Annotated in this window: 52 protein-coding genes (2 of these 52 running past the window's edge); 22 read left to right on the top strand and 30 right to left on the bottom strand. The window is 63.8% G+C overall.

Annotation, left to right across the window (positions count from 1 at the left end):
• Positions 1-1,221, top strand: partial view of an O-antigen ligase family protein gene (locus AWB77_RS15025; protein ID WP_061135245.1) — the 3' portion only. The gene continues 90 nt to the left of window position 1, outside the view; only the last 1,221 of its 1,311 coding nucleotides appear in the window; its start codon lies off the left edge, out of view; it ends in the stop codon at positions 1,219-1,221.
• Here the strand turns inward: AWB77_RS15025 and AWB77_RS15020 are convergent.
• Genes AWB77_RS15020 through AWB77_RS15010 form a run of 3 tightly spaced genes read right to left on the bottom strand, consistent with a single transcriptional unit; the run spans position 1,202 to position 4,680 of the window.
• Positions 1,202-1,942: an SDR family oxidoreductase gene (locus tag AWB77_RS15020; protein WP_061135244.1), complete on the bottom strand. Its 741-nt coding sequence runs from the start codon at positions 1,940-1,942 to the stop codon at positions 1,202-1,204. The two genes, AWB77_RS15025 and AWB77_RS15020, sit on opposite strands and share 20 nt — an antisense overlap.
• Positions 1,939-3,255 carry an FAD-binding oxidoreductase gene (locus AWB77_RS15015; protein ID WP_061135243.1) on the bottom strand — a complete coding sequence of 439 codons (1,317 nt, stop codon included), beginning with the start codon at positions 3,253-3,255 and terminating at the stop codon, positions 1,939-1,941. Before AWB77_RS15015 ends, AWB77_RS15020 begins: the two co-directional genes overlap by 4 nt.
• A 3-nt stretch (positions 3,256-3,258) precedes the next feature.
• Positions 3,259-4,680, bottom strand: a complete 1,422-nt coding sequence (locus AWB77_RS15010) for a UbiA family prenyltransferase (RefSeq protein ID WP_061135242.1) — start codon at positions 4,678-4,680, stop codon at positions 3,259-3,261.
• A gap of 350 nt (positions 4,681-5,030) precedes the next feature.
• Between AWB77_RS15010 and AWB77_RS15005 the strand changes: the two genes are divergently transcribed.
• The 6 genes from AWB77_RS15005 to AWB77_RS14980 all read left to right on the top strand — a co-directional run bounded on the left by AWB77_RS15005 (position 5,031) and on the right by AWB77_RS14980 (position 12,545).
• Entirely contained in the window at positions 5,031-6,419 is a 1,389-nt protein-coding gene (locus AWB77_RS15005; protein WP_061135241.1) for a YfdI family membrane protein, read from the top strand.
• 73 nt (positions 6,420-6,492) lie between these two features.
• A complete protein-coding gene (locus tag AWB77_RS15000; RefSeq protein ID WP_061135240.1) occupies positions 6,493-7,347 on the top strand; it encodes a glycosyltransferase family 2 protein in 855 nt (284 codons plus the stop codon).
• A complete protein-coding gene (locus tag AWB77_RS14995) occupies positions 7,344-8,315 on the top strand; it encodes an NAD-dependent epimerase/dehydratase family protein (protein WP_061135239.1) in 972 nt (323 codons plus the stop codon). The genes AWB77_RS15000 and AWB77_RS14995 overlap by 4 nt, the downstream gene beginning before the upstream one ends.
• A 174-nt stretch (positions 8,316-8,489) precedes the next feature.
• Positions 8,490-9,515, top strand: a complete 1,026-nt coding sequence (locus tag AWB77_RS14990) for an MraY family glycosyltransferase (protein ID WP_061135238.1) — start codon at positions 8,490-8,492, stop codon at positions 9,513-9,515.
• Positions 9,516-9,529: 14 nt separating this feature from the next.
• The gene (locus AWB77_RS14985; RefSeq protein WP_061135237.1) at positions 9,530-11,422 is read left to right on the top strand and encodes a polysaccharide biosynthesis protein; all 1,893 of its coding nucleotides are present in this window, start codon (positions 9,530-9,532) and stop codon (positions 11,420-11,422) included.
• Between the two features lie 16 nt (positions 11,423-11,438).
• Positions 11,439-12,545, top strand: coding sequence for a glycosyltransferase family 9 protein (locus AWB77_RS14980; protein ID WP_061135236.1), 1,107 nt, complete (start codon positions 11,439-11,441; stop codon positions 12,543-12,545).
• Here AWB77_RS14980 and AWB77_RS14975 read toward each other — a convergent pair.
• The 4 genes from AWB77_RS14975 to AWB77_RS14960 all read right to left on the bottom strand — a co-directional run bounded on the left by AWB77_RS14975 (position 12,481) and on the right by AWB77_RS14960 (position 15,858).
• A complete protein-coding gene (locus AWB77_RS14975) occupies positions 12,481-13,401 on the bottom strand; it encodes a LysR family transcriptional regulator (RefSeq protein ID WP_061135235.1) in 921 nt (306 codons plus the stop codon). The genes AWB77_RS14980 and AWB77_RS14975 overlap by 65 nt on opposite strands.
• A gap of 110 nt (positions 13,402-13,511) precedes the next feature.
• Positions 13,512-14,099: a phosphatase PAP2 family protein gene (locus AWB77_RS14970; RefSeq protein ID WP_061135234.1), complete on the bottom strand. Its 588-nt coding sequence runs from the start codon at positions 14,097-14,099 to the stop codon at positions 13,512-13,514.
• A 42-nt stretch (positions 14,100-14,141) separates the two neighbouring features.
• A complete protein-coding gene (locus AWB77_RS14965) occupies positions 14,142-15,200 on the bottom strand; it encodes a GlxA family transcriptional regulator (RefSeq protein WP_061135233.1) in 1,059 nt (352 codons plus the stop codon).
• A gap of 205 nt (positions 15,201-15,405) precedes the next feature.
• Positions 15,406-15,858, bottom strand: a complete 453-nt coding sequence (locus AWB77_RS14960; protein WP_061135232.1) for a GDP-mannose mannosyl hydrolase — start codon at positions 15,856-15,858, stop codon at positions 15,406-15,408.
• 1,123 nt (positions 15,859-16,981) lie between these two features.
• On the opposite strand from AWB77_RS14960, the gene AWB77_RS14950 reads away from it, so the two are divergent.
• From AWB77_RS14950 to AWB77_RS14930, 5 genes are all read left to right on the top strand, one after another.
• Positions 16,982-17,980: a GlxA family transcriptional regulator gene (locus AWB77_RS14950; RefSeq protein WP_061135461.1), complete on the top strand. Its 999-nt coding sequence runs from the start codon at positions 16,982-16,984 to the stop codon at positions 17,978-17,980.
• Between the two features lie 142 nt (positions 17,981-18,122).
• Positions 18,123-19,652 (top strand): mannose-1-phosphate guanylyltransferase/mannose-6-phosphate isomerase, encoded by a 1,530-nt coding sequence (locus tag AWB77_RS14945; protein WP_096031138.1) that lies wholly within the window; start codon positions 18,123-18,125, stop codon positions 19,650-19,652.
• Between the two features lie 137 nt (positions 19,653-19,789).
• Positions 19,790-21,169, top strand: coding sequence for an undecaprenyl-phosphate glucose phosphotransferase (locus AWB77_RS14940; protein WP_061135230.1), 1,380 nt, complete (start codon positions 19,790-19,792; stop codon positions 21,167-21,169).
• Between the two features lie 50 nt (positions 21,170-21,219).
• The gene (locus AWB77_RS14935; RefSeq protein ID WP_061135229.1) at positions 21,220-22,374 is read left to right on the top strand and encodes a polysaccharide biosynthesis/export family protein; all 1,155 of its coding nucleotides are present in this window, start codon (positions 21,220-21,222) and stop codon (positions 22,372-22,374) included.
• Between the two features lie 89 nt (positions 22,375-22,463).
• Positions 22,464-24,722, top strand: a complete 2,259-nt coding sequence (locus tag AWB77_RS14930; protein ID WP_061135228.1) for a polysaccharide biosynthesis tyrosine autokinase — start codon at positions 22,464-22,466, stop codon at positions 24,720-24,722.
• A 9-nt stretch (positions 24,723-24,731) separates the two neighbouring features.
• Here the strand turns inward: AWB77_RS14930 and AWB77_RS14925 are convergent, their stop codons facing one another.
• Positions 24,732-25,013, bottom strand: a complete 282-nt coding sequence (locus AWB77_RS14925; protein ID WP_244158553.1) for a hypothetical protein — start codon at positions 25,011-25,013, stop codon at positions 24,732-24,734.
• 98 nt (positions 25,014-25,111) lie between these two features.
• Between AWB77_RS14925 and AWB77_RS14920 the strand changes: the two genes are divergently transcribed.
• Positions 25,112-25,573, top strand: a complete 462-nt coding sequence (locus tag AWB77_RS14920; protein WP_061135227.1) for a hypothetical protein — start codon at positions 25,112-25,114, stop codon at positions 25,571-25,573.
• A 16-nt stretch (positions 25,574-25,589) separates the two neighbouring features.
• Here AWB77_RS14920 and AWB77_RS14915 read toward each other — a convergent pair whose 3' ends face one another.
• Entirely contained in the window at positions 25,590-26,984 is a 1,395-nt protein-coding gene (locus AWB77_RS14915) for a hypothetical protein (protein WP_061135226.1), read from the bottom strand.
• Between the two features lie 570 nt (positions 26,985-27,554).
• Between AWB77_RS14915 and AWB77_RS14910 the strand changes: the two genes are divergently transcribed.
• Positions 27,555-28,262: a dienelactone hydrolase family protein gene (locus tag AWB77_RS14910; protein WP_061135225.1), complete on the top strand. Its 708-nt coding sequence runs from the start codon at positions 27,555-27,557 to the stop codon at positions 28,260-28,262.
• 45 nt (positions 28,263-28,307) lie between these two features.
• Here the strand turns inward: AWB77_RS14910 and AWB77_RS14905 are convergent, their stop codons facing one another.
• Genes AWB77_RS14905 through AWB77_RS14885 form a run of 5 tightly spaced genes read right to left on the bottom strand, consistent with a single transcriptional unit; the run spans position 28,308 to position 33,756 of the window.
• Complete coding sequence (locus AWB77_RS14905) at positions 28,308-29,417, bottom strand: MraY family glycosyltransferase (RefSeq protein ID WP_061135224.1); 1,110 nt, start codon at positions 29,415-29,417, stop codon at positions 28,308-28,310.
• Between the two features lie 56 nt (positions 29,418-29,473).
• Positions 29,474-30,508 (bottom strand): UDP-glucose 4-epimerase GalE, encoded by a 1,035-nt coding sequence (galE, locus tag AWB77_RS14900; RefSeq protein WP_061135223.1) that lies wholly within the window; start codon positions 30,506-30,508, stop codon positions 29,474-29,476.
• Positions 30,509-30,533: 25 nt separating this feature from the next.
• Positions 30,534-31,670: a glycosyltransferase family 4 protein gene (locus AWB77_RS14895; protein WP_061135222.1), complete on the bottom strand. Its 1,137-nt coding sequence runs from the start codon at positions 31,668-31,670 to the stop codon at positions 30,534-30,536.
• Between the two features lie 20 nt (positions 31,671-31,690).
• Complete coding sequence (locus AWB77_RS14890) at positions 31,691-32,497, bottom strand: glycosyltransferase (RefSeq protein WP_061135221.1); 807 nt, start codon at positions 32,495-32,497, stop codon at positions 31,691-31,693.
• Entirely contained in the window at positions 32,494-33,756 is a 1,263-nt protein-coding gene (locus AWB77_RS14885; RefSeq protein WP_061135458.1) for an oligosaccharide flippase family protein, read from the bottom strand. Before AWB77_RS14885 ends, AWB77_RS14890 begins: the two co-directional genes overlap by 4 nt.
• Positions 33,757-34,210: 454 nt before the next feature.
• On the opposite strand from AWB77_RS14885, the gene AWB77_RS14880 reads away from it, so the two are divergent.
• The 5 genes from AWB77_RS14880 to AWB77_RS14860 all read left to right on the top strand — a co-directional run bounded on the left by AWB77_RS14880 (position 34,211) and on the right by AWB77_RS14860 (position 40,650).
• A complete protein-coding gene (locus AWB77_RS14880) occupies positions 34,211-35,611 on the top strand; it encodes a phosphomannomutase/phosphoglucomutase (protein WP_061135220.1) in 1,401 nt (466 codons plus the stop codon).
• 762 nt (positions 35,612-36,373) lie between these two features.
• Positions 36,374-37,369, top strand: a complete 996-nt coding sequence (waaC, locus tag AWB77_RS14875) for a lipopolysaccharide heptosyltransferase I (protein WP_061135219.1) — start codon at positions 36,374-36,376, stop codon at positions 37,367-37,369.
• Positions 37,370-37,431: 62 nt separating this feature from the next.
• Positions 37,432-38,316: a Kdo hydroxylase KdoO gene (gene kdoO / locus AWB77_RS14870; RefSeq protein WP_061135218.1), complete on the top strand. Its 885-nt coding sequence runs from the start codon at positions 37,432-37,434 to the stop codon at positions 38,314-38,316.
• Between the two features lie 32 nt (positions 38,317-38,348).
• Positions 38,349-39,671 carry a lipid IV(A) 3-deoxy-D-manno-octulosonic acid transferase gene (waaA, locus tag AWB77_RS14865; protein ID WP_061135217.1) on the top strand — a complete coding sequence of 441 codons (1,323 nt, stop codon included), beginning with the start codon at positions 38,349-38,351 and terminating at the stop codon, positions 39,669-39,671.
• 172 nt (positions 39,672-39,843) lie between these two features.
• Positions 39,844-40,650 (top strand): FkbM family methyltransferase, encoded by an 807-nt coding sequence (locus tag AWB77_RS14860; RefSeq protein ID WP_061135216.1) that lies wholly within the window; start codon positions 39,844-39,846, stop codon positions 40,648-40,650.
• Between the two features lie 15 nt (positions 40,651-40,665).
• Here AWB77_RS14860 and ureG read toward each other — a convergent pair whose 3' ends face one another.
• The 16 genes from ureG to urtA all read right to left on the bottom strand — a co-directional run bounded on the left by ureG (position 40,666) and on the right by urtA (position 55,350).
• On the bottom strand, positions 40,666-41,316 hold the full coding sequence (ureG, locus tag AWB77_RS14855; RefSeq protein ID WP_061135215.1) for an urease accessory protein UreG: 651 nt from the start codon (positions 41,314-41,316) through the stop codon (positions 40,666-40,668).
• An 11-nt stretch (positions 41,317-41,327) separates the two neighbouring features.
• Positions 41,328-42,008 carry an urease accessory protein UreF gene (locus AWB77_RS14850; RefSeq protein ID WP_061135214.1) on the bottom strand — a complete coding sequence of 227 codons (681 nt, stop codon included), beginning with the start codon at positions 42,006-42,008 and terminating at the stop codon, positions 41,328-41,330.
• Positions 41,995-42,582, bottom strand: a complete 588-nt coding sequence (gene ureE / locus AWB77_RS14845; protein ID WP_061135213.1) for an urease accessory protein UreE — start codon at positions 42,580-42,582, stop codon at positions 41,995-41,997. The genes AWB77_RS14850 and ureE overlap by 14 nt, the downstream gene beginning before the upstream one ends.
• 1 nt (position 42,583) lies before the next feature.
• Complete coding sequence (gene ureC / locus AWB77_RS14840; protein WP_061135212.1) at positions 42,584-44,290, bottom strand: urease subunit alpha; 1,707 nt, start codon at positions 44,288-44,290, stop codon at positions 42,584-42,586.
• A gap of 12 nt (positions 44,291-44,302) precedes the next feature.
• Positions 44,303-44,608 carry an urease subunit beta gene (locus AWB77_RS14835; RefSeq protein WP_014192077.1) on the bottom strand — a complete coding sequence of 102 codons (306 nt, stop codon included), beginning with the start codon at positions 44,606-44,608 and terminating at the stop codon, positions 44,303-44,305.
• A 4-nt stretch (positions 44,609-44,612) separates the two neighbouring features.
• Positions 44,613-44,915 carry an urease subunit gamma gene (locus AWB77_RS14830; protein ID WP_008342482.1) on the bottom strand — a complete coding sequence of 101 codons (303 nt, stop codon included), beginning with the start codon at positions 44,913-44,915 and terminating at the stop codon, positions 44,613-44,615.
• Positions 44,916-45,004: 89 nt separating this feature from the next.
• A complete protein-coding gene (locus tag AWB77_RS14825; RefSeq protein ID WP_061135211.1) occupies positions 45,005-45,724 on the bottom strand; it encodes an amino acid ABC transporter ATP-binding protein in 720 nt (239 codons plus the stop codon).
• The gene (locus AWB77_RS14820) at positions 45,711-46,361 is read right to left on the bottom strand and encodes an amino acid ABC transporter permease (RefSeq protein WP_061135210.1); all 651 of its coding nucleotides are present in this window, start codon (positions 46,359-46,361) and stop codon (positions 45,711-45,713) included. Before AWB77_RS14820 ends, AWB77_RS14825 begins: the two co-directional genes overlap by 14 nt.
• Positions 46,358-47,035, bottom strand: coding sequence for an amino acid ABC transporter permease (locus tag AWB77_RS14815; protein ID WP_061135209.1), 678 nt, complete (start codon positions 47,033-47,035; stop codon positions 46,358-46,360). Before AWB77_RS14815 ends, AWB77_RS14820 begins: the two co-directional genes overlap by 4 nt.
• 18 nt (positions 47,036-47,053) lie before the next feature.
• Positions 47,054-47,842, bottom strand: coding sequence for a transporter substrate-binding domain-containing protein (locus AWB77_RS14810; protein WP_061135208.1), 789 nt, complete (start codon positions 47,840-47,842; stop codon positions 47,054-47,056).
• 173 nt (positions 47,843-48,015) lie between these two features.
• Entirely contained in the window at positions 48,016-48,876 is an 861-nt protein-coding gene (locus tag AWB77_RS14805) for an urease accessory protein UreD (protein WP_061135207.1), read from the bottom strand.
• Positions 48,877-48,906: 30 nt separating this feature from the next.
• On the bottom strand, positions 48,907-49,599 hold the full coding sequence (gene urtE / locus AWB77_RS14800; protein WP_061135206.1) for an urea ABC transporter ATP-binding subunit UrtE: 693 nt from the start codon (positions 49,597-49,599) through the stop codon (positions 48,907-48,909).
• Positions 49,600-50,297: 698 nt separating this feature from the next.
• Positions 50,298-51,173 carry an urea ABC transporter ATP-binding protein UrtD gene (gene urtD / locus AWB77_RS14795; protein ID WP_061135205.1) on the bottom strand — a complete coding sequence of 292 codons (876 nt, stop codon included), beginning with the start codon at positions 51,171-51,173 and terminating at the stop codon, positions 50,298-50,300.
• A complete protein-coding gene (gene urtC / locus AWB77_RS14790; protein WP_061135204.1) occupies positions 51,170-52,363 on the bottom strand; it encodes an urea ABC transporter permease subunit UrtC in 1,194 nt (397 codons plus the stop codon). Before urtC ends, urtD begins: the two co-directional genes overlap by 4 nt.
• A gap of 3 nt (positions 52,364-52,366) precedes the next feature.
• Complete coding sequence (urtB, locus tag AWB77_RS14785; protein WP_061135203.1) at positions 52,367-53,971, bottom strand: urea ABC transporter permease subunit UrtB; 1,605 nt, start codon at positions 53,969-53,971, stop codon at positions 52,367-52,369.
• A 71-nt stretch (positions 53,972-54,042) separates the two neighbouring features.
• A complete protein-coding gene (urtA, locus tag AWB77_RS14780; protein ID WP_061135202.1) occupies positions 54,043-55,350 on the bottom strand; it encodes an urea ABC transporter substrate-binding protein in 1,308 nt (435 codons plus the stop codon).
• A gap of 617 nt (positions 55,351-55,967) precedes the next feature.
• Here urtA and AWB77_RS37320 point away from each other — a divergent pair.
• The 3 genes from AWB77_RS37320 to AWB77_RS14770 form a co-directional block, all read left to right on the top strand.
• Positions 55,968-56,138 (top strand): PAAR domain-containing protein, encoded by a 171-nt coding sequence (locus AWB77_RS37320; RefSeq protein WP_341844977.1) that lies wholly within the window; start codon positions 55,968-55,970, stop codon positions 56,136-56,138.
• A 79-nt stretch (positions 56,139-56,217) separates the two neighbouring features.
• Positions 56,218-56,877: a M35 family metalloendopeptidase gene (locus AWB77_RS14775; protein ID WP_061135201.1), complete on the top strand. Its 660-nt coding sequence runs from the start codon at positions 56,218-56,220 to the stop codon at positions 56,875-56,877.
• A gap of 61 nt (positions 56,878-56,938) precedes the next feature.
• On the top strand, positions 56,939-57,029 hold the 5' end (the start) of the coding sequence (locus AWB77_RS14770; RefSeq protein WP_157694815.1) for a hypothetical protein. 278 nt of this gene lie beyond the right edge of the window; only the first 91 of its 369 coding nucleotides appear in the window; it begins with the start codon at positions 56,939-56,941; the stop codon falls past the right edge of the window.

Raw genomic sequence — 57,029 nt, 5'->3', positions numbered from 1 at the left:
GCCGCCGTACCGCTTTCCACGGCAGGGCTCAATCTCGCGATCGCGCTCATGGTCTTATTTGCGCTGTGCGCGCCCGAAGCGTGGCGCGCGGTGTCCAGACTCGTCACCTCGCCCGCGATTGTCGCGGCAGTGGCGCTGTTCGTGGCGCTCGCCGCGAGCCTAATCTACACGACCGCGCACATGAGCGAAGCGGTCAAGATTCTGCTCAAGTACCGGAAGCTCTTGCTGCTTCCGATTCTCTTCGCCGTGTTGCAAGGCGGAGAAGCTTCGAAGTGGGGCCGCGCGGCGATGTGGGCGCTCTTTGGCTCGCTGACCGTCACGATGGTGCTGACCTTCACGAATTTCTTCGGCTGGACCGCCGTCGGCCCGATGCATGGCGCGCAAGGCCCGGTGAGCAAGGCCTGGGTCTTCAAGGATCACATCTCGGGCGGGCTGATGATGGCCTTTCTCGCGTATCTGTCGATGGCGCTCGGCGGCACGGCGAACAGGCCCTTCTGGCGTTGGCTGCTGAATCTGAACGCATTGCTCGCGCTGGTCAACGTGCTGTTCGTGCTGCAAGGGCGAACGGGCCAGGTCGTGGCGTTCGTCTACATTCTGATGTTCGTGGCGCGATGGCTGATGCAACTGAAGCGAGGAAACATCGATCGCGTGCGCGCCGTCGCGACGGTCGCCGTCATGGTCGCGTGCGCGGCGCTCGCTTATCACGCGTTCACGTCGGAAGATTCGCGCCTTGCCGATACAGGCCGCGAGATCGCCAGCTTCAGGCAGCACAATTCGGTCACGTCGGCGGGCGTGCGGCTCGAGTTTTATCGACGGAGTGTCGAGTTGTTCATGGAACGGCCGGTCGCCGGCTACGGCGTGGGCAGCGTGCTACCCGAATTCGAACGTTTCGCGAAGAATCAGACGGGCGGCGAGGCCGTCATGGCCAGCAATCCGCACAATGAATTTCTGTTGATGGGCGTACAGCTCGGCTCGATAGGCATCGCGCTTTTTCTGTGGCTGCTCTACGCGCTTCACAAGGAATGCCGGCGCATCGATCCGCTCGCGCGTGCCGTGGTTCACGGCTATCTGATCGCGTTTTTCGTCGGTTGTCTGGCCAACTCGCTCCTGCTCAACTTCACGGAAGGCAACTTTCTCATCTTGTTGAGCGGGATCTCGATCTACAGCGCACGCGCTACGTCTTCCGCACCTTCTCCCGCGCCTAAAGCGAAGCCCGCTTGAACACGAAGCGCGGCACGTTGCGGATGATGAGCATGATTGCCCACCAGAACCACGGCGTATAAAGCACGTCCTTCTTCCTGTCGATGCCGCGCACGATATCCTTCGCGACCTTCTCGGGCGTCGCGACGAGCGGACCGGGCAGCGGCAGCCCTTCGGTCATCGGCGTGGCGACGAAGCCGGGTTTGATGTCGACAACATGCACGCCCACCTTGAAAAGCCGCGCGCGCAAGCCTTCCAGAAACGCCTGCAACGCGGCCTTCGCGCTGCCGTACAGATAATTCGACGGCCGTCCGCGATCGCCCGCCACCGACGAAATTACCGCGAGCGTGCCGTGCCGCTGCGCTTCGAGCCGATTGGCGATGGGTGTAAGCAGCGCGATCAACGAAAGCGCATTGGTATGAAACTCGCGCACCGCGACGGCCGGATCGCTCTGACAGGCGGCCTGATCCGGCAAGGTGCCCGAGGCGACCAGCACGATATCGATCGAATCCATGTGCGCGGCGCAGTCGGCGAGCATCGCGGCGTGATCGTCGAGCTTGTCGATATCGAGCCGATACGCAATAGCCGACGCAGCCCCGCGCGCGGTCAAATCAGCGGCGACCTGCTCCATGCGTTCCTGATTGCGCGCGACGAGAAAGAAGCGCGCGCCTTTCGCGGCCCATTCGCGCGCGCAGGCGATGGCGATGGCGGACGTAGCGCCCACGATGACGATGTTCTTCATAAGCCGGTCATTCGTTTCCAGAAATGCGACAGCATCGCGGGATCGCGAAGCGACTCGAGCTGCTGCCATTGAGGATAGGCGGCGCGGAAATCGGCGCCCGACATATGCGCGTCCTTGGCCGGATAGATGCGTCCGCCGGCTTCGCGCACGATGGTGTCGAGCGCGTCGAAAAGGTGCGAATTACGCATCTCGTGCTGCGGAAAGTCGAGCGCGAGCGACGTGCCTTCCATCGGAAAGGACAGCAGACCGGGCGATGAAATGCCGCCGCAACGCTTGAGCACCGCGAGAAACGAACCCGTGCCGCTCGATGAAATGCGATCGAGCATCGCGCGCACCGCATCGCCCGCACTCGCTGCCGGCACGACGCATTGATACTGCTGAAACCCTGGCGGCCCGTAGATGCGGTTCCATTCGAGCAGGCTGTCGAGCGGATAGAAATAGCCGTCGTAACCGACGCGCGAAAGCTCGATCGGCTTGCGCTGCTTGCGGTAATACAGCTCGTTGAACGCGCGCAACGTGACGCCGTTGATGAGCGAGACGGGCGGCGTGAACGGCACGCGCCGCTTGTTGCGATGCTCGACATCGAGCGAGCCGTGGATCGCGTGATCGCCCGCCATGAAGATGCCGCGTCCGAGCGCAGCTCCGCGGCTCGCGCAATCGACCCACGCGACGCAGTATTCGTGCTTCGCGTCGTACGCTTCCGACAGTTCGAAGAACTCGTCGAGCTTGCCGAAACGGATGCTCGTCACGTCGATGAGACTCGTGCGGATCGGCATCAACGAAAACTCGGCCCACAGGATGAGCCCGGTGAGGCCGAGCCCGCCGATCGTCGCACTGAACATCTCCGGGTTCGATTCGGGCGAGCATTCGATGATCGTGCCATCGCTGCGCGCGAGACCGAACGCGCGCACATGCCGTCCGAACGTGCCGCGCACATGATGATTCTTGCCGTGCACGTCGTTGGCGATGGCGCCGCCGAGCGTCACGTACTTCGTGCCGGGCGTGACGGGCAACATCCAGCCGCGCGGCACGGCGAGCGCGAGAATCTGCTCGAACGTGATGCCGGGCTCGGCGCGCACGATGCCGTGCGTCCAGTCGGCGGCGATGATCCGGTCGAGCGCGAGCGTCTGGAAGACGTGATTCGAACTCGCGAGGCAGACGTCGCCGTAACTGCGGCCGTTGCCGAACGCGAGCGTCGTGCCGTGCGCGTCCTGCACGTCGCGCCATTGCCTCAGCGCTTCGTCGCGCCAGTGCGCGGCGTGCGCGGTCTGCGGCAGGCGCGGGTAGCGTCCCCAGGAAAGCAGTTCGCTCATCGGTCAGATCGCTAGCCAGAAGGCAAAGCCGCACAGCGCGACGACGAGCAGGCTGATCCGGTCGCGCGCCGCGAAGACGATGGGATCGTCGTTCATCTCGCCGCGATGCGCGATCAGCCAGGTGCGGCTGATCCAGTAGAGCATGACGGGACAGGCGAACCAGATGTATTGCGGATGCCGGTAGAGCGCCGCCGTGCGTTCGTCCTGGATATACATCGCGAGCACGAGCACGGAGAGGTAGCCGGACGCGGCGCCGAGCGATGACACCACGGAAAGATCGCTCGACATATAGCCGCGCCCGCGCGTCTTTTCGCGGCCGGCCTTGAGCGTCGCGTGCAGTTCGGCATAGCGTTTGACGAGCGCCAGGCTCAGGAAGAAGAACATCGAGAAGGCGAGCAGCCAGAACGTCAGATGCACGCCGATCGCGGCGGTGCCCGCGATGATGCGCAGCGTGTAGAGCGCGGCGAGCGTGACGACATCGACCATCACGTGACGCTTGAGCGCGAGCGAGTAGGCGAGCGTCAGCGCGTAATAGCCGAGCAGCACCGCGTTGAAGCGCCACGGCAGTAACGCGAGCGATATCGCGAACGCGGCGATCAACAGCACTGGACAGAGCCCGACGCCCCAGAGCAGCGGCATGGTGCCGGCGGCGAGCGGACGATTCTTCTTGACCGGATGATGGCGGTCGTCTTCGAGATCGAACAGATCGTTGAGCAGATACACGCTCGACGCGCACAGCCCGAACGCGAAGAACGCGAGCACGGCCGCGCCGACAAGCTCGGGCGAACCCAGCTTGTGGCCCGCGAGCAGCGGCACGAATATCAGCAGGTTCTTGAGCCATTGATGCAGGCGCAGCGCCTTCGCCCAGACCTTGTGCGAAGGCGGGCGATTCTCGAAGACCTGTTCGATGTTGTCGCTCTTGCCGGCCGCGCGCACGACGCCCGCATGCGGATTGACGACATAGGCGCGGTCGGCGGCTTGCCAGACGGCGATATCGTCGTGCGAATTGCCGACGTAGTCGAAACCTTTCTCGCCATACTCCGCGACGAGCCGGTCGCGCTTCCTGTGCGACGAAAGATTCACCTGCTCGTCGGTGGCGAAGACGCGATCGAAGAGGCCGAGATGTTCGGCGATGCGTTGTGCGAACGACTCGTGACTCGCGGTCGCGAGCGCGATCGTGCGGCCGGCGCTGCGCATTTCCTCCAGCCACGCGATGACCTGCGCGTTATACGGCAAGGTCGCGACATCGATGCTCACGTGTTGGGCGAGCCGCGACTTGAGCGCGGATTTGCCGCCGCTGGAAAGCCATTGCAGCGGCTTGTAGAACTTCTGGGGAAAGGATCTCAGATACGCGAATCCGCTCTCGACGAGAATGTCGGAGTGAATCAGCGTGCCATCGAGATCGACGACGATGGGCTTGCTCATGCAGTTCGCGAGTGGCTGGCGGGCAGGGTCTGCGGCGAGACCCGAAGCGGGACCGATAGAAGGCTGTTGACTCGTTTCGACGCGGCAGCGGACTCAGAAAGCGGCAACAAGTCATCACTCCTTTGGTGGCGCGAAGCCATCGGTGAATCGGCCTGTAACCCGGATGGTCTTTCCAAAGCGCCCGCGCTTCGATCCGGCCGCTGGCTGCATATGCGCTTGCGGCGTCGCGATCGACACGCCGACAAAGAATTCTATCCGATCCTTCCTTCGATCCAAAACCGTCCGGCGGCTGGACAGGGCCGTTCGGTCAAACGTTACAATGCCACCCGTCTACCAGGTCGGGGCCGATAGTGTCGCTGTTTCTGCCGCTGTTTCGAAAAGTCGCCAGGTCGAACATCACGGCATTGGCCTATATCGCGGTCCTGTGCGCCGTATTCTCACTGCATCTCTTCACCGGTCTCGCCGACAACGGCGACTTCAGCCGGACCTTCGGCTTTCTCATCGAAGGACCGGCGGGCTGGCCATCGGGCGTGCCGGTGGTGAACTCGCCTGAATGGAACCGCCGCTTCTTCCATACATGGATCAATGACTGGTCGTACTATCCGCACCTCTCGAACTTCCGCAACTTCTACTCGATATCGAGCCAGAAAGCATGGATGCTCGTGCAGGCCGCGTTTTCCATCGTAACGACCGGCAGCCTGAGCACGTACTCGGTCATCGCCGGATCCATTCCCGGGCGGCTCGTCTATGTGAGCGGATTCATCGCCATGTTTCATATGATCCGCAGAAACGGCGGACATCGTGCGGCATGGACGTATCTGTTCCTCGCGACGCCGATCATGCTCGCCTCCGCATTCGCCGCGTTCCTGAATTCGTTCTTCGAAGAGCAGATGATGATCTTCGGCCTGCCGGTCATGGCCGTGTTTGTCTATCTCGCGCGCGTGACCGGCATCCGCCGATACGCCTATACGGCGATCGGCATCGCGCTCGTCGTCGGCTTGTCCAAGACGGCCTATTTCCTTGCGCCGATGATCGTCGCGCCGTTCGTATGGCAGCGTCGCCGGGGCGTCATCGTGGCCGCGGCCGTCGCGACCGCGCTCGCGTTCATGCCGGCGAAACTGAGCGAGAACAGAAGCATCAACCAGTATCACGCGCTGTATTACGGTGCGTTGAAAGTGCTCAAGGAGCGCGAGGGCGTCGAACTGAAGGCGATCGGCGGCAAGCCGGTCTTCAACGAATGCGTCGGCGTGATCGGCTTCACCGACGAAGGCGGCGCGTGCATGCGCCGGGCGAGCCCGACTTACGCCGATACCGCGCGCGTGCTGCTCGCGCATCCGCGTCTCGCCGCGGAACTGGCGCTGGCTACGCTGAACGCCGGCAACGGCATCGACATCCCGCGCGACGGATTGCAGCTCGAAGGCGCGCCGTCCTTCGCCGGCGCCCCTCTCTTTCGACTGTGGTCCGTCGTGTTCGCGCATCACATGAACGTCGCCGCGTTCGTCTGCGCCGCGCTGGCGCTCGGCTTCCGGCGGCGGCTGAATCCGCTCGCGGCGATCGGGCTCATGTTCTCCGCCTGGGGACTCGTGCAATACGGCCTCGCGCTGGCGGACGGCTTCATCGAAATCGAGAAGCATCTGATCGGCGCGAACTACAGCCTGACGCTCGCGCTGCTCTTTTTCGCGTCGTCGCTCGCGTGGCGCCGGGCGTCGCCCGCCGGTTGCCGAAACCCTCCACATTGAGGACAATCTTGGCGTCTTCCACCCGTCGATGCGGTCCGTTTTCCTTTCGTGGCGCGGACGCCCCATTTGTCCGATGAACGCGAACGCCCCGTCGAACGGATCGGCGCAGCAAGCCGATCCCGCCATCACCCTCAGCATTTCCATCGTCGTCTACCGGCCCGACGCCGCGTTGCTCGCGCGCACCGTCGAAACGCTCGAAACCGCGCTCGCGCAACTGCACGATGTCGCCGGACGCCCGTGCCTGTATCTGATCGACAACGGCAATCCGGGCGAGCTCGCGCATCTGCCGGTGCCGTCCGATGCCGAATTCGACACCATCGTGCTCAAGGGACACGGCAATGTCGGCTACGGGCGCGGCCACAATCTCGCGATCGCGCGCGCAAACAGCCGCTTCCATCTGATCCTCAATCCCGACGTCGAACTCAACGCCGATGGCCTGCGCCGCGCGCTCGCCTTTCTGCACGGATCGCCGGAAACCGGCCTGCTCGCGCCGTGGATCGGCGGCGACGATGGCCGTCAGCAGTTCCTTTGCCGCCGCTATCCGACCGTGCTCGATCTGTTCGTGCGCGGCTTTCTGCCGTCCGTGCTGCGCAAGCCGTTCGCGGGGCGTCTCGCGCGCTACGAGATGCGCGATGTCATCGGCGAAAGCAATATCGTGTGGGATCCGCCGATCGTGAGCGGCTGCTTCATGCTCTTCAGAACGGATGTCCTCAAGTCGCTCGGCGGCTTCGATCCGCGCTATTTCCTCTATTTCGAGGACTACGACCTGAGCCTGCGTACGCGCCGCGTCGCGCGCATCGCGTATGTGCCGACGGTGCGCATCCTGCATCACGGCGGCGGCGCGGCGAAGAAGGGCTCGGTGCATATCAAGCTCTTCGTCACGTCGGCGTACCGGTTCTTCAACCGCTTCGGCTGGAAATGGCTATGAGCGAAACCGGGCGGCGCATCGCGATCACGGGCGCGAACGGCTTCGTCGGCCGCGCGGTGAGCCGTGCGCTGATCGTGCGCGGTATCGGCGCGACGGGGCTCGTGCGGCGCGGCGCGCAGTGTGAGGCGGGTGTCGATACGCGGTTCATCGACGGCCTCGAATCGATCGCGCCTGACGCCTTCGCGGGCTGCAGCGCGGCGATCCATCTCGCCGCGCGCGTGCACGTCATGGCCGATGCCGCTGCTCGATCGCAGGCGGTGCTGGAGGCGTATCGGGCGATCAACGTCGACGGCACGCTCGCCGCCGCCGAAGCCGCGCGGCGCGCGGGCGTCACGCGCTTCGTGCTGATGAGCAGCATCAAGGCGCTCGGCGAAAGCGATCCCGGCCGCCCATTCACCGAAGACGACGCGCGCCATCCGCCCGATGCCTACGGCGTGTCGAAAGCCGAAGCCGAAGTGAAGCTGCTCGAATTCGGCAGCCGCACGGGGCTCGAAATCGCGATCGTGCGCCCGCCGCTCGTCTACGGGCCGGGCGTGCGCGCCAATTTCCTCGCGATGATGCGTGCGATCGCGCGCGGCATTCCGCTGCCGCTCGGCGCCATCGATGCGCGCCGCAGTCTCGTTTCCGTCGACAATCTCGCAAGCGCGACGATCGAATGCGCGCTCAACCCCGGCGCCGTCGGGCGCGTGTTCCACGTCACCGACGGCGACGACCCGAGCGTCGCGGCACTCGCGCGCAAGCTCGGCGAGCATCTCGGCAAGCCCGCGCGCCTCGTGCCGGTGCCGGCCGGTCTTCTGCGCGGCGTCGCGCGGCTCGCGGGCAAGAGCGCACGGATCGACCGGCTGACCGGCAGTCTGCGCGTCGATTCGCGGCGCATCCGCGAGACGCTCGGCTGGCATGCGCCCCTGTCGCTCGACGAAGGTCTTGCCGCGACCGCCGCGTGGTTCCGTTCGACGCAGGCTCGATAAGCGGTTCGCGAACGCTAGAATACCGGCTGCTCCGACACCGGCAACGCGGATTTTCCGTTAATCGTCAGATATTTATAACCAGAACCGACGACCGATCGCGTATCCTTCGGGGTTTCCCCGAAAAAAAGAATTGCCAGGACGACAGGGCCTCGTTTCGACAACTCATAACAAGGCATGCTGCACTCGTATCTTGAAGCTTCGCCGCGTCTGGCCGCGATGTCGGCCGCGATATTGGCGTTCGCCGCGTGCGCGCTGATTCTCCGCACGCTCCTTCGCACCGGCCTCGCCTGGCGTCTCGCCACCGATATCCCCAACGAACGTTCGCTGCACGAGCGGCCTACGCCGCGCGTCGGCGGCTGGGGCATCGTGCCGGTCGCGGTCGTCGCACTCTTCGTCGCCGCACCGTCGATGTGGCTCGTCGCGGCATGCGCGGTGTTCCTCGCGGCCGTATCGCAGATCGACGACCGCCGCGGGCTGCCCGCGCGCGTGCGCTTCGCGGCGCACATGGTCGCGGTGGCGCTCGTCATCGTCGCGCATCCGGCGGACGTGCCGTGGTGGGCGCTCGCCGTCGTCGGTTTTCTGATGCTGTGGCTCGTCAATCTCTACAACTTCATGGACGGCTCGGACGGTCTCGCCGGCGGCATGGCGCTGTTCGGCTTCGGCGGCTACGCGCTCGCGGCGCTCGCCGGCCCCGCGCCGCAAGCCGATCTCGGCGTGGCGAGCGTGGCCATCGCGGGTGCGGCGGCGGGTTTCCTGACGCTCAACTTCTATCCGGCCCGGATTTTTCTGGGCGATGCCGGGTCTATTCCGTTGGGATTTCTCGCGGGCGCGCTCGGCTACTGGGGCTGGCAGCGTGGCGCGTGGCCTGTCTGGTTTCCGGCGATGGTGTTTTCGCCTTTCATCGCCGATGCAACGGTCACGCTGCTCAGACGCCTGTCGCGCGGTGAAAAATTTTGGCAGGCGCATCGGGAGCATTACTATCAGCGCATGGTGCGTCTCGGAATGGGGCACGCGCGCACCGCGCTCACGTGGTATCTGTTCATGCTGGTGGGCATAATGCTCGCGAATTGGGCGCTACGGTTTTCCTCGACGGGGCAGTGGGCAGCGGTTGCGGGCTGGACAGTCGTGGTTGTGGCAGCGGGCGCGGTGGTCGACGCGCATTGGCGTCGTCATGAGACGCGCCATTCCGAACAATCTTGAGGGTCCGTGCGGTGATGAATCGAATAAAAGCTACATGGCTATCGGCGGGCGCGTTCGCCTTCGATCTGGTAGCCGTCGTCGGGACCTGGCTCGTCGCCTATCTGCTGCGCTTCAACGGCGCGGTGCCGCATGACTTCCGCCAGGGCGCGCTGCACGCGCTGCTGTGGGTCGTGCCGGTGTATGCCGTCGTCTTCCGCGTGTTCGGCCTTTATCGCGGCATGTGGGTGTTCGCGAGCCTGCCGGACCTGATGCGCATCTCCAAGTCGATCGTCGTGGGCGCGCTCATCGTCATGGTGGGCGCGGTGATGTCACAGCCGACGCCGATCATCCCGCGCTCGGTGCTCATCGTCTCGCCGCTCTTGCTCTTTCTCGCGATGGGCGGCGCGCGCGCGCTCTATCGCGCGGGCAAGGAGTTCTATCTGTACGGCGGGCTCGTCGGGCAGGGCAAGCCCGTGATCGTGCTCGGCGCGGGCACGGCGGGCGCGATGCTCGCGCGCGAACTGTCGCGTTCGAGCGAGTGGCGTCTCGTCGGCCTGCTCGACGACGATCCCGCGAAACAGGGCCGCGAAGTGCTCGGGCACAAGGTGCTCGGCTCGTTCGGCGATCTGGCGCGCTTCGCGGAGCAACTGAAGACCGATTACGTGATCATCGCGATTCCGTCGGCGTCGGTCGAAGAGCAGCGGCGCGTCGCCACCTTGTGCGTGCGCGCCGGCGTCAAGGTGATGGTGCTGCCCGCGCTCACGCCGCTCACCGAAGGCGGCAACTTCCTGTCGCGCGTGCGGCAGATCGACCTGGAAGACCTGCTCGGCCGCGAACCGGTGAAGATCGACATGCCGCACGTCGAGCAATTGCTTCACGGCCGCGTGGTGATGGTGACGGGCGGCGGCGGCTCGATAGGCTCGGAGCTGTGCCGGCAGATCCTGCGCTTCTCGCCGGCGCAACTGGTCGCCTACGATCTCTCCGAATACGCGATGTATCGGCTCGTCGAGGAACTGCACGAGAAGTTTCCGGAATGCTCGGTGATTCCGGTCGTCGGCGACGCAAAAGATTCGCTCCTGCTCGATCAGACGATGGCGCGCTTCACGCCGCACATCGTCTTCCATGCGGCGGCCTACAAGCACGTGCCGCTGATGGAAGAGCAGAACGCGTGGCAGGCGGTGCGCAACAACGTGCTCGGCACGCTGCGTGTCGCGCGCGCGGCGATTCGCCACGACGTGCGCCACTTCGTGCTGATCTCCACCGACAAGGCTGTCAACCCGACCAACGTGATGGGCGCCTCCAAGCGTCTCGCGGAAATGGCGTGTCAGGCGCTGCAGCAGTCCGCGTCGCGCACGCAGTTCGAGACAGTGCGCTTCGGCAACGTTCTCGGCAGCGCGGGCAGCGTGATCCCGAAGTTCCAGCAGCAGATCGCCAAGGGCGGGCCGGTCACGGTCACGCATCCGGAAATCACGCGCTTCTTCATGACGATTCCCGAAGCCGCGCAGCTCGTGCTGCAGGCGTCGAGCATGGGGCGCGGCGGCGAAATCTTCATTCTCGACATGGGCCAGCCCGTGAGAATCGTCGATCTCGCGCGCGACCTGATCCGCCTCTACGGTTTCTCGGAGGAGCAGATTCGCATCGTGTTCACGGGCCTGCGTCCCGGCGAGAAGCTCTACGAAGAACTGCTCGCCGACGACGAAACCACCACGCGCACGCCGCATCCGAAGCTGCGTATCGCGCAGGCGCGTGGCGTGCCGGACGACTTCATCGACGAATTGCTGCCGTGGCTCATGCAGCATCGCGTGTTGTCGGATGAAGAAGTGCGCCGCGACCTGCGCCGCTGGGTGCCGGAATATCAGACAACGACGATGCCCGTCCTGCAGAGCGTCGCGGGCGTGCAAGCCGCGCAGCGGGGCGCGGCGGGCTGACACGCGCGGGTCACGCATGACGACGCTCGCCGATGTCCATGCGCTGACCCATGCGGGCTCGTTGCTGTCGCCGCAGGGCGAGATCGTCGCGCCTTACGATCTCGAAGCCGCGGATGCCGATGCCTCCGGTTACGCCGCCTTGCCCGCCGCGATCCTGAACGCGAACCGCGCGCCCTTCGAAATCGACTACGCGCGCGCGGACCGCGTGCATCTCGTCAACGCGTTCGGCGTCACGCTCGGCGATTCGGTCATTGGGCTGTCGGCGCTCTTCGCCTTGAAGCGGCTCTATCCGCATCTGCGGATCACGATTTATCGGCCGATGCGCGCGCCGCGCTACGTGCAGCGGCTCTATGAACTCGCCGCGCCGTGGGCGGGCGATCCGGTCCCGCTGCCCGTGCCGCTCGCGAGCGTGCCTGCCGATGAACCCGCGATCGACATCGGAAATCAGCTTTTCTGGCCGCGCTTCGCTTCGATGCCAATGATCGATTTCTTCCTCTGGGCGATGGGCGTCGCGCCCGACCGCATCGCGGTCGGCGACAGACGAAACGGCTGGCTCGCCGACGTGCCGCTGAAAGCCACCGCCAACGTGCCATACACGCTCTTTTGTCCGGACGCGAGCACGCCCGTGCGCAGCATTCCGGCGTCGATGCGCGCGTGCATCGTCGCGCGACTCGCCGATGAAACCGGCTTGCCGGTGATGGGTTTCGGCGCGGTCGATCATCCGCGCTACCGCAACATCGCGCCGCTTTGCCTCGACACCGACGATTTTCTCGCGTGGATCGGACACGCGCGCTATCTCGTCACGGCGGACACGGCGGCGCTGCACGTCGCGGCGGGCTTCGACATTCCGACGACCGCGTTCTTCACGACGATTCCCGCGTCCCTGCGCGCGCGCGATTACCCGAACTGCGTCGCGGTCGAATTCGCGTTGCCGCACTTGCGCGGCATTCACGCGAGCGCGCGTCCCGCCGATCTCGCCGCGCTCGAACGCGCGTATCGCGGCTACGACTGGCGCGCGATGCCCTTCGCGAGCGGCATGGCGTGGGCGCCCGACGGGCTCAGCTTCCCGGGTTCACCTGAAACGACGGCAGCCTTGCATATAACTGCGCGACCCAGTCGATGAACACGCGCACGCGGCGCGGCTGATGCCGGTTGGCCGCATACAGCACCGACACCACGCGCGGATACGACGGATATTCGCGCAGCACTTCCCGAAGCGCGCCGCTCTTGAGCAAGGGATCGAGCGTGTAGCTGGAGCCTTGAATCAGCCCGAGTCCGTTGACGCCCGCCGCGATATACGAGTCGCCGTCGTTTACGGCGATCTTGTGCTTCATCGCGACGCTGCGCGTTTCGCCATCGACGACGAATTCCCAGTTGCGCACGCGGCCCGAGTTGTTGAGCACGTAGCCGACGGCGAGATGCCGGTCCAGTTCGTCGAGCGACGTTGGCTCGCCGTGTTTGTCGATATAGCCCGGCGACGCGCACGTGATCTGCGTATAAGCGCCGATGCGTTTGGCGACCAGCCCGACATCGCCGACCGCGCCCACGCGCACCACGCAATCGACCGCTTCCTCGACGAGATCGACCTGCCGATCGGTCAGCAGCAGTTCCACGCCGATGTCCGGATACGCCGCGAAGAATTCCGGCAGCGCGGGGATGATCGTGTTCTTCGCCATCACCTGCGGCAGGCTCACCTTCACGTTGCCCTTCGGACTCAGCTTCGAATGCGATAGCGACGCTTCCATGTCGTCCACTTCGCCGAGCACGCGCACGCAGCGCTCGTAATAGGCTTCGCCATCCTCGGTGATGCTGATGCTGCGCGTCGTGCGATTGATGAGGCGCGCGCCCAGATGCGCCTCGAGCGCCTGGAGCGTGCGCGAGACGCTCGCGGGCGGCAGGCGCAGGGCGTCGGCGGCTTTGGAGAAACTGCCCGCCTCAACGACCCGCGCGAAGACTTTCATTGCAAGGAAGCGGTCCATGCTCGGGTTCCGGAAACGTGATCGCGCGCCCTCACGGATGCGCGCGAGAAGAGCCTGCGATCATACTTGGGTTCGTCAGCCCATGCGTCGCGGCCGAGCTGCCGCGAAGCTCAGAGCCCGAGTCCCTGACAGAGCCACCACGAGTAGTGTTCGATCATCCGTTGAAACGGCGCGTGATGGCCGTAGGCGATCGACGAAACGGCGAGCAGCCCGCATCCCGCGACGAGCGCGCGCGGCATCTTGCGCGGCTCCTCGAAGACGCGCGACAGAAAGAGCGCGGCGATGACCGCGCCGAGCACCCAGCCCGCGACGACTTCGGCGGGCGTGTGCGCGTCCGTCAGAATGCGGCTCGCGCCGATCGCCGCCGCGAGCGCGAGCCCGCCCACGGCGCCCAGCCGATGCCAGCCGCGCCCGATGCCGCCCGACAGCAGGCCGCCCGCAACGGTATAGATGGATGCGGCGAGCATCGTGTGGCCGCTTATCATGCGCAGCCGGATCGCGGTGAGTTCGACGCCGCAGCCGGCATACAGGATCTTCGACAGTCCGACGAGCGCGATGCCGATCGCGAGCAGCACGGCCCAGCGCAATGCAAGGCGGATGTCGACGGTGCGCAGCCACAGCGCGCAGACGAGCGCGAGCGGAAGCAGAAAGGCGGCGTCGCCGAGATTCGATAGCGTCCCGAGTAACCTTGATTCCATTCGTATTCGTTCCAGGCAAACTCATGGGCCGACCGGAGCGGCCTACGAACTGTCGCCCTGTCGTCGGCGGCCTGCCATGCGGTATTCGGTCGGCGAGATCGAAAGCCGCTTGCGGAAGATTTTCGCGAGGCCGTCACCGCTGCCCGCGCCGCAGCGGCGCGCGATCTTGTCGACCGGAAGATCGGTGGCGGCGAGCAGCATGCAGCTCGCATCGAGCCGCGCGCGCAACAGATATTCCGAGGGCGTCAGCCCGATCTGCGCCTTGAAGCGCCGCAGGAAATTGCGCTCGCTCATCGCGGCGACGCGCGCCGCATCGGCGATCGAGATCGGGCGCACATAGTTCTCGCGCAGCCAGCGCGCGGCGGCTTCGATCTTCTGGCGCACGCCACCGGCTTCGGTGTCGTCGAGCACGGTCGCGAGCTTTTGCCACGCGCCGGGAATCGAGCGCTCCGATACTTCGCGCGCGAGCGCCGCGCCATGATCGCGCTTGATGATCGACAGCGCCGCCGCGATCGGCCCTTTCGGATCGTCGAGCGAAAGCGTCTGCTCGGCGATGAAAAGCGGATTCGATAACTTGGAAGGCAGCGTGCCGCTGTCGGACTCGCCGCCGAAATCGAGCGAGCGGTTGCGCACGCTCAGGCTCGCCGCCGCGAGCACGAGCGCGCCTTCGCCAATCGCCTTGATGAACGGAATCTTCGGCGCCACGCGACCGAGCCGCTTTCTCAGCGCGGCATCGTTGCGCGCATGCCGCGCGCCCGCGCCGCCTGCGATGAAGAGCGCGTCGCACTCGTTCATCCAGCGCGTGTCGAGACTTTCGGTCCAGATGCGCATCGAGCAACTGCTCGCGACGCTGCCGCCTTCGCTCGACAGGAACAGCAGCGAGTAGTTCGGCGCTTCGCCGCGGCCGCCGGCGTCGGCGGGCACGCGCACCTGATTGGCGACCGCGAAGACCTCGGAGATCGAACTGACTTCGACGAGCGAGAAGTCCTCGAAGATCAGAATGCCGATCCGCTTCGCCGCGCTGGCCATGTCGGCGGACGGCGCGTCGGGCGCGAGGGCGCGCACGACCTGAAGCCTGCCCGTACCATCGGCGTACACCATCGACTTCTCCCTGTGCGAACAGCAAGCGGCGCGCGCGCGCGTCTGCCCGGTCCGGACCATGAAGGAACGCAAGTAGCGGGAAAGTGAGCTTACATGGCTCGCACTATACGCGGCGGCCGGCGCTCGCCGCGCCCCGAGTCCGAAATTGACGAACTGTTGGCAGATGATCTCGATACCCGCCGTCTGCGCGCCGCGTAAGCGCGGATCAGCGGAAATAGGCCTTCGTGTTTTCGTGCACGTCGTCGCGCGCGATGAGCTCGTCGGCCAGCAGCCACCGATAGTCGCTGTGCTGATCGAAGCGGCCGATCGGCGCCTGGCCGTTCAGCGTCATCGCGTAGGCGAGCACGATGTAATGCGTGCCGATGCCATCGGCGCCGGCGAAGTTGTCGTCGTAGAGATGCTCGTAGACGCCGAAGAAACGCGCGGCCGAACGAAGCGCGCTCGCGACGCCGAGCTCGTCGTTGACGATGCGCCGGTACGCGGCATCGAGCGATTCATCTTTCCTGATGCGCCCGCCCGGCACGAACCATGTGCCTTGCGCCGGCCGGTTGCGCCGATGGCCGACGAGGATGCGCCGCTTGCCGTCGGTCACGATCAGATCGATCGCCGCGAGCGGCGCGAGCCGCACCACCGTCAGAAAATCCGCGTTGCTCAGCATCGTTGCTCCATGTTTGACTGACATCGCAGGAATGCGTCAAGCGCAAACGATGACGCCTGCGCTCGCGCATGACCGTGCGCACGCACACCCGTCGACGCGCTTCGTCCGAAAGAAGCGAAGTACGCCACTGCTGCGATTCTCACGGCTGAAACAAGCAAGCCTGACGGACGCGCGCGTCATGCACGCGATGCCGTCGGCAAAGTTGACCGGTTTCCCAGGGCGGCTTGCGAGATACTTCCGCGCGTTGCGAATTGCGAACGGGCAGCCGGATTCGTGTGCATTGAACCGAAGATTACAAAGCCTGGATTCGACCATTCAACAAATCGTGACGAAGCGTGCGCTGCCGCAAAATGACTAGCCGATGGCGGCAGCGGACAGTCCCGGTTCCCCGCGCGCACGCGGCTTCGCTGCCGCCCCGCCTGCGTTGCAGCGCAGCATTCCAACTCATATGAAAATACCCGATCATCCTGTCGGATCAAAATAAAAGTCTGTATTTAATAATCGCCCGAATCACCGGTTCCCGCTTAATAGAAAATCACCATTGATTAGGTGACGTTCTAATAGAGCCTTTAAATTCGCATCCAAAGTTTTGATTACAACTGGTTCCCAAATGTAACGGCGAAACCAAAATTTTCCGATTGTGGCGGTACGGACGTGCGTTTCGACGGGAAGCGATGTTTCAATAATGAATCATTCTCGCCACTCCGCCATGCGTTCGAAGGCGCTCGCTCAGCCGCGCAGGGCCGCGTTCCGGGCGTTGGCGCGTGCGCGTCTGTCCGATCCGGCGGCATCCGGATCACATTCCGCTAATCGACTGCGGGAAAGTTTGTATGACAAATCCTGCTTTGTAATTCAGGCCGTGAAAGCAGCCTTTTCGGAATTGGGGAGGGAATTCAATGTGCGCTCACCCTCACATCGGAACAGTTTTTGTGGTTTAAGCGCGAAAATCTAGAGCACAAAAAAGATTGTCTGCTTATTATTCAAGCCAGCGGATCAATTCCGCCAACACTTCGTTCCAATCGGTCACGGCAACCCGGCGCAGTTCGGGAAAGTCCATTGATGCGCCGCAATGGCCGAACAACTCTTCCGCGCCTTACAGGAAACAAAGCTGCAGAGGATGACCATGCCTTACGCCACTCTAGAGCCCGCTGTCATGGGCTGGACGCCCCCCGCGACGAAAGCCTCGCAGACCGAGGTGCGCCAGATCGCGATCCTGCTGTTCGACGGCTTTTCCCTGCTGGGCGCGGGGATCGTCGCGGAGGTCTTCCACATGGCGAACGAGCTGGCGTCGGCCAAATCGCGGCCGGACTGCAGCTACGACGTGCGCTTTCTGTCGGTCGAGGGCGGCAACGTGGCGTGCTCGTCGTCGGTGCGGGTGTGGACGGACGGTCTGGATGCGCGCCACTACGGCGGCTTCGACGCGCTCTTCGTCGCGGGCGGCCGGGGCGCGGAGGCGGCGGCGCGGGACGACCGCATCATTGAATGGCTGCGCCGCGTGCAGACGAAGACGACGGTCGTGCGCGCGATTTCCGAAGGCCGTAAGGTGCTCGACGCCGCCGGCATCGGCCAGGCGCAGGACGCGCAGGCGCGCTACGGCAACGCAATGCAACTCGTGCGCGAAGAACAGCAGGGCGATGCAGGCGACCGCTACGAGTCGATGAAGGGCGCGCTTCTGATCGTCAAGCGCGATCTGGGCATCGACGTGTCGCGCAGCGTCGCGGAACGCCTGATGCCGGGATCGGCCGCGAAGCTGGTGTCGATTCTCGGCGACAGCGGCGCGGCGTCGGCGGGCGACAAGATCCGCGCGGCGGCGCGCTGGCTGCAGGACAACTGCGAACGGCCGATTTCGGTCGTCGATGCGGCGCAGGTGGCCGCGATGAGCGAGCGCAACTTTTTGCGCCGCTTCAAGATCGAGATGGGCATCACGCCATCCGATTATCTGCTGCAGGCGCGCCTTGCCGTGACCTGTGCGCTTCTGACGGATTCGGAACTGCCGGTCGACAAGATCGCGCGCAGAAGCGGCATGGGCAACGGCGACCGGCTCGCGAAGATTTTCCGCAAGCGCCTTCTGATCTCCCCGACGGAGTACCGGATGCAGAGCAGACGCGAGGCGAACGGCTGACCCGCGCGCCAATGTGACGTGGGCCGCTCAGCTACCGACTATGGCGTAAAACGTCGGACCTTTGGCCGGACCCGATCGGTCCGGCACTTAATCATTTCCCGGACGGTATGACCGTTCGCATGAACAGGCAGGAGAGTCCTCGATGACGAATGAAGCACGCACGGAGAGTGGATTGGAGCAGGGAGCAGCAGGCGTCGAGGCAGGTCCGCTCGGGCTGGCCGGGCCGTGCCGCCGCATCGTTCCCGTGATCCTCGCCGGCGGCTCGGGCACGCGCCTGTGGCCGATGTCGCGTGAACAGTTTCCGAAGCAGTTGATCGGCGTCGTCGGGCGTGACTCGCTGTTGCAGGCCACGGTGTCGCGGCTGAAGGACTTCGCGGGCGACTTCAAGGTAGACGGCGAGCCGATCATCGTGTGCGGCGAGGAACATCGATTCACGACGGAAGAGCAGACGCGCGAAAGCGGCGTCGCTGCGCGCATCATCGTCGAGCCGGCGCGGCGCGACACGGCGCCTGCGCTCACGCTCGCGGCGCTCGCCGCGATGAAGAACGGCGAGGACGCGATCATGGTCGCGATGCCCGCCGATCACTCCATCGCCGATATCCCCGCGCTGCATCGCGCGATCGCGATCGCCGCGGAGCATGCGTCGCGCGGCGTGATCGCAACGCTCGGCATTCCGCCGACGCGCCCCGACACCGGCTTCGGCTACATCCGTCTCGGCACGGCGCTCGATGACGGCGCGCACGAGATCGACCGCTTCGTCGAAAAGCCGGCGGCGGAGCTCGCGGCGCAATACGTCGCGGCGGGCACGTACTGGTGGAACAGCGGCATCTTCGTCGTGCGTGCGAGCGTGTGGCTCGCGGCGCTGAAGCAACTCAACGCCGACATGTTCGCGGCGTGCTCGGCGGCGGCGCAGGAAGGCGAGGACGACGGCAAGTTCTTCCGTCCGCAGGCAGCACAGTTCGGCCGCGCGCCGTCCGATTCGATCGACTACGCGGTGATGGAACACATCGGCACGCCGACGAAACCGTGCGACGGCGTGGTCGTGCCGCTCGTCGCGGGCTGGTCGGATCTCGGCTCGTGGGACGCCGTGTGGGACGCGATGGACAAGGACGAGTCCGGCAACGTCGCGAGCGGCCGCGTCGTGTTCGAAGGCGCGACATCGAGCTATGCGCGCTCCGAAGGCGGGCGGCTCGTCGCGTGTGTCGGCACGACCAACGTGATCGTCGTCGAAACGGACGACGCCGTGCTGGTCGCGGACCGTTCGCGCGTGCAGGACATCAAGGGGCTGGTTGCGCGCATCCGCGAGCAGCATGCGCCGGAAGCGGATACGCATCGCAAGGTGCGCCGTCCGTGGGGTTTCTACGATTCGATCGAGCACGGCGAGCGCTTCCAGGTGAAACGCATCGTGGTGTCGCCGGGCTCGAAGCTGTCGCTGCAGATGCATCACCATCGCGCGGAACACTGGATCGTCGTGTGCGGCACGGCGCTCGTCACGCGCGGCGAAGAGCAGTTCCTTCTGAGCGAAAACGAATCGACGTTCATTCCGCTCGGCGTGCGGCATCGCCTGGAGAATCCGGGCAAGGTGCCGCTCGAGATCATCGAAGTGCAGTCGGGCAGCTATCTCGGCGAAGACGACATCGTGCGCTTCGACGACACCTACGGGCGCAGTTGAGCGCGAAGGACGATGGCGTCCAGAAGTTAGGCAGCAGACTTTCTTGCAACGGCTTTCACTCTAAAAAAAGACGGGTTAGCGCGAGGAGGAGACCGAAGAGGGCGGTAAAGGGCTGATTGCGTTCCGGGGATAAAAACATGCGCGATTTACAGGGATTGCTCGCGCGCCTGTTCGACGTCGTGATGATCGTCGGCGGTGCGGCAGTGGCGTCGCAAATCAGGTTCGAGTACATCGAGGCACACACCTATTCGGTGGCGTTCGTCGCATTCGCGGCGGCGTTCTCGCTTGCGCTTTTTCCCGGCTTCGGCGTCTACCAGTCGTGGCGCGGCCGCAGCAAGCTCCAGCTTGCGTGTCAGGTCTCGCTCGGCTGGCTCGTCGTGCAGGGCTGCGCGCTCGCGCTGATGTTCTCGCTGCATCGGCTCGACTACGTGTCGCGCCTCTGGTTCGCCTACTGGACCGCGATGTCCGGCGGCCTCATGATCGCCGGCCGGCTCATCACGCACGCGATCCTCGCGCACATGCGCCACGCGGGCCTGAATCTGCAGCAGGTGGCGATCGTCGGGTGCGGCAGACATTGCGATTCGATTCTGCGCAAGATCGAGCGCTCGCAGGACACGGGCTTTCGCATATGCGCGGCGTTCAACGCGGCGGCGGGCAAGTCGCGTCTGAATACGCGCGTGCCCGTCTATGACGACTTTGATGCCTTCGTCGAGTTCGTGCGCAAACAGAACGTGCATGAGGTATGGCTCGCGCTGCCGCTGTCGGAGGAGCCGACGATCCTGCGCTTCGTGAACGAATTCCGCGACGATCTCATCAACGTGCGCTTCATTCCCGATGTGCGCAGCCTCGCACTCTTCGAAAGCGGCGTGACCGATCTGCTCGGCCAGCCCGCGATCGATCTCGTCGCGTCGCCGCTGTCGGCATCGGCGCAGATGCAGAAGGAAATCTTCGATCGCTTGTTCGCGCTCGGCGCGATCATCGCCGTGTCGCCGGCGCTCATCTGCATCGCGATTGCGATCAAGCTCACGTCACGCGGGCCGGTGCTGTTCCGGCAAAACCGCAAGGGCGCGGACGGCCGCGTCTTCACCATCTACAAGTTCCGTTCGATGCGCATGCACACGGAACAGGCCGGAGTGCTTCGCCAGGCCACGCGCAACGATCCGCGCGTGACCCGTGTCGGAGCGTTCCTGCGCCGCACCAGCCTCGATGAGCTGCCGCAGTTCTTCAACGTTCTGCGCGGCGACATGTCGGTCGTGGGCCCGCGTCCACACGCTCTCGAACATGACGACCTGTATCAGAAGGTCGTATCGGGGTACATCCATCGTTACCGGATCAAGCCAGGCATCACCGGCTGGGCCCAGGTCAACGGTTTTCGTGGGGAAACTGATCGGATCGAAAAGATGGAAGGACGCGTCGCTCACGATTTGTACTACCTGGGTAACTGGTCGTTCGGACTCGATATGAGAATCATCGCCGCAACGATCTTCAAGGGACTACGCCACACCAACGCTTACTGATGCAGGGGACGACCATTATGCACAACCAACAACAACCGGGCACCACCTCCATGGCCGCCAACACCAACGTGTCGCGTATCTTCCGCCTCACGAGCCTGGCTGCGGCAGCTTCCATCGCCGTGATCCTGACGGGTTGCGGGCTCTCGCCGGGCATGCACATGGAGAAGCCGGCGCAACTCGTCGAGACGTCGAACGACCAGGGCGATCCGGCTACCACCACCAACATTCCGATCACGCCGATCGACGCTGCGCTCGTGAAGAAGATGCGCATGGCGCAGCCCGCCGTCACGGGCGATCCGAACGCCTCGCTCTACGGCAAGCCCGCGCCTTACAAGCTGGGCGTCGGCGACGTGCTGCAGATCACCGTGTGGGACCACCCCGAACTCGTCGCGGCGCTCGGCCAGCCGGCGAATCAGACGCGCACGTCCGATGCCGCGCCGGGCTTCGTCGTCGATGCCGACGGCAATCTGCAATTCCCGTACGTGAACAAGTCGCTGCACGTCGCGGGCAAGACGGAGACGCAGGTGCAACGCGAGCTGTACGCCGAGCTTTCGAAAGTCTTCGTGAAGCCGCAGGTGACGGTGCGCGTCGCGTCGTTCCGTGCGTCGCAGGTGTATATCGACGGCGACGTGCGCACGCCGGGCGCGCAGCAGATCAACGACATTCCGATGACGCTCACCGAAGCGATCGGCCGCGCGGGCGGCTTCGCGACGACGGCGGACCAGAGCCGCGTCACGCTGATCCGCGACGGCGTCACGTATCACATCAACATGGCGGGCATGACGTCGAAGGGCCGCAGCCCGTCGGACATCATGCTCAAGCCGGGCGATGCGCTGCGTGTCGATTCGCGCGACGAGAACGGCGTCTACGTGATGGGCGAAGTGACCAAGCCGGCCACCGTGATCCCGATGCGCAACGGCAAGCTCACGCTGTCGGACGCCATCTCGCAGGCAGGCAGCTTCAACCCGGAAACGTCGAATCCGCGCGAACTGTACGTGATCCGCAACGGCGCGACGGACCAGCCGGAGGTCTACAAGCTCGACGCGATTTCGCCGGTGGCAATGCTGCTCGCGAACAACTTCGAGCTGCAGCCGCATGACGTCGTCTACGTCGACAACAACGGGCTCGTGCGCTTCTCGCGCGTGCTCAACCTGCTCCTGCCGGCGATCAACGCTGGTTTGACGGCGGCCGTGTTGACGAAGTAAGCGTTTCAAAGCAAGCGTCTGACCGGCGCGCGCGGGGCGCGCCGGAGCATCACTGTTCGACTTAATAAAATAAGTAAGCGAGCGAGATCATGTCGATGAACTTTGATACGCGATACGTGGACGTATCGACGGGCGACGAGTTGCGCCTATCCGATTATCTGGCCGCGGTGATGCGCGACTGGAAGCTCGTCACCATCGTCATGCTCGCCGTGATCGCGTGCGGCGCGACTTACGCGTATCTCGCGACGCCGGTCTACAAGGCCGACGCGATGATCCAGGTCGACGAACCCGCCAGCATCAACAACGCGAATAACACCAGCAACGCCAGCAACGCGAACGCCGGCATCAGGGCGCTGCAGGCCGCCGTTCCGCAACTCGCCGAAGCGAAGACGCCGACTGCCGCGCAGATCGAACTGCTGCGCTCGCGCCTCGTCATCGAAGATACGGTGCGGCGTCTCAATCTCGACATCGACGCGACACCGCATGCGCTTCCCGTCGTCGGCAAGCTCGCCGGCGATGTGTTCGCGATGCTGAAAAGGCCTGTGCCGCAAGGCTATCTTTCGCGTTTCGCATGGGGCGGCGAAGCGATCGGCGTGCCGCTCTTCGACACGCCGAAGGAACTCTACGACCGCAAGTTCACGCTCGTCGCGGGCGAACGCGGCGCATACGAGCTGCGCGATCCGAACGGCCTGATCGTGCTCACGGGACACGTCGGGGAGAAAGTATCGGGCGCGACGCCGCAAGGTCTCGTGACGCTCAAGGTCGACACGCTGACGGCCACGCCCGGCGTGCAGTTCGACTTGCAGCGCTTCTCGACGATCACGACCATCGATCGTCTGCAGAAGCGTCTCACCGTTGCGGAGACCGCAGTGCAGTCGGGCATCATCGGCGTATCTCTGGAAGGTAGTAATCCGAAGCAAATCGCCGCGATCGTCAACAACATCGCGAATCGTTATGTGGAGCAGGACACGCAGAAGCGCTCGGCCGAAGCGGAGCACACGCTCGCGTTTCTCGAGCAGCAACTGCCGCTCGTGAAGAAGCAGCTCGACGAAGCCGAACAGCGCCTGAGCGCGTTTCGCAACAAGCAAGGATCGGTCGATCTCTCCGAGGAAAGCCGCCTGCTCCTTCAGCAGATCGTCGACAACAAGACGAAGCTCGCCGACCTTCAGCAGCAACGCACGGAACTGTCGCTGCGCTTCACGGCCAATCATCCTTCGATTCAGGCGCTCGATGCGCAGATCGCCGGACTCACGGCCGCGCAGACGCGCCTCGGCAAGAACGTGTCGACACTGCCCGATACCGAGCAGACCGCGCTGCGCTACACGCGCGACGTGCGCTCGAACAGCGAGCTCTACGCGAACCTGCTCAATAGCGCGCAGCAACTGCGCATCGCGAAGGCGGGGCAAGTGGGCAACGTGCGTATCGTCGATCTCGCGCAGGCCGCCGACGATCCCATCCGTCCGCGCCGCACGCTCGTGATCCTGATCTCGGCGGCCATCGGCTTCGTGCTCGGCATCATCGCGGCGTTCGTGCGCAAGTCGCTGTGGGGCGGCGTCGAGCGTCCGGAAGACATCGAACGGCAACTGGGCACGCGCGTCTTCGCGATCGTGCCGCGCAGCACGCAACAGCTTCGTCTGCAACGTCAGGTCGGCATGCGTCGCGAAGGACTGCACGTGCTCGCCGCGCAGGCGCCGGAAGATGCGGCTGTCGAAGGCATTCGCAGTCTGCGCACGTCGTTGCAACTGCAACTGGGCGAAGCGCGCAACAACGTCGTGATGCTGACCGGCTCGCGGCCCGAAGCGGGCAAGTCGTTTCTGTCGGCGAATCTCGCGACGCTCGTCGCGTCGACGCGCAAGCGCGTGCTGCTGATCGATGGCGACATGCGCCGCGGCGACATCCACTCGCACTTCGGCGTGCGCCATACGCCCGGTCTCTCCGACGTGCTCATGGGCGCCGACCCGATGGACGTGATCATTCCCGATGTGCTGCCCGGCGTCGATCTGATTCCGAAAGGCTCGCTGCCTTCCCATCCCGCCGAGTTGCTCGCGAGCGACCGGCTCGGGGAGATCCTGGGCGAACTGAAGCAGCGTTACGATCTCGTCGTGATCGATACGCCGCCCGTGCTCGCCGTCACCGATGCAACCGTGATCGGCAGGCACGCGGGCACGAGCCTGCTCGTCGTGCGGCACGGCAAGAATCAGGTGCAGGAAATCGGCGAGACGATGAAGCGCCTGTATCACGGCGGCGTGCACATGAAGGGCGTGCTGCTTACTGACGTGCCGCAATCGAAGGTGCTGATGGGCAGCACCTACGCGGGCTACTACGCCTACGAGAGCATCGCTGAGTAAGTCGCCCGCTCAGTACGGCGACGTGTAGATGCCGCGCGGGCGTGTGGCATTCGACGCTGGAATCTTCAAGCCCGCGGGCGCCGGATAGAGCGTCGCGGCCGCGCTTTGCGGCATCATCATCGCTTTGGCGTCGGCTTTGCGGGCGCTCGGGCGCAAGGGCGCGCTTGCCTTCGGCTTGCCGGAATGAGCGGGCGATGCATCGGCTGTCGATGCATCGTCGATATCGCCCGCATGCGCGAACGATGGCGCGAGAGCGATGAGGGTCAACGTCAGAAGCGTCGTGCGCAGCATGTGTGTTCTCCGGATCGCGCGATACAGCGGGGTTTTTGAGTCTTGCAAGCGGGCGTCGTTATAATCGCCGTCCGACCTGGTTTTTTGGCTTTCCGCCCGTGAAAAAGCTCATTGCTCTCGCACTCGCTTCGCTCGTCCTCACCGCTTGTTCGTCCGCGGAGAAGGAGCAGCAGAAGGAGCGCACATACCTGCTTTCGCAGGATTCGCTCGATTCCGCGCAACGCAACGCGACGGTCGCATGCCGCGACGCCGCGCAATGCGATGCGGCCTGGAAGCTCACGAAGACCTACGTCGAGCAGAATTCGAAGGAACGCCTGACCCGCGCCGACGACGCCGCGATCGAAACCGAAATACCGTCGGGTTCCGGCAAGGCCGTGTTCTCCGCAACGCGCATCGCCAACGGCAGCGGCGGCGCGACGATCTCGCTTTTCGCGCAATGCAAGGGCATGTACGGAGACGAGCGCGCACGCGGCTCGGACTTCGACGACTGCGCAACCAAAATCATCTCTGTGCAAAACGGCTTCGCGTCTTATCTGCGCTCGCGCTTGCCAGCGCAGTGAACACGTAGCAGGCGATTCACGCCTGGCGCGTCGGCAGCGAACCTGACGCGCGCGGCGGATTCACCGGAACGATGTCCGCAAGCGGCGCCCCATAGAACGGACTTGCCGCGTGCGGTTTGCGTCCGGCCGCTGCGGCGGCGCGCGCGTGAATCATATGAGCGATGCGCGCATACGATGCGACGACGATACCCAGCGCGACACCGAACACGATGCCCGCGAAGCGCTCGCCGAGCGGATTGCCGCCGATCGACGCCACCGGCAGCGCGGCGAGGACGAAGAGCGCGCGGCCGAGCGCGGGCAGCCACGGCGCATCGGACGCGCCGAAACGCCACGCGCGATACGCCATCGAGCCGCGCCAGAGCGCCCACAGCATCGCGATCGGCAGCGCAATGCCAAACAGCAGCCCGCCCGCGAAGAACTGATAGACCCAGAAGTCGTGGCCGGCCGTCCATCGCCTGAACGCGTAGAAATCCCTTTCGCCGATATCCCCGGCCAGCTCCGGCAGATACGACGGCGCGAAGCCGTATTCGTGGCCGTAGCCCATGCCGACGATCGTCGATAGCGGCGAAGACGTCGCCTGATCGACCTGATCCTGCAGTTGCGCGAGACGCGCGATCGCGACCGGATCGCGCGCGGGCTGCGCCTGTCTCACGAGCGACATGCGCTGCATCCATTGCTCCGCGATGTTCGGAAAGAACGTGACCGTCGCGGTGGCGAGCGCGCCGAGCAGCGCGACGATCGCGGCGGCGCGCAGGCCCGCGTTGAAGAACGGCTTGATGGAAGGCGCGGCGAGCCACGTCGCGTAGACGATCAGGAGCACGGTGCCCGCGAGCAGGCTCGGCATGCCGAACAGAATTTCGATCACGAGCGTCGCGAGAAAGAGCAGCGCCGCGAACATCGGAAAACGCCGCGCGAAGATGAACTCGTGCAGCAGCAAGCCTTGCAGACAGAGGAACGCGCTCGGGGCGAGTTGAATGCCGAGTTTCGCATCGGTCAATGCGAGTTCGAAGCCGGCGCCGAAGACGAGCGATGCGATCACCGAAATCATCATCGCGCGCTCGATCTGCGCGAGACGCGGCGCATCCCACGGACGGCAGCCAACGAAATAGCCGAGCAGCATCAGCAGGAACGGCAGGATGACGCGCGCGTAATTGCCGGCGTCGTTGCCTTGCAGCCATTGCGTGGCGACGCTGCCGAAGATCGTCAACAGAAAGAGCGACGTGACGAAGGAGCGCATGCGCGAGCGGCGCGCGAAACGCGGCGCGATGAGCAGCATCGCGCACGCGGCGCCCATTGCGGTGACAGTGAGCAGCATGTCGATGGCGCGGCTGGCCGTCTCCACGCCTTTGAAGTCGAACGCGAGCGGAAGCAGGCAGAGCCAGATCCAGACGACGGCGAACTTGTTGCGCATGACAGCCCCGGGAAACCCACTATTTTTGCGACGACTATATCAGCGGCTTTTTTGGCGCGCGCTTGCAACGGCGTTCGCGGACTAGCCTTCGGCGCGAAACGACGGATGCTCATGTGCGCCGCGCCACGCATCGTGCGGCGTACTCGCGCGGATGCGTTGCGATGTCTGCAAAGCACGGCATTCTGGCGGATCGCCCCGGATTTATCGAACGAAGATTCAATGGCCGGAAGGGACATGTTCCGGTCTTGAGACCACTCGATATGCGCGATGCGCGTAAGCGTGCCGGTACGAGGTAACCCGCAGGACGGGGAAAGCAGGCCCACGAGGACGCGCGGTTCCGGCCGCGCGAGCCATTCGACGACAATCGGCCCTCGCAGAAGGGTGATGGCATGGGCTTGTTCGGCGCGACACGCATGCAAGGCTCCGATCGATCGATACGATTCGATTTCATCCGGGGACTCGCGATCATCGCCGGTAAGCGTGGCGCGTTTCGAGGGCTGTGCGGGCGAGTTTGGCTATCATGGGCGCGCGCCATCGGCGCGCATCGGTGCCTTTACTCTGGAGACTCCCATGTCCGACACGCTCAGCATCTCCACACCCGACGGCAACTTCGACGCCTACGTCGCCTATCCGGAACAATCCGCGGCGCAATCGCCCGCGCCGGCGGTCGTCGTGATCCAGGAGATTTTCGGCATCAACGCCGACATGCGCGAAACCTGCGACGAATACGCGCGCCAGGGCTACGTCGCGCTGTGCCCCGATCTCTTCTGGCGGCTCGAACCGAACGTCGAACTTACCGACAAGACCGAAGCCGAATGGCAGCAGGCGATGAAGTACTACACCGCTTTCGACGTGAACACGGGCGTCGAGGACATTGCGGCGACCATCGGTTTCGCGCGCGGGCTCCCGCAGGTGAAGGGCAAGATCGGCTCGGTCGGCTTCTGTCTCGGCGGCCTGCTGTCATTCCTGACGGCGGCGCGCACGGATGTCGACGCAGCGGTGTCGTATTACGGCGGCGGCACCGATCAATACCTCGGCGAACTGCCGAAGATCAAGGTGCCGCTCATGCTGCATCTCGCGGAAGAAGACGAATTCATCGACGCCGCTGCGCGCAATCGCGTGCTCGCGGCGGCGCAAGGTCACGCGAATGTCGAGACGTTCACGTATCCCGGCTGTCATCACGCGTTTGCGCGCAATCAGGGCGTGCATTACGATGCGGCGGCCGCGCAGCTCGCCAACGGACGCACTGCCGAATTCTTCAGAAAGCATCTGAAATAAGGCCGCAAAATGAAAGACGCCGCCCGGCGATCGGGCGGCGTTCGCTCATTTCTTTACGGTATGCGGCCGGCGAAACACGAGCCAGCGCGGCGACTTGAATCGCACGATGCTCATGTAGAGCCACACATACGTCGCCGCGAACACGACGACGAAGCAGAACAGATGCAGGGTGTGCCGCCAGAATAACGTCGCCGGAATCACGGCGATGAGGCACAGCAGCCACAGATACGGCGACGTGAGCGAGTTGCGCCGCGTCAGTTCATGTGCGTTCTTCACGCCGACGGCCCAACGCATCAGACGCTTGTAGACGAGCATGTGCAGATGCACGCCGTCCGGAATGCCCGGCGAAATGCCGCGAACGAATTTCTTCCGATAGATCGAAAAGCACGTCTCGAAGATCGGATACATGAAGAGCAGCACTGGATACCACGCGGAGACATCGCGGTTGCGCATCACGAGCATGATCGACAGTTCTCCGAGCATGAAGCCGACGAAGTACGCGCCGCCATCGCCGAGAAAGATCAGCCCGGCGGGGAAGTTCCAGATGAAGAAGCCCATCACCGCGCCCATCATGATGAGCGAGCCGGAGAGCACGACCGGATCGTGGACCTGGAACGCGACGTAGGCGAGCGAGGCGAACATCATGAAGCTGACCATCGACGCGAGGCCGTTGAAGCCGTCGATGATATTCACCGCGTTGGCGAGCGCCGCGACGGCGAGCACCGTCACCGCGCACGAGATGACCGCGTAGGACAGCAGGAAATCGAGCGGCGGCACGCTGATGCGCGTGACCGCGATATTCAGGAACGCGTAGGCGAGACCCGCGGCGGCCATCGTGCAGACGAGACGCGCGAGCGGCGAGACGCGCTTGGTCAGGTCTTCGATCAGCCCGGAGAGAAACGCGGGCAGCCCGCACGCGACGATGCCGAGAATGCCGCCCGATACGGCCGGATAGCCCCATCGCAACTGTACGGCCGATGCCGTCAATCCGCAGACGATGCCCACGCCGCCGATGCGCGGAACGGGCCGCGCGTGGAACTTTTGCACGCCGGCGAGATCTGTGTCGCCGAGCACGCCTTCCTGCAGGTGTGCGAAGCGCACGATGAACAAGGTCACGAAGAGCGAGACCAGAAAAGCAAGCGCGAAACTGAGCATGAACTAGAACCGGTGAAAAAACGGCGCCGCGCCTGAAGCGCGGCGCCTCGACGCCTTTACGCGAACCCTCGCGGATTGTGCGACTGCCAGCGCCAGTGATCCGCGCACATGCGTTCGATGCCGTGTTCCGCGCGCCAGCCGATCAGTTCCGCCGCGGCGGCCGGGTCGGCGTAGCAGGCGGCGACATCGCCCGGGCGGCGCGGCACGAGCTCGTACGGCACGGGCTTGCCCGAGGCCGCCTCGAACGCCTTCACGACATCGAGCACGCTATAGCCGCGCCCGGTGCCGAGATTGACAACGAAGCTGCGGTCGAGCTTCTGAAGCGCGTCGATGGCCGCGATATGCCCGCGCGCCAGGTCGACGACGTGAATGTAATCGCGCACGCCGGTGCCGTCGTGCGTATCGTAATCGCTGCCGAAAACGCGCAGTTGCGCGAGTTTGCCGACCGCCACCTGCGCGACATACGGCATCAGATTGTTGGGCACGCCCGCCGGGTCTTCGCCGATCAGCCCGCTTTCGTGCGCGCCGACCGGATTGAAATAGCGCAGCGTCGCGATGCGCCACGACGGATCGGACGTTTCGAGATCGCGCAGGATCTGTTCGGCGATGAGCTTGCTCTGGCCGTAGGGATTCGTCGCGGAGAGCGGAAACGATTCGTCGATCGGCACGCTTTCCGGCACGCCGTACACCGTCGCGGACGAGCTGAACACGAAGTTGCGCACGTTGCGCGCTTTCATCACCTTGAGCACCGCGAGCAGGCTGCCGATGTTGTTCTCGTAATATTCGATGGGCTTCGCGACCGATTCGCCCACGGCCTTCAGCGCCGCGAAGTGAATGGCGCCGGTGATCTCGTGCGCGTCGAAAATGCGGTTGAGCGCGGCTTCGTCGCGCGCATCGGCTTCGTAGAACGTGACGCTCTTGCCCGTGATGCGCTCCACGCGCTTCAGCGATTCGGCGCGGCTGTTGACGAGATTGTCGATGACCGCGACGCCGTAGCCCGCGTCGAGCAGTTCGACGCACGTGTGCGAGCCGATGAAACCCGCGCCGCCCGTCACGAGAATCGTGCCCTTCGTCGGCTGATTGCCATTCATCTTGTGCTCTCCCGATTGCTTGAAATCAAAGTGAAATGCCGGTAATGGCATGTATTGTGCCCTTGTAGCGTTCGACGACATTCTTTTCGTCGAATTCGCTTTCGACCTTTTCGCGGCCGCGCCGCGCCATGACCGCGCGTTCGCCGGCGGAAAGCGTCAGCATGCGTTCGAGCGCAGCGGTCAGGCTGTCCGCGCTTTTGACTTCGCAGAGCAGGCCGTTCACGCCGTCCTCGACCACTTCGCGGCAGCCGGGCACATCGGTGGCGACGATCGGGCGGCCCATCGCCGACGCTTCCATGAGCGTGCGCGGCACGCCTTCGCGATACGACGGCAGCACGACGCAATCCGCCGCGGCGACGAGCGGCCGCACGTCGTTCGCTTCGCCCAGATATTCGACGATATCTTCCGCTTCCCACTTCTGCACATCCGTGCGGCTGATCGCGCTGGGATTGTCGACGCCGACCGGCCCGAGCAATTGGAAACGCGCGTGCGGAAACTTCGCGCGGATGCGCCGCGCGGCTTCGACATATTCCGCCACGCCTTTATCCCACAGGAGCCGCCCGATCAGGATGAACACGAAGTCCGCGCGCGCGGGCAGCGGCTGGAATGCGAATTCGTCGAGATCGACGCCTTCGCCGTGCAGGCGCCGCGCGCGATCTGGATGCGCGAGCAGATTCTCGTGCAGGAAGGCTTCGTGATCGTCGCGATTGAGGAACCACACTTCGCGCGGAAATCGGAACGCGAAACGGTATAGCCGCTTCGCGACCTGCGCCGTGCGGCTCTTCTGGATGAAGACGTAGCCGAGACCGGTCGTCACCGCGATCGACGGCACGCGCGCGAGCATCGCGGCAAGCGAACCGTAGATGTTCGGCTTGATCGTGTAATGAAACACGATATGCGGCCGCGTCGCACGATATTCGCGATACAGCGCGGCGAGCGTCTTCAGATCCTGCCGCGGGTCCGTGCCTTTCGATGCGACGGGCAACTCGACGCAGCGGCAGCCCATCTCCGTGAGCGGCTCGAAGGTGCGGTCGCGCGGCGCGATGATCGTCACTTGCGCGCCGCGCGCGGTCAGCATGCGCAGCACGCCTTGCCGGTAGGTGTAGATAGCCCACGCCGTGTTGCACACGAGGGCGATGCGGAGCTTCGACTTTTCTTTCATCCGGAAATCAAGGGATAGGTTCAAGCGGACGATGCGCTTTTCAGCAGCCGCGCCTTCAATCCACGCAACGCGCGATACGGCAGCACGAGATGCGCGACGCTTTTGGCAACGCCCGCCCAGTCGAGCGGATTCGTCACGCGCAGGTGACGCAGTTGCAGACGCAGCGTCGACATGACTTGCGCGCGGCGCTTCGTCGCGCTGATGCCGCGCTCGTTCAGCTCGTAAAAGAGACCGAACTCGGGCAGGTTCGCGCCGTCGTGACGCTGCAGGAGACGCAGGATCAGATCGAGGTCTTCGGCGGCGCGATACTGCGCGCGATAGTTGCCCGCCGCGATCACGGCATCGACACGCAGCATCAGCGAAGGATGCGTGAAGCACGTGCGCGCGAGCATCATGCAGCGGATCGCGGCGGGTTCGGCGGGCGGGGTGAGATCGAAGAGCGGCGCGCCTTCGGTCGATACGACGTGCGTCCACATGCCAAGCACCGCGACGCGCGGATGCGCTTCCATGTACGCGCGCTGCTTCGTGAGACGGCCGGGCGTAGCGAGGTCGCCTGCATCGATGCGCGCCGCGTAGCGGATGCCGCGCGCGGCGAGCGCCGCGATCCCCGCTTCGAGCGCGCGCTCGATGCCGCCGTTCTCCGCCATGCGCAGAATCTCGATGTTCATGCCGTCGATGACGGGCGCTGTGATCGGCGGCGTGCTGCCATCGTCGACGATGAGCACGGTAACCCTCGACGTTTCGCGGAACGACGCGAGCGTGCGTTGAACGTCGGCCTGGCCGTTGAACGCGGGCATCAGCACGGCGACATCGGATAGATCGTTCATGCGCGCAGCCGGAAACGGATGTAATAAAAATTCACCGACGCGGCCGCTACGTAGCCCGCCGCGAGTCCGATGAGCGCGCCGTAGCCTTCGATGCGCGCAATCGCGAACCAGTTCACCGCGAACGCGACGGCGAGCGCGAAGAGCCACTTCGCCAGCAGCACGTACTTCGCCTGATATTTCAGCACGACGAGATTGCCGATCGCCTCGATGCCCGCCGGCACGGACAGCCACACGGCCCAGCGGAAAATATCCGCCGCGCCCGCATAGTTCGGCCCGAACACGCGCGCGATGATGAAGCCCGCGAGCGCATCGAGGACGGCCGCGCCCGCGATCATCAGCGCGGCGGTCATCGCGAAGAGACGCACGAGATTGCGCTTCAGACGCGCGGTGTCCTGCACGCGATAGACGAACGCCGGCGCGATGGTTTGCGCGAGCATCAGCGCGAGCGCGATCCAGTTCTCGTTCAACTGCTGTGCGGCGGAGTAAAGCCCGAGTTCCGCGAACGACACGCGATGCGCGAGCATCAGCCGGTCGAGTTTCAGGAACAGATACATGCAGATGAGGCCGAGCCAGAACACCGTGCCCGCGCTCGCGAAATGTCTGAACAGTGCGCGATCGAAGCGCCAGCCGAGCGTGCCGCCGTGACGGCGCACGTAGTACGCGACGAGCGCGGCGCTGATCGCGGCGGCTTCGAGCGCCCAGAGCCAGCCGAAACTCGACGGCGCGGCGGCGGCGCGCACGAGCGCGAACACGAGCGCCGCCTTGACGATGGCCGCCGCCATGCTCGCGATCAGCTGCGGCTTGCTGTACGTGAGGCTTTGAAGCCACGAATTGACGACGCCGATGAACGGTTCGCGAAAGAGCATCGTGACGGCGAGGCCGGCGAGCATCAGGCCGACCATCGGATCGGTGCCGCCCGCCGCGATCCATATCCACGTGACGCACAGCGCGACGATCGACACGCTCATGCGCAGCACGAACGCGCTGCCGAGCACGGCGCCGGTGTCGGCGGGCGTGCGATTGACGATCGTCGGCACGAGAATCTCCGCGCCGCACACCCACGTGATCGGCGCGATGACGAGCAGCAGCGTGTTCGCGTATTGCCATTTGCCGAAGTCGTCGGGGCCGAGATAGCGCGCGAGCAGACCCGAAATCACGATGGCGACCGCGATCTGCGTAAGCCGCTCCAGCCCCAGCCAGACGATGTTCGTGAGCGCCCGGGCGACGTCCGGATTGCCGGAACGCGTCAGCGCCTTCATGCGGCGCGTTCCGCTGAGCGCGCGGGCACGGCGCGTGCTACCCAAGCCTGACCGCCTTGCGCTTCAGGGGCGTTGGTCAAGATTTGTGTGTTTGCACGCAGACGCGCCTCATTCGAAGGCATCGAGGCGAAAGAGCGTTTGAGCATTGGATTAGAATGAACGCGCAGGCTTGCACCGGGTTGGTCCCAACGCGTGCGCAACCACGAGAGCGCCGAAAGACAGCGATTATAAGTGCGTTCTGCGGCGCTTCCGCTGCGCTGGAGTTTTATCCATTTGCTTCCAATTGTTTCTTTCGTGTTGATTTGAGAGACGCATAGGCAGAATTCCATACGTCACCTGGCAGTCGTTCGCGCGCCCTGCACACCGCAGCGGCGCGCAAACCGTCACGACCTGCATGCCCTCATGGCTGCATCGCCGAGAAACCATCAATTAATAGAGAAGAGGTAGCCATCTCATGAGCCAAGTATCCCAATCCATTTTCAAGGCCTACGACATTCGCGGGATCGTCGGCAAGACGGTCGATGCGGACGTCGCGAAGAGCATCGGCCAGGCATTCGGCAGCGAGATCAAAAAGCAGGGCGGCGACTCGGTCGTCGTCGCGCGCGATGGCCGCCTCTCCGGTCCCGAACTCGTCGGCGCGCTCGCGGATGGGCTGCGCGCGGCGGGCGTCGATGTCGTCGATGTCGGCATGGTGCCGACGCCCGTGGGCTACTTCGCGGCGAGCGTGCCGCTGCCGTTGCCGTCGGGCGAGCGTCGCGTGGATTCGTGCATCGTCGTGACGGGCAGCCACAATCCGCCCGACTACAACGGTTTCAAGATGGTCCTGCGCGGCGCGGCGATCTACGGCGAGCAGATTCAGGGCTTGTACAAGCGCATCGTCGATAGCGACTTCACGACGGGCGAAGGCACGTACACGGAATTCGACGTGTCGCAGATGTATCTCGACCGCATCGTGTCGGACGTGAAGCCGGTGCGCGGCATGAAGATCGTCGTCGATACGGGCAACGGCGTCGCGGGCGGACTTGCGCCGCGCTTGTTCAAGGCGCTCGGCTGCGAGCTGGTCGAGCTGTTCACGGAAATCGACGGCAACTTCCCGAACCATCACCCGGACCCGGCGCATCCGGAGAACTTGCAGGACGTCATCAAGGCGCTGAAGGAAACCGACGCGGAAGTCGGCTTCGCGTTCGATGGCGACGGCGATCGTCTGGGCGTCGTCACGAAGGACGGGCAGGTGATCTATCCGGATCGCCAGTTGATGTTGTTCGCGCAGGAAGTGCTGTCGCGCAACAAGGGCGGCCAGATCATTTACGACGTGAAGTGCACGCGCAATCTTGCGAAGTGGGTGCGCGAGCAGGGCGGCGAGCCGGTGATGTGGAAGACGGGCCATTCGCTCGTAAAGGCGAAGTTGCGCGAAACCGGCGCGCCGCTGGCCGGCGAAATGAGCGGCCACGTGTTCTTCAAGGATCGCTGGTATGGCTTCGACGACGGTCTTTACACTGGCGCGCGCATGCTCGAGATTCTTTCGCGCGTGGACGATCCGAGCAAGCTGCTCAACGATCTGCCGAATTCGCTTTCGACGCCGGAGTTGCAGTTGAAGCTGCAGGAAGGGGAGAACTTTGAATTGATTTCGCGTCTGCAGAAATCGGCGAAGTTCACCGGCGCGGACGACGTGCTGACGATCGACGGCTTGCGCGTCGAGTATCCGGATGGGTTCGGGCTCGCGAGATCGTCGAATACGACGCCGGTCGTCGTGATGCGTTTCGAAGCCGATAACGATGCTGCTCTCAAGCGTATTCAGGAAGATTTTCGTCGGGTGATTCTGGCGGAGAAGCCGGACGCTGCTTTGCCGTTTTGATGTTTTTTGTTTTCTGTTTTATGTGACCGGCGCGGTTATTTTTTGCGGATGACCTGAATTCGCGTCGGTCTATTGGCGCTGCCCCTGTGCGGGGCGGCAGTCACTTTCTTTGCTGCTGCAAAGAAAGTAACCAAAGAAAGCAGCTTTTCAGGCCCACGGTCACACGCACGTTGGGTAGTTCTCTCATCCACGGTGGCACTCGCCTAAAGAGTGCCCTCACAATCCAAATCGTGCTTGGCTCGCGCGCGGTCTGACTAGCCACAACGTCACAGGCGCTGGTTCAGCGCGAAAGAGCATCGGCACTGCGCTACGCGCTGCCGTCGGGTATGCGAGGGAAACCAGCGGGACGCATGCGCATGCGCACTCATTCAACCCATCGGCCGCGAAGCGGGCCGGAGCTATTTGGTGCTGAACCAGCGCCCGTGGCGGACTAGCAGGTCAGACCGTGCGCGAGCCAAGCCCGGTTGGTCCTATGAGGGCGACACTTAGGCGAGTGCCACCTGGGACGAGAGGACTACCCAAACTGCGTGTGACCGCGGGCTTAGAAAAGCTGCTTTCTTTGGTTACTTTCTTTGCAGCAGCAAAGAAAGTGACTGCCGCCCCGCACAGGGGCAGCGCAAATAGACCACAAAGAATTCGGGATCCGGCAAAAAAGAAACAAAAGCGCCCACACCAAAGCAAAATTCAAAAGCGCAGCAAAACCAAACAACACACTCTAAAATCACCCCTTTCCGCATCCCGCGCAGCACCCCAAACCCCGACGTGCAAAAGATCCTGATCGTCCGCGTGTCGTCGCTCGGCGACGTCGTCCACAACATGCCGGCCATCGCCGACATCCGCCGCCGTTATCCCGATGCGCAAATCGACTGGCTCGTCGAAGAAAGCTTCGCCAGTCTCGTCGAACTGGTCCACGGCGTGCGCCGCGCGATCCCGTTCTCGCTCAGGCGCTGGCGTCGTGCGTTCGCATCGCCCGCCAACTGGCGTGAAATCGGCAAATTCAAGCGCGAACTCGCCGCCGAAAAATACGATCTCGTCATCGACTGCCAAGGGCTCATCAAGACCGCGTGGGTCGCGAGCTGGGCGCGCGGGCCGCTCGTCGGGCTCGGCAATCGCACCGACGGCGCGGGCTACGAATGGCCAGTGCGCTTCTTCTACGACCGGCGCGTGCCGATCGAGCCGCGCACGCACGTCGTCGAACGCACACGGCAACTCGTGGCGGCGGCGCTCGATCTGCCGAAGCCGCAAACCACCGACGACATCGACTTCGGGCTCGACACGCGCCGCGCAACACTCGCCGTCTCCGAACTCGGACTGAATCTGCCGGTGCCGTACGTCGTGTTCGTTCACGCCACGTCGCGCGCCGACAAGCAATGGCCCGAGGCCGCATGGATCGAACTGGGTCAGGCGCTCGTGACGCGCGGCGCGTCGATCGTGCTGCCGTGGGGCAGCGAGGCCGAACGCGCGACGAGCGAAAAGCTCGCGAAGGAATTCGGCGCGGCCGCAATCGTGCCGCCGAAGATGTCGCTGCCCGCGGTGGTCGGCTTGATCGACGGCGCCGCGGCAACCGTCGGCGTCGATACGGGCTTGGTGCATATTGCCGCGGCGCTGAAGCGCCCCACCGTCGAGTTGTACAATTTCTCGACCGCATGGCGCACCGGCGGCTACTGGTCGCCGCAGGTCGTCAATCTCGGCGACGCGAGCCGGCATCCGATGCTTTCCGAAGTCAAGGCCGCGCTCGCGGGCTTCGGCCTGCTGTAGTCCGCCGTGGCGCTTTCATCGTGCGCTCTCGCCGTGCGCGGGCAACTCAAGGTCGTAGACACATGACGGAATCTCAAATCATCGAAGTCGCGTCGGGCGATTGGCAAGGCAAGAATTTGTCCGTGCCGCGCGAGACGCTCCTTGCCGGCGTCGAAAACGGCAAGGTGCTGTATTTCCCCAATCTGCGTTTTCCGATCGACGGCGGCGAACGCGCGCTGCTCGATCCGAAGATCGCGGACCCGAAGCGCAAGAACATCAGCCTCGCGCCCAACGGCGGCGCGCTCGCCGGCGTGCTCGGCGACAGCGTGATGCAGTCGGCGGTGCGCTCGCTCATCAAGCGTTATCAGGATCACGCGCGCTCGCTCGTCGACGGGCTCTTTCCCGAATACGACGGCAAGCTGCGCGTCGCGCCGACGAGTCTGCGGCTGCATCAGGTCGAAACGCGCGAAACGTCGTGGCGCAAGGACGACAGCCGCCTGCACGTCGATGCCTTCCCGTCGCGCCCGAACTACGGCGAGCGCATCCTGCGCGTGTTCACGAACGTCAATCCGAATGGCGCGCCGCGCGTATGGCGCGTCGGCGAACCGTTCGAGGACATGGCAAAGCGATTTTTGCCCGCCATCAAGGCGCAGGCGCCCGGCTCGGCATGGCTCATGAATCTGCTGCACATCACCAAGTCGAAGCGCAGCGAGTACGACCATCTCATGCTCAATCTGCATGACGCGATGAAGGCCGATCTCGATTATCAGAAGACTTCGCCGCAGGAAACCATGCCGTTCCCGCCGGGCTCGGTGTGGGTCTGCTTCTCCGATCACACATCGCACGCGGTGATGTCCGGCCAGTTCATGATGGAGCAGACCTTCTTTCTGCCCGTCAAGGCGATGGCGCGCCCCGATCACGCGCCGCTCGGCATTCTCGAGCGCCTGAAGGGCAGGGCGCTCGTTTGAGCGGCGCGGCTTCTCCGGGCGCATCGGCCACTGTGCTGAGAGTCGTCTATCGCGCGCTGTGGTGGATCGTCGCGCCGCTCGCGGTGCTGCGGCTCTACATCCGCTCGCGCAAGGAACGCGGTTATCGCGAACATATCGGCGAACGGTTCGGACACATCGCTCCGCGCCGCGCCGACGATCCCGCGCCGCTCATCTGGGTGCACGCGGTATCGGTCGGCGAGACGCGCGCGGCGCAACCGCTCATCGACGCACTGCTGAAGGCGCATCCCGGAGCGCGCGTGCTGCTCACGCACATGACGCCGAGCGGACGTGCGACCGGCGTCGAACTGTTCGGCGATCGCGTGCTGCGCGCCTATCTGCCCTACGATCTGCCCGTTCTCGTGCGGCGTTTCCTGCGCGCGTGGCGGCCATCGCTCGGCATCGTGATGGAGACGGAAGTCTGGCCGACACTCATCGACGAATGCAAACGCGCCGGCATGCCGCTCGTGCTGACGAACGCGCGCATGTCGGAGCGTTCGTATCGGCGCGCGGCAAAGTTCGGGCGCGCGGTGCGCGAAGTGTTCGGCGGTTTTTCGCGCGTGCTCGCGCAGACGCCGTCCGATGCGGAGCGGCTCACCGCGCTCGGCGCGCGCAACGTCGCCGTGCTCGGCAATCTGAAGTTCGACATGACCGCGCCGCCCGAACTCGTCGCGCGCGGTCAGGCGTGGCGCGCGGCGATCGGCGAGCGGCCCGTGTGGGTCGCGGCGAGCACGCGCGAAGGCGAGGAGACGCTCGTGCTGCGCGCGTTCGCGGCGCTCAACGTGCCCGATGCGCTGCTGATCCTGGTGCCGCGTCATCCACAGCGTTTCGATGAAGTATCGGCGCTGATCGCGAGTCTCGGGCTCACAGGCGCGCGCCGTTCGGTGTGGGCGCCGAAGCCAGCCGCTGCCGGATCGGGCGCGGACGTGCCGGAGCCGTTGCCGGCGAGCGTGCAGGTCTTGCTCGGCGATTCGATGGGCGAACTCGGCGCGTATTACGCGGCGTCGGATCTGGCGTTCATCGGCGGAAGTCTTTTGCCGCTCGGCGGGCAGAATCTGATCGAAGCGTGCGCGGCGGGCGTGCCGGTGCTGATCGGCCCGTACACGTTCAACTTCACGCAGGCGACCAACGATGCGATCGCGGCAGGCGCCGCGTTGCGCGTGCAGGACCCGCAGGAACTGGCGCGCGGGCTGCGAGAAATCTTCGGCGACAAGGCGCGCCGTCTTTCGATGAGCGCGGCGGCTTCCGCGTTTGCGGCGCGGCATCGCGGCGCGACGGAGCGCACGGTGAGCGTGCTGAGCGCATTGCTCGAAGAGGAAAGCGACGCGTCGAAGTGACCGCGCGCGTTGCTGCCGCTTCGTCGCGCAGAGCGTCTTTCCTCCGACGAAAAACCGGGTTGAGCGTCAAAAAAGTTCGGAGGATACTGAGCTTCCCTGAGCCGGTTTCATCGAACGGATAACAAGCGCCGGTTGCCTGCGAACGTGCTTCCATTTTTCTCCGAGGACGCGCATGCAAGACCTCATCAAGTCCGTCGTCAAAGACATGATGCCGCCCGGGCTCCTGCGCCTTTTGCGGCCATCCCCCGAACCGGCCGATGCATGGGGCACCGTCCGCTACGGCGCGCACGGTCTCGTGCTTCCGGGTAACCGGCGTTTCGAATATCGGCCATGCCCGGCGGATCGATCGGTTTGCCGGCAGATTTTCTTTCTGCGCGAATACGCGACGGATCATCTGCTGCGCGCGAAGGAAATCCGCGCGTTCTACGAGGCTTGCGAGACGCCGCTGATCGTCGATGCGGGCGCGAATATCGGCGCGGCCGCCGTGTGGTTCGCGCTCACGTATTCGAAGGCGAAGATCGTCGCGATCGAGCCGGATGTATCGAATTTCGCGCTGCTCAGCAAGAACGCGGCGGCATTCCCGCAGATCGCGCCGCTCAACGCTGCAATCGCGGCGAAGCGCGGCACGCTTTATCTCAACGATCCGGGCGGCGGCGAGTGGGCGTTCCGCACGGCGGAGCAGCCCGTCGAGAAAGGTTACGCCGTCGATGCGCTCACGCTCGAAGACGTGATGCCCTCGTCGGGCGTGACGCCGTTCATCCTCAAGATCGATATCGAAGGCGCGGAGTCGGACCTGTTCTCGCGCCACTGCGATGCGCTGAACGCGTTCCCCGTCATCATGATCGAATTGCACGACTGGATGCTGCCGGGCGAATCGAACAGCCGCAACTTCCTGCAATGGCATGTCGAGATGAAGCGCGACTTCGTGCAGGTCGGCGAAAACGCGGTCTCGATATCGAATTCGATCGCGCTGTCGTAGCGCGATCCCCGCGTTTTACGCGAGCAGCAATCCCTTCTTCTCGATGAAGCCGATGACGTCATCGAGCCCGTCGAGCGCCTTCAGATTGCACATCACGAAGGGCCGCTCGCCGCGCATTTTCTTCGCGTCGCTCGCCATGATGTCGAGATTCGCGCCGACGTGAGGCGCAAGATCGGTCTTGTTGATGACGAGCAGATCCGACTTCGTGATGCCCGGCCCGCCCTTGCGCGGAATCTTCTCGCCGCCCGCGACATCGATCACGTAGATGGTGAGATCGGAGAGTTCGGGGCTGAAGGTCGCCGCGAGATTGTCGCCGCCGGATTCGATGAACACGATATCCGCGTCGGGAAACTTCGACACCATGCGATCGACGGCTTCGAGATTGATCGACGCATCTTCGCGAATGGCCGTGTGCGGGCAGCCGCCCGTTTCCACGCCCATGATGCGTTCGGCGGGCAGCGCGCCTGCGACCGTCAACAGGCGCTGATCTTCCTTCGTGTAGATATCGTTGGTAATGGCGACGAGATCGTATTTCTCGCGCATCGCCTTGCAGAGCATTTCGAGCAGCGTGGTCTTGCCGGAGCCGACCGGGCCGCCCACGCCGACGCGCAACGGCGGCAGTTTCTTGGTTCGGCGGGCGGCGGAAGAGTAAGCGGGAGCGTTCATGGAGTGTCGGTTCAAGAGCGGAAAAGCCGTGAATATTGCGATTCGTGCCGCGCGGACAAAACGCCGAGCTGCGGCGCGAAGGTGTTGATCTGATCGGGCGATGTATCGAGCGCGCGGCGCACGGCGGCATCGATTGGCTCGCGCAACGCAACGATGATGCGCTGCCCTGCAAGCTGTCCGAGCGGCACGGCCTTCAGCGCCGCGGCCGCCTGATTCTCGACCCAGCTGAACGCATAAGCGGCGAGCGCGGCTTCCGGCGTTGCATCGTGCGCGAACGCGGCGAAGGCGAACGCGGTTGGCTGCGCGATGGGCTTGATCGCGGCGAGCGTCGCGCGGCGGGCCGTGTCGCCCCATTCGAGCGATGCGCAAAGCTGCGCGAGCGACCAGCCCATCTGCTCGGTTTCGCGCCGCAATTCGGCCGATTCGCGGCTCGCGATGTAGTCATCGTTCGCGGCCTTCAGCGCGGCTTCGTCGTGCGAACGCCAGTGTTCGATCTGATGCGCGAGCATCGGCAATTCGCCGCGCGCAAGCATGCTGGAGAGGCCGCTCGCGATCCAGTCGCGCGCGCTGTCGCCGTCATGGATCAGACCGTGCTCGATCGCCGCTTCGAGTCCCTGCGAATAGCTGAATGCGCCGATCGGCAATGCCGGCGACGCGAGATGCAGCAGCGCGGTCAGCTCAGCGATGCGCATGGCCGTGATGATGATGGCCGTGATCGTGATCGTGACCGCACGACGAGTGATCGTGATCGTGCCCGTGATGCTCGTCGAAGACCTTCTGCGCGAGCGCGTAGTCCTCGCCGAAGGTTTCGTCGTGGCCATGCTTGTGGCCGCCGCCATACGCGCCCGTTTCGGGCTGGAACGGCTGCGACTCGTGCGCGACGAGCACGCCCAGGCGCTTCAGCATGTCTTCGAGCACGGCATCGGCTTCGAGCTTCAGATACTCCGCGCCGACTTCGACGGGCGTGTGCCGGTTGCCGAGGTGATAGGCCGCACGCGTCAAGAGACGCACGCTCGGCGCGCGCACGATGAGCACGTCCTCCGCCGCCGCGACGACGCGCACGAAGCCGCCGTCATCCGCGACGAGCATGTCGCCGTCCGCGAGCACGGTGCCGCGCGGCATCACGAGCGCGACTTCCTCGCCGTTGTCGAGCGTGGCGGCGAGGCGGCTCTTGCAGCGCGCGTCGAAGGGAAGGGTCAGCGTGGGCGCGCGCTTCTTGAGGACGTCGGCGAGCTTCGCGGTAAGACGTTTGTCGATGGTACGCATGTCAGAACAGGAAGTAACGCTGCGCCATCGGCAGAACGGTGGCGGGATCGCAGGTGAGCAATTGTCCGTCGGCGATCACCTGATAGGTCTGCGGATCGACGCTGATGGACGGTTGCCATGCATTGTGAATCATGTCGGCCTTCGTCACACTGCGGCAGTTCTTCACCGCGACGATCTGCTTTTGCAGGCCATAACGATCCGCGATGCGCGCTTCCATCGCCATCTGCGATACGAACGTGAGCGACGTCTTGCCGAGCGCGCCGCCGCGCGTCGCGAACATCTCGCGATAATGCACCGGCTGCGGTGTGGGAATCGACGCGTTCGGGTCGCCCATCTGCGCGAGCGCGATCATGCCGCCCTTCAGGATCAGCGCCGGCTTCACGCCGAAGAACGCGGGTTCCCAAAAGACGAGATCGGCCCATTTGCCCGGCTCGATCGAACCGACTTCATGCGCGATGCCATGTGTGATCGCCGGATTGATCGTGTACTTCGCGACGTAACGCTTCGCGCGGAAGTTGTCGTGGCGCGCGCCGTCTTCGGGCAATGCGCCGCGCTGCACCTTCATCTTGTGCGCGGTCTGCCACGTGCGGATGATGACTTCGCCGACGCGGCCCATTGCCTGGGAATCCGAAGAAAGCATCGATAGCGCGCCGAGATCGTGAAGAATGTCTTCCGCGGCGATGGTCTCGCGGCGAATGCGCGATTCCGCGAACGCGATGTCTTCCGCAATCGACGGATCGAGGTGATGGCACACCATCAGCATGTCGAGATGCTCGTCGAGCGTGTTGACGGTGTACGGGCGCGTCGGATTCGTGGAGGAGGGCAGCACGTTCGATTCGCCCGCGACCTTGATGATGTCCGGCGCATGGCCGCCGCCCGCGCCTTCCGTGTGATACGTGTGGATCGTGCGGCCCTTGAATGCGGCAATGGTGGTTTCGACGAAGCCCGCTTCGTTCAGCGTGTCCGTGTGGATGGCGACTTGCGTGTCGGTGTCGTCGGCGACGCTCAGGCAATTGTCGATCGCGGCGGGCGTCGTGCCCCAGTCTTCGTGCAGCTTCAAACCGATCGCGCCTGCCTTCACTTGCTCGATCAGCGGCGCGGGCAGGCTCGCGTTGCCCTTGCCGAGAAAGCCGAGGTTCATCGGCCAGCCATCGGCGGCTTGCAGCATGCGCTCCATGTGCCACGGACCCGGCGTGCAGGTGGTTGCGTTGGTGCCGGTGGCGGGGCCGGTGCCGCCGCCGAGCATCGTCGTGACGCCGCTCGCGAGCGCTTCGTCGATCTGTTGCGGGCTGATGAAGTGGATGTGCGTATCGACGCCGCCCGCCGTGACGATCATGCCTTCGCCCGCGATCACTTCAGTCGCCGCGCCGATCGCGATGTTCACGTTCGGCTGAATGTCCGGATTGCCCGCCTTGCCGATGGCGAAGATGCGACCGCTCTTGATGCCGATATCGGCCTTCACGATGCCCCAGTGATCGAGGATCAGCGCGTTGGTCACCACCGTATCGACGACGTCGGCGGCGACGCGTTGCGACTGGCCCATGCCGTCGCGGATCACCTTGCCGCCGCCGAATTTCACTTCTTCGCCGTAGGTCGTGAAGTCGCGTTCGACTTCGATGATGAGTTCGGTGTCGGCGAGGCGCACGCGGTCGCCGGTCGTCGGGCCGAACATTTCCGCATAAGCGCGGCGGCCGATGCGTAGCGTCATATCTGTCCTTTTTTAGAGCGGGCCCATGACGAGCGCGTTGAAGCCGTAGACGTGGCGATCGCCCGCCAGCGCAACGAGTTCCACGGTGCGTTCCTGACCGGGTTCGAAGCGCACGGCCGTGCCCGCCGCGATGTTCAATCGAAAGCCGCGCGCCTTCTCGCGTTCGAACTTGAGCGCCGCGTTGACTTCGTAGAAGTGGTAATGCGAGCCGACCTGGACCGGGCGGTCGCCATGATTCGCGACGACGACCGTTACCGTCTCGCGGCCCGCGTTCAGTTCGTGCTCGCCATCGTCGATGAAATATTCGCCGGGGATCATGATGTCAGGGAATCGGATGATGAACGGTGACGAGCTTGGTGCCGTCGGGGAAGGTTGCTTCGATCTGGATGTCGGGGATCATCTCGGGCACGCCTTCCATCACGTCGTCACGCGTGAGGAGCGTGGTGCCGTAGTGCATGACTTCGGCGACGGTCTTGCCGTCGCGCGCCGCTTCCATCAACGCCGCCGAGATGAACGCGACCGCTTCCGGATGATTGAGCTTAAGGCCGCGCGCGCGGCGGCGCTCGGCGAGCAGGGCTGCGGTGAAGATCAGCAGCTTGTCCTTTTCTCTGGGCGTGAGTTTCATGGGCTTCTTCTATGGAGAAAAGTGTTTCGGGCCTTGCAATGCTAGCACTGCAATGGCCCGTTTTACGGGGCTTTCATGCGCCTTTCGACTCACTGGATGAAGCGCTGCAACTCCACGGTCGATGGCCGCTCGAAAATTTCTTCCGGCGCGCCCGATTCCCACACGCGTCCCTGATGCATGAAGACGACCTTGTCGCTCACCTTGCGTGCGAAGCGCATTTCGTGCGTGACCATGATGAGCGTCATGCCGTCGCGCGCGAGGTCTTCGACAACGGCAAGCACTTCGCCGACGAGCTCGGGATCGAGCGCCGACGTAATCTCGTCGCAGAGCAGCACGGTCGGCTTCATCGCGAGCGCGCGCGCGATCGCGACGCGTTGCTGCTGGCCGCCCGAAAGCTGATCGGGATACGCGTTGAACTTGTCGCCGAGGCCAACGCGTTCGAGCACCGAATGCGCGCTCGCCCGCGCCTTCGCCTTGTGGATCTTCTTGACGACGGTCTGCGCGAGCATCACGTTCTCGCCGGCCGTGAGATGCGGAAAGAGGTTGTATTGCTGGAACACCATGCCGACTTTCAGGCGCAGTGCGCGAAGGTCGGCATGACGCGCATCGATATGCTCGCCGTCGATCTGAATCGAGCCTTCGTCGATGCTTTCCAGACCGTTCAACGTGCGCAGCAACGTGCTCTTGCCCGAGCCGCTTCGCCCGATGATCGACACGACTTGCCCGCGCTCGACGGAGAAGTCGATACCCTTCAGCACCTGATTCGCGCCGAACTGCTTCTGAAGATTGCGGGTTTCAACGAGCGGCATTCCATTTCCTTTCGAGCGTGCGCGCATAGCGCGTCAGCGGATAACACAGCAAGAAGTAGATGACGGCGACGAGGCCATATACGAGGAACGGCCGGAAGGTCGCATTCGAAATCATCGTGCCGGCCTTCGTGAGTTCCGTGAAGCCGATGATCGAAACGAGCGCCGTGTCCTTCACCGCCTGCACCGCGAAGCCGACGGTCGGGCCGACCGCGATGCGCGTCGCTTGCGGCAGGATCACGTGACGAAGCTGCTCGATGTAATTCATCGCCAGCGACGACGACGCTTCCCATTGTCCAGCAGGCACCGCTTCGACCGCGCCGCGCCAGATTTCCGCGAGATACGCGCTCGTGAAGAGCGTGAGGCCGACGGTCGCCGCGAGCCACGGCGAGACGTCGATGCCGAGCAGCGGCAAGCCGAAGAACACGAGGAAGAGTTGCATCAGCAGCGGTGTGCCCTGGAAGACCTGGATATAGCCTTTGACGAGCATCCGCAGCACTTGCGATTTCGACACGCGCATCACGAGCAGCACGAAGCCGACGATGCCGCCGAGCACGAACGACACGATCGACAGCACGACGGTCCAGCGCGCCGCGAGCAACAGGTTCTCGAAGATCTGCGCGAAGGTGAACTCGATCATCGCGCGGCGCTCCGGTGGTTCATCAGGAAGCGCTTGCCCATCGCGTTCAACGCGGCGCGCAGCACGAGCGCCATCACGAGATACGCGGCCGTGATGAAGAAGCACGTCTCGAACGCGCGGAAGTTGCGCGACTGAATGTAGCTCGCGGCGTAGGTGAGGTCGGGCACCGATATCTGCGATACGACCGCCGAACCGAGCATCGTGATGACGATCTGGCTCGTCAATGCAGGGAAGACTTTTGCGAGCGCCTGCGGCAACACGACGTGACGAAACGCTTCGCCGGGCGACATCGCAAGAGAAGCCGCCGCTTCGAGATGACCCTTCGGCACGGCGGCGATGCCCGCGCGGATGATCTCGATCGAGTACGCGCCGAGATTGAGCGTCATCGCGAGAATGGCCGCGACGTATTCGCTCAGGTGTATGCCGAGCGCGGGCAGGCCGAAGAACACGAAGAACAGTTGCACGATGAACGGCGTGTTGCGGATCGCTTCGACATAACCGCCGGCGATCGCCGCGAGCCACGCGCGCCGGCTGTTGCGCGCGGCCGCACCGAGCACGCCGACCGTTACGCCGAGCGCCGTCGAGACGGCGGTCAGCGCGAGCGTCGTCGCCGCGCCGCTCGCGAACATGCCGGCGTATTGTGCGAGATCGGCGAATTGGAGTTCATAGGCCATACGATGCCGCGCTCCCGATCAAAGGCTTGCGGGCAGCGGCTGATTGAACCACTTCTTCGACATCGTGTTGAGCGTGCCGTCCTTCTTCGCTTGCGCGATGGTGTCGTCGACCTTGGCCATCAGACGCGGCTCGTTCTTGTTCATGCCGACGAAGCACGGCGAATCCTTGATGATGAACTTCGCTTCGGGCCGGCGCGGCGGATTCTTCGAGAGGATCGCAGCCGCGACGATGTTGCCCGCCGCGATCAGTTGAACCTGACCCGAGAGAAACGCCGAGATGGTCGCGTTGTTGTCCTCGAAACGCTTGATGGTCGCGTTCGGCGCCATCTGCGAAAGCGCGATCTCTTCGAGCGCACCGCGCGTCGCGCCGACGGTCTTGCCGGTGAGATCGGCGGGCGTGCTCACCTTGATGTCGGCGGGACCGAACACGCCCTGGAAGTAGGGTGCGTAGGGCGTCGAGAAGTCGAGCACCTTCTCGCGCTCGGGCGTCTTGCCGAGCGACGAGATCACGAGATCGACCTTGTTCGTCGTGAGATACGGAATGCGGTTCGCGCTGTTGACGGGCACGAGTTCGAGCTTCACGTTCATCGACTTGGCGAGCAGCGCGGCCATGTCGACGTCGTAGCCTTGCGGTTTCATGTCGGCGCCGACCGAGCCGAAGGGCGGATAGTCTTCCGGCACGGCGACGCGCAACGTGCCGTTCTTCGCGATGGTGTCGAGCGCGTCGGCGTGTGCGGCGAAAGGCGCAAGCGTAAGCAGAAGCGCGACGAGCGCGGTGCGCCGCGTGCGGGAGAAAGTCGTGAGCATCGATGATCCTTCGGGCTATGAACGGCCGCGTTGGAATGCGCGGCTCTCGAGCGAAGGCTCAAAGCGAGAGTCGTGCCATCGACGCGTCTTCGTTGTACCGTATGCGTCCAACCGTTTTGCGTCGAGCGTCGCGCACAAACGGCGTGCACGCAGATGCGCTCATCTGGTGCGTACTAGGTAGTCCACAAACGCAGAGGGCGTGCTTCGATGCCATGCACGATGGGTCGAAGATGCGCCCAGCAATCGGTGAGTGCGTTTTGCAGCGGCTCCATCGAGCGGCTGATCGCGCGCAGGATCAGCACGCCCGGCGCGACGCACGATGCGCCCGCGCGCAGTTCGTCGTCGAAGGGCAGCGTTGCGGTGAGCGCTTCGGCGAGCGCGTCGTCGCAAGCGGGGCCGATTGCCCAGAGCGTGCCGTAGGCGGGAAAGCCTGCGAGACCTTGAGCGGCATCGCGCAGCGGATCGCTTGCGTCGAGCAGCGTGCGTTCGAACCAGAGCGTCGAACCATTGCGATGCGCAATGCGCGATGTCGCCTTGATATGCCCTTGCGTCCATTTCTCGCCGGCGGCTGCGCGGCCGAGCAGCATCGCGTCCCAGCCGATGGCGCTCGCGCCTTCATCGAGCGTCAGACTGAAGTCGAGTTCGATGTTCGACGATTCGAACACGATGTTGTTTTGCGGAAGCCAGTCGAGCTTCGCGTGCGCGGCGAGATCGATGTCGATGCGCTGCGTCGCGAGCTTGCCGTTGGCCTTGTACCACTTGGTCGCGCCGGGCGTCGTGATGACGGCGTGCGTGTGCTCTTGCAATCGAACGTCGATGGACAGGCGATCCCCGCCCGCGACGCCGCCTGGCGGATGCACGATCACGGAATGACAGATATCGCCTTCCGGATAGAGCGGCCGTTGCAGCCGCAACGGACCTTGGTGCTTGCGATGGACGCAGACGGTGCGGCCGTGCTGACGTGCGTAACCGAGTTCGAGCGAGCCGCGCCAGATGTCGGGATCGGCGAGCGTCGCGTGTGATTCATGAAGCATGGAGACGATGCGCTTGAGAAGGGGCCTTCATCATACGGCGATCAGCTCGCGCACTCCATGCGCGTCCATTTCCGAGCCGGCGCCGCCCGCGACGATTTCGCCGCGGCTCATGACCCAGTACCGATCGGCGAGATCGCGCGCGAAGTCGTAATACTGCTCGACGAGCAGCACGGTCATGCCCATTTCGTCGACGAGTTGCCGGAGCGTTCGTCCGATATCGCGGATGATGGATGGCTGAATGCCTTCGGTTGGTTCGTCGAGGATGAGCAGTTGCGGCTCGCTCATCAGCGCGCGGCCGATTGCGAGCTGCTGTTGCTGGCCGCCGGAGAGATCGCCGCCTCTTCGGTTCTTCATGTCCTTGAGGACGGGGAACAGCGCGTAGATGTGGTCCGGAATTTTCGACGGCGCTTTTCGGCTTGCTGCGCCTACCAGAAGGTTTTCTTCGACTGTGAGGCGGCCGAAGATGTCGCGTCCTTGCGGCACGTAGGCGAGACCGTTGACGACGCGCGCGTGCGTGGGCATCGAGGAAATCTTGTTGCCTCGCCAGGCGATGGTGCCGCTTTTCGTCGGGACGACGCCCATCAGGCAGCGCAAGAGCGTCGTCTTGCCGACGCCGTTGCGGCCTAGCAGGACTGTGAGCTTTCCATCGGGGACGGTCAGCTTCACATCGCGGAGGATGTGGCTGCCGCCGTAGTATTGATTCAGGTTTTCGACTTCTAGCATTTGCTTTGTCTCTTGGTGTCTTTGCGTTTTTTCTCGCCGGATCCCATATTCGCGTCGGTCTATTAGCGTTGCCCCTGTGCGGGGCGGCAGTCACTTTCTTTGCTGCTGCAAAGAAAGTAACCAAAGAAAGCAGCTACTGATACGCCCGCGGTCACACGCAATTTGGGTAGTCCTCTCGTCGCAGATGGCACTCGCCTAAAGAGTGCCCTCATCACAATCACGCGGCCTGGCTCGCGCACGGTCCGTCACATTGCGCCACGTGGCGCGTTGGTTCAGCACGAAATAGCTCCGGCCCGCTACGCGGCCGACGGGTCAATCGGGGATGCGCGTGCTTCTCTACTTACGTCTCTATCTCACTGCACATGCTGCTCGTCGGTTTCCTTTGTGGACCCGACGGCAGCGCGCAGCGCGGTGCCGGAACTGTTTCGTGCTGAACCAGCGTCCTTGGCGTTATGGCTAGTCAGACCGTGCGCGATCCAAGTCCGGTTGGGCCTAAGAGGGCGACACTTAGGCGAGTGCCACGGTGGACGAGAGGACTACCCAAACTGCGTGTGACCGCGGGCGTAACAGAAGCTGCTTTCTTTGGTTACTTTCTTTGCAGCAGCAAAGAAAGTGACTGCCGCCCCGCACAGGGGCAGTGCCAATAGACCGACGCGAAAACAGGTTTCCACTGAAAACCCACGCCAAAAAAAAAACCCTCAACGCCCAAGATAAGACTCAATAACAGCCTCGTCCCGCTTGACGTCATCGAGCGTGCCTTCGGCGAGAACCCTCCCTTCAGCCATAACAGTAACCTTCCCACTATCCCCGGCAAGCGCGGCAACAAACTCCATATCATGCTCGACGACCATCATCGAACAAGACCCACGCAGCTTGTTGAGCAATTCAGCGAGCTCCATAGTCTCATGATCGGTCATGCCCGCGGCAGGCTCATCGAGCAGTAAAAGAGCAGGCTGCTGCATCAACAACATGCCGATCTCGAGCCGCTGCTTCTGTCCATGCGATAACTCGCCCGCAAGCCGCGTCGCCTGATGCTGAAGGCGAATGAGCTCCAGCGTCTCTTCGATGCGCGCCTGCGCCGCAGCATCCAGCCGCGCCCGTAACGATGCGAACCAGCGCTTGTCCGTCTTCATCGCAAGCTCGAGGTTCTCCCACACAGGATGATTCTCGAACACCGTCGGCTTCTGAAACTTGCGGCCGATGCCCGTGCGCGCGATCACCGGCTCCGACATGCGCGTGAGATCGAGCGTCTGCCCGAGAAACACCTTGCCGTCGTCGGGGCGCGTCTTGCCGGTGATGACATCCATCATCGTCGTCTTGCCTGCGCCGTTCGGGCCGATCACGCAGCGCAACTCGCCCACGTCGATCGATAAGGTCAGCTTGTTCAACGCGCGAAAGCCGTCGAAGCTCACGGTCACGTCTTCGAGGTAGAGGATCGCGCCATGCGATACGTCGATCTCACCCGGCGTGAGCACATGCCCCAGTCCGGAGATGACGTTGATGTTCTTGTCGCTCGATTCCGGCAGCGGCGGAATGGGCGGCAGATCGACGATCAATGCGTTATGTGCAGTCATTCTGCTGCATCTCCATGCGCCTTCTTACGACGCGCGAGATCGATGAGTCCCATGATGCCGTTCGGCAAGAGCAAGGGCACGAGCGTGAAGATGAGGCCGAGGAAGAAGAGCCAGTATTCCGCGAAATACGCGGTGAAAAAGCTCTTCGCGCCATTCACGGCGAACGCGCCGACGATCGGTCCGATCAACGTGCCGCGTCCGCCGACCGCGACCCATATCGCCATTTCGATCGAGTTCGCCGGCGACATCTCGCTCGGATTGATGATGCCGACCTGCGGCACATACAGCGCGCCTGCGATGCCGCACAATACCGCCGACACCGTCCAGATGAACAGCTTGTACGCGAGCGGGCTGTAGCCGAGGAACATGAGGCGCGCTTCGCCGTCGCGCACGCCGGTCACGACGCGCCCAAGCTTCGACGTGACGATCCATCGCGCCGCGAGAAACGCGAGCACGAGCACCGCGAACGTGATGAGAAAGAGGGCGGTGCGCGTGCCCGGATGCGTGACCGGGAAACCGGCAATGCGCTTGAAATCGGTGAAGCCGTTGTTGCCGCCGAAGCCCGTCTCGTTGCGATAGAAGAGCAGCATCGCGGCGAAGGTCATCGCCTGCGTGATGATCGACAAATACACACCCTTCACGCGCGAGCGGAACGTGAAGAAGCCGAACACCCACGCGAGCACGCCGGGCACGAGCACGACGAGCAGCAACGCATACCAGAGATGCTCCGTGCCTTCCCAGTACCACGGCAGCTTGTGCCAGTCGAGAAACACCATGAAGTCGGGCAGATCGCTTTGATACGTGCCTTCGCGGCCGATCGAGCGCATCAGGTACATGCCCATCGCGTAGCCGCCGAGCGCGAAGAAGAGCGCGTGGCCGAGGCTCAGGATGCCGCAGTAGCCCCACACGAGATCGAGCGCGAGCGCGCCGATCGCATAGCACATGAGCTTGCCGACGAGCGTCATCGCATAAGCGGAAAGATGGAACGTGTTCGTCTCCGGCAGCACGAGCGCGCTGACCGGCACGACGATGCCCATCGCGATGACGAGCGCGAGCAGCGCCAACCATCCGCTCTTCGGCAGCAACGCGGCGCGCGGCGGCAGTCCAAGCGCGAAGCCCGCGCGCGCAGCGCTCGCATCGGGTTCCGGCGTGACATCGAGATTCGTGCCGATATCGGTCGAGGCGGTCATCGTTCAGGCCTCCGCGCTGCGGCCCTTCAGGGCGAACATGCCCTGCGGACGCTTCTGGATGAACAACACGATGAGCACCAGCACCGCGATCTTCGCGAGCACCGCGCCCCAGAACGGCTCGACCGCCTTGCTGACGAGCCCGAGCCCGAAGCCGCCGATCACCGTGCCTGCGAGCTGGCCGACGCCGCCCAGCACCACCGCCATGAACGAATCGATGATGTAGCTCTGACCGAGATCGGGACCGACGTTGCCGATCTGCGAGAGCGCGCAGCCGCCGAGTCCCGCGATGCCCGCGCCGAACGCGAACGCATACGAATCGACGCGCGCCGTCTTCACGCCAACGCACGCGGCCATGCGGCGGTTTTGCGTCACCGCGCGCACGAAGAGGCCGAGGCGCGTCTTCGTGAGCACGCCCCACGCAATCGCGACGACCGCGAGCGAGAACGCGAGGATCGTGAGACGGTTGTACGGCAGGATGAGGTTTTGCATCACCGCGACGCCGCCGCTCATCCACGAAGGATTCGTTACTTGAACGTTCTGCGCGCCGAATAGCGTGCGCGTCGCTTGAATGAGGATCAGGCTGATGCCGAAGGTCGTCAGCAGCGTTTCGAGCGGACGTCCGTAGAGATGCTTCAGCACCAGCCTTTCCAGCACGATGCCGACGAGCGCCGCTGCGATGAACGAAGCAGGGACGGCGAGCAGCGGATACCAGTTGAACGCGGCGGGCGCGTAGTGCTGCACGAGGTTTTGCACGACATAGGTCGCATACGCGCCGATCATCAGGAACTCGCCGTGCGCCATGTTGATGACGCCGATGAGTCCATACGTGATCGCAAGCCCGAGCGCCGCCAGCAGCAGCACGCTGCCGAGCGACAGGCCCGCGAAGAGCGTGCCGAAGATTTCGCTGCGGCGCTGGATCGAATCGAGCGCGTAGATGCCTTCCTGCGCGGCATTGCGCACGCGTTCGTCGGGTTCGTTATAAGTGCCATCGGCTTTCTTCGCGACGATCGGACGCAGCAGTTCGTACATGTCGAGGTCGTGGCGCGCCGCGACGAGCTGCGCGGCTTCGAGACGCCTGTTCACGTCGGGATCGTGCAGCGCGGTCATCGCCCAGAGTGTGTCGAGGCGCTTCTTCAGTTCGGGATCTTTCTCGATGGCGCGCGCGCGATCGATCATCGGCTTCATCGATGCATCGGGGTTCTTCAAGAGCGCGGCGATCGCGTCGCGGCGTTTGGCCGTATCGGTCGATGCGAGTTGCAGGCCCGACAGCGCGCCCGCAACCTTCGTGCGCAGCAGATTGTTCAACGTGATCGGTTGGGCATCGGGCGCGTCGGCGGTCTTGCCGGTGATTGCGTCCCTGGTACCGTCGTCGGTCTGGATGTAGACGTGACCGTTGTCGGTCGCCACAAGCGAGCCATCGGACAGCGCGCCGAGCACGGCGATGGAAGTCGCATCGGCGTTGGCGATGAGCTTGTCGATGGCGGCGGTCTTGGCTTCGAAGTCGTCGCTGGCGAGCGGGGCGAGATCGTCGTTGGTGAGGGCGTGCGCCGCGAGCGACGTCATCGCGAAGATGAACGCCAGCAGCGCGCGCTTGAAGGAGCCGGTCATGTGGGCCTTTGCGTTGGAACTCGAAAGGCCGCGCGCATCGCATGGAACGCGCGGCCTCGCTGCATCATGCGTTACGCGATACGCACGCGCTGACGGCGCAGGAACGCGGGGATCGAGCTGACGACATCCGGCTTGCCCTCGTTACCCGCGATATACGGGCTCCACGGCTGCGCGCGCACGGCGGTCTTCGTTTTCCAGACGACGTTGAACTGACCGTCGCCGCGAATTTCGCCGATCATCACGGGCTTGTGCAGATGGTGATTGCCGTCCATCGTCAGCGTGAAGCCCGAGGGTGCGGCGAAGGTCTGTCCGATCATCGCGGTGCGGACCTTGTCGACATCGGCGCTCTTCGCCTTTTCGACGGCCTGCTTCCACATGTGGATGCCGACGAAGGTGGCCTCCATCGGATCATTGGTGACGCGCTTGTCGCCACCCGGAAGGTTCTGCGCCTTTGCGTAGGCGAAGAATTCCTTCTCGAACTTCGAGTTGTTCGGGTTCTTCACCGACATGAAGTAGTTCCATGCGGCGAGGTGGCCGACGAGCGGTTTCGTATCGATGCCGCGCAACTCTTCTTCGCCGACCGAGAACGCGACGACGGGCACGTCGGTCGCCTTCAGGCCCTGGTTGCCGAGTTCCTTGTAGAACGGTACGTTCGAATCGCCGTTGATCGTAGAGATGACAGTCGTCTTTCCCCCTTGGGAAAAGGTCTTGATGTTCGCGACGATGGTTTGATAGTCGCTATGTCCGAACGGTGTGTAGACCTCCTGAATGTCTGCATCTTTCACGCCCTTGGAGTGAAGGAACGCGCGCAGGATCTTGTTGGTCGTGCGCGGGTAGACGTAATCGGTGCCGAGCAGGAAGAAGCGCTTGGCGCTGCCGCCTTCCGGTCCCATCAGATATTCGACGGCGGGAATCGCCTGCTGATTCGGCGCTGCGCCCGTATAGAAGACGTTGCGCGACATCTCTTCGCCTTCGTATTGCACGGGATAGAAGAGCAGGCCGTTGAGCTCCTCGAATACGGGGAGCACGGACTTGCGCGACACCGATGTCCAGCAGCCGAACACGACGGCGCACTTGTCCTGCGTGAGAAGCTGACGCGCTTTCTCGGCGAAGAGCGGCCAGTTGGAAGCGGGATCGACGACGACTGGTTGGATTTGCCGGCCCATGACGCCGCCGTTCTTGTTGATATCGGCGATGGTCATGAGCGCGGTGTCTTTCAGCGACGTCTCGGAGATCGCCATCGTGCCGGAGAGCGAATGCAGGATGCCGACTTTGATCGGACCGGTATCGGCGGCGTGGGCTTTCGTGATCGGAAGCTGGCCCGCGAGGGCGAGCGCGCCCGACATGGAGCCGAACTTCAGCAGACTGCGTCGTTTCATTTCAGTGTTCCCCTTGCCGATGTGGTTGTTTGAGCAATGACGATTGCTCGGGACGTTCTGCAAGGGGTATGCCAATTGAGGCGTTTTGCCCTAGTGGCGCGGGTTTGGTGCAGGTTGGGTGGAGTTTTTACTGGTTGCGCGCTGGCGGTTGGGCGGGGTTTTGGTGCATGCGTCGGCTTGCGTGCATTGTTGCGGTGCGCGTGTGCTTCGATTTATTTTCCCGACGCGCGTGCGAGCATATGTGCTTAGCTCAATCTGCCGCGCGCCCAGTGGTTCGAATGGCGTCACGCGCGCTGCACACGCGATCGAATGTCGTGACGAGCAGGGCCATCCGAGGTTCGAGTGGTATGGCGCGAGATGCAACGAACACGCGATCTGTGCGTTGTCGTTCTTCCTCGACACAATATGACGTAAGCCTGTTCCATCGAGCTTCGAAACCCGCTAGGTTTGTCGCCTCGACAACAGCTTGGGAAGCATCATGCAGGAGCGTGACAGAACAATTCAGCGGGTAGCTACCGTACCTTCAACGCCGGAGCGCGGTCTCCGCCTTATTCGAGTATCGAGCAACGCTAAAACAGAGCGACGCAAAGCGGCACTGGCGGGTTCGAGGTTGAGCTATGCGTAAGGCCGCGATACGCGACGGCGATCCGACAACTACGGGCGGCTTGGTTATCGCTTTTTCATCGACAATCAGCGACGACGGAAGGAAGGTCGCTCTCAGCGACGATGAAGCAACGTGCGGAAACTGCAAGGGCGTGCACAAGATCCACGGCACCGGAAAATCGTGACCGACCAGGCAGGGAGAACGCAACGCATCAGGACATCGGCGGCACAACAGATCGCGGTCGAGATAAAGGATTTCGATTGATGAGTGAGTACTTCGAAATTCACAGGTCAATGACCAATACCGTCGAGGGCTCCTTCGTGACCATCGATGTGAGCACAGACCGCATATGTCCGAATATGAGCAACAAGGAATTTCGCGAGATGGCGACGCGCTTGATCGAATGGTCGAATATTCTGTTGAACAGGCGTCTCGATGACCTTCGGCGCAACGACGCAAGGACTAAGGAGCGAATGCGAAAGTGGTTCGGTCGAGATGACGAGGCCACGCGAATGTATCTTCTAGATGGTTTCACCAAAGTGAGCAGCATCATGTCGGAGTTGAAGCCGACTCATCTGATTCGTTCAGGCGCCGACGAAGACCGTGCCCTCGGGTGTGCACCCAACTTAAACGACCTGGATGGGGAGGCGGCGCACGTTTGCAGCCCGAACATCCAGAACAGACGAATTGCGATTGGCCTGCAGTTTTGCAACGTCCTGACGGATTTCAGGGAGTTCCAAGATTCGCGCGTCTCAACGCTTATCCATGAGGTGACTCACTTCGTCGATACTTTTGGAAGCGGAGATCCACGGTACGTCATCTCGACCCCGCTTGCGTTGTGGGGGCAAACCAACCAGACACTTGCCCTAAAGAATGCGGACTCCCTTGCTGCCTTCGTGATCTATGATGAAAAATTGCCTTAAAGCGGTTGCATTGAGTTTAGTGTTGCTGTGCGCAGAGTCTTTTGCTGCGTGCAATGGTTCCATGAATCGGCCCGCACAGTACTTTTCAGTACCATTCGAAAAGGATCGCTTCGAGATTTCAGCCGAGCACGTGGCGCGTTTTCATACCTGGG

The sequence above is a fragment of the Caballeronia fortuita genome, from assembly GCF_001544835.2.
GTDB lineage: Bacteria > Pseudomonadota > Gammaproteobacteria > Burkholderiales > Burkholderiaceae > Caballeronia > Caballeronia fortuita.
This window is presented reverse-complemented; position numbering and strand designations above follow the sequence as displayed.

What these genes read in the sequence shown, in the direction of transcription:
- AWB77_RS14915 (WP_061135226.1), bottom strand. Translation starts at nt 26,984, where the DNA reads ATGCGCAACAAGTTCGCCGTCGTCTGGATCTGGCTCTGCCTGCTTCCG.
- urtB (WP_061135203.1), bottom strand. Translation starts at nt 53,971, where the DNA reads ATGACCGGCTCCTTCAAGCGCGCGCTGCTGGCGTTCATCTTCGCGATG.
- AWB77_RS14965 (WP_061135233.1), bottom strand. Translation starts at nt 15,200, where the DNA reads ATGGTGTACGCCGATGGTACGGGCAGGCTTCAGGTCGTGCGCGCCCTC.
- AWB77_RS14950 (WP_061135461.1), top strand. Translation starts at nt 16,982, where the DNA reads ATGCCTTACGCCACTCTAGAGCCCGCTGTCATGGGCTGGACGCCCCCC.
- AWB77_RS14995 (WP_061135239.1), top strand. Translation starts at nt 7,344, where the DNA reads ATGAGCGAAACCGGGCGGCGCATCGCGATCACGGGCGCGAACGGCTTC.
- AWB77_RS14910 (WP_061135225.1), top strand. Translation starts at nt 27,555, where the DNA reads ATGTCCGACACGCTCAGCATCTCCACACCCGACGGCAACTTCGACGCC.
- AWB77_RS14890 (WP_061135221.1), bottom strand. Translation starts at nt 32,497, where the DNA reads ATGAACGATCTATCCGATGTCGCCGTGCTGATGCCCGCGTTCAACGGC.
- urtC (WP_061135204.1), bottom strand. Translation starts at nt 52,363, where the DNA reads ATGACCGCCTCGACCGATATCGGCACGAATCTCGATGTCACGCCGGAA.
- AWB77_RS14925 (WP_244158553.1), bottom strand. Translation starts at nt 25,013, where the DNA reads ATGCTGCGCACGACGCTTCTGACGTTGACCCTCATCGCTCTCGCGCCA.
- AWB77_RS14830 (WP_008342482.1), bottom strand. Translation starts at nt 44,915, where the DNA reads ATGAAACTCACGCCCAGAGAAAAGGACAAGCTGCTGATCTTCACCGCA.
- ureG (WP_061135215.1), bottom strand. Translation starts at nt 41,316, where the DNA reads ATGAACGCTCCCGCTTACTCTTCCGCCGCCCGCCGAACCAAGAAACTG.
- AWB77_RS14930 (WP_061135228.1), top strand. Translation starts at nt 22,464, where the DNA reads ATGTCGATGAACTTTGATACGCGATACGTGGACGTATCGACGGGCGAC.
- AWB77_RS14850 (WP_061135214.1), bottom strand. Translation starts at nt 42,008, where the DNA reads ATGCGCATCGCTGAGCTGACCGCGCTGCTGCATCTCGCGTCGCCGGCA.
- kdoO (WP_061135218.1), top strand. Translation starts at nt 37,432, where the DNA reads ATGACGGAATCTCAAATCATCGAAGTCGCGTCGGGCGATTGGCAAGGC.
- AWB77_RS15020 (WP_061135244.1), bottom strand. Translation starts at nt 1,942, where the DNA reads ATGAAGAACATCGTCATCGTGGGCGCTACGTCCGCCATCGCCATCGCC.
- AWB77_RS14945 (WP_096031138.1), top strand. Translation starts at nt 18,123, where the DNA reads ATGACGAATGAAGCACGCACGGAGAGTGGATTGGAGCAGGGAGCAGCA.
- AWB77_RS14820 (WP_061135210.1), bottom strand. Translation starts at nt 46,361, where the DNA reads ATGATCGAGTTCACCTTCGCGCAGATCTTCGAGAACCTGTTGCTCGCG.
- AWB77_RS14885 (WP_061135458.1), bottom strand. Translation starts at nt 33,756, where the DNA reads ATGAAGGCGCTGACGCGTTCCGGCAATCCGGACGTCGCCCGGGCGCTC.
- AWB77_RS14895 (WP_061135222.1), bottom strand. Translation starts at nt 31,670, where the DNA reads ATGAAAGAAAAGTCGAAGCTCCGCATCGCCCTCGTGTGCAACACGGCG.
- urtE (WP_061135206.1), bottom strand. Translation starts at nt 49,599, where the DNA reads ATGCTAGAAGTCGAAAACCTGAATCAATACTACGGCGGCAGCCACATC.
- AWB77_RS14775 (WP_061135201.1), top strand. Translation starts at nt 56,218, where the DNA reads ATGAGTGAGTACTTCGAAATTCACAGGTCAATGACCAATACCGTCGAG.
- AWB77_RS14990 (WP_061135238.1), top strand. Translation starts at nt 8,490, where the DNA reads ATGCTGCACTCGTATCTTGAAGCTTCGCCGCGTCTGGCCGCGATGTCG.
- urtD (WP_061135205.1), bottom strand. Translation starts at nt 51,173, where the DNA reads ATGACTGCACATAACGCATTGATCGTCGATCTGCCGCCCATTCCGCCG.
- AWB77_RS15010 (WP_061135242.1), bottom strand. Translation starts at nt 4,680, where the DNA reads ATGAGCAAGCCCATCGTCGTCGATCTCGATGGCACGCTGATTCACTCC.
- AWB77_RS14860 (WP_061135216.1), top strand. Translation starts at nt 39,844, where the DNA reads ATGCAAGACCTCATCAAGTCCGTCGTCAAAGACATGATGCCGCCCGGG.
- AWB77_RS14815 (WP_061135209.1), bottom strand. Translation starts at nt 47,035, where the DNA reads ATGGCCTATGAACTCCAATTCGCCGATCTCGCACAATACGCCGGCATG.
- AWB77_RS14810 (WP_061135208.1), bottom strand. Translation starts at nt 47,842, where the DNA reads ATGCTCACGACTTTCTCCCGCACGCGGCGCACCGCGCTCGTCGCGCTT.
- AWB77_RS37320 (WP_341844977.1), top strand. Translation starts at nt 55,968, where the DNA reads ATGCGTAAGGCCGCGATACGCGACGGCGATCCGACAACTACGGGCGGC.
- AWB77_RS14935 (WP_061135229.1), top strand. Translation starts at nt 21,220, where the DNA reads ATGGCCGCCAACACCAACGTGTCGCGTATCTTCCGCCTCACGAGCCTG.
- AWB77_RS14905 (WP_061135224.1), bottom strand. Translation starts at nt 29,417, where the DNA reads ATGCTCAGTTTCGCGCTTGCTTTTCTGGTCTCGCTCTTCGTGACCTTG.
- AWB77_RS15015 (WP_061135243.1), bottom strand. Translation starts at nt 3,255, where the DNA reads ATGAGCGAACTGCTTTCCTGGGGACGCTACCCGCGCCTGCCGCAGACC.
- urtA (WP_061135202.1), bottom strand. Translation starts at nt 55,350, where the DNA reads ATGAAACGACGCAGTCTGCTGAAGTTCGGCTCCATGTCGGGCGCGCTC.
- ureC (WP_061135212.1), bottom strand. Translation starts at nt 44,290, where the DNA reads ATGACGCTACGCATCGGCCGCCGCGCTTATGCGGAAATGTTCGGCCCG.
- AWB77_RS14940 (WP_061135230.1), top strand. Translation starts at nt 19,790, where the DNA reads ATGCGCGATTTACAGGGATTGCTCGCGCGCCTGTTCGACGTCGTGATG.
- AWB77_RS14835 (WP_014192077.1), bottom strand. Translation starts at nt 44,608, where the DNA reads ATGATCCCCGGCGAATATTTCATCGACGATGGCGAGCACGAACTGAAC.
- AWB77_RS14975 (WP_061135235.1), bottom strand. Translation starts at nt 13,401, where the DNA reads ATGGACCGCTTCCTTGCAATGAAAGTCTTCGCGCGGGTCGTTGAGGCG.
- galE (WP_061135223.1), bottom strand. Translation starts at nt 30,508, where the DNA reads ATGAATGGCAATCAGCCGACGAAGGGCACGATTCTCGTGACGGGCGGC.
- AWB77_RS14960 (WP_061135232.1), bottom strand. Translation starts at nt 15,858, where the DNA reads ATGCTGAGCAACGCGGATTTTCTGACGGTGGTGCGGCTCGCGCCGCTC.
- ureE (WP_061135213.1), bottom strand. Translation starts at nt 42,582, where the DNA reads ATGCGTACCATCGACAAACGTCTTACCGCGAAGCTCGCCGACGTCCTC.
- AWB77_RS14825 (WP_061135211.1), bottom strand. Translation starts at nt 45,724, where the DNA reads ATGCCGCTCGTTGAAACCCGCAATCTTCAGAAGCAGTTCGGCGCGAAT.
- AWB77_RS15000 (WP_061135240.1), top strand. Translation starts at nt 6,493, where the DNA reads ATGAACGCGAACGCCCCGTCGAACGGATCGGCGCAGCAAGCCGATCCC.
- AWB77_RS14880 (WP_061135220.1), top strand. Translation starts at nt 34,211, where the DNA reads ATGAGCCAAGTATCCCAATCCATTTTCAAGGCCTACGACATTCGCGGG.
- AWB77_RS14980 (WP_061135236.1), top strand. Translation starts at nt 11,439, where the DNA reads ATGACGACGCTCGCCGATGTCCATGCGCTGACCCATGCGGGCTCGTTG.
- AWB77_RS14805 (WP_061135207.1), bottom strand. Translation starts at nt 48,876, where the DNA reads ATGCTTCATGAATCACACGCGACGCTCGCCGATCCCGACATCTGGCGC.
- AWB77_RS14985 (WP_061135237.1), top strand. Translation starts at nt 9,530, where the DNA reads ATGAATCGAATAAAAGCTACATGGCTATCGGCGGGCGCGTTCGCCTTC.
- AWB77_RS14970 (WP_061135234.1), bottom strand. Translation starts at nt 14,099, where the DNA reads ATGGAATCAAGGTTACTCGGGACGCTATCGAATCTCGGCGACGCCGCC.